Origin of the sequence: Pseudarthrobacter sp. NIBRBAC000502770 (genome assembly GCF_006517815.1) — a bacterium.
In the GTDB taxonomy this organism is placed as follows: domain Bacteria; phylum Actinomycetota; class Actinomycetes; order Actinomycetales; family Micrococcaceae; genus Arthrobacter; species Arthrobacter niigatensis.
In genome coordinates this window covers 4,357,637-4,403,796 of sequence record NZ_CP041198.1, presented here as the reverse complement: position 1 = coordinate 4,403,796, position 46,160 = coordinate 4,357,637, and the positions used below count along the sequence as shown (strand labels likewise).

Here is a 46,160-nt window from a genome sequence, read left to right as displayed (position 1 = left end):
GCCTGCTTGGCTGTACTCGATGTAGCCCGCCCCCTCACCGAGGACGAATCCCGGTCGTTCTTGGCGATGCTCCGGCTCGTTCGGAGGAAGCGTGAACGGAACCAGCTGCGCACGTCGTATCACGACGCGAAAAAGCGGCTGGACAAGATCGGGTTCTCGATCCCCCCGCACATGCAGGACTTCGCTGTTGTGCTGGGCTGGCCTAACAAGGCCGTAAAGGTCCCGGCTCGCAGGGTCCGTCCCGACGGCTTCACGCTTCCCCGCCAGTCCACGATGCTGGCCGAGCTCGAAGAGGTCTTTGGGGAGAACTACTTCGCGGCCGTCGAGCGCATGGCCATCGAAGCATCCCTGCAGCACTCCGTGTCATTCGTCTTCGTGACTCCCGGCGACACCGACGCCGGCGAGCCGGAGATCATCGTGGCCGCACGCACCGCACTGGAAGCAACGGCCGAGATTGACACGCGCACGAACCGCGTAACCAAAGCCCTAGAACTGGTCGGACGCTGGGAGGCCCTGCTCTACCTCCCGGGCGAGACTCTGCGGCTTCAGTACCTCCGCAGCGAGTGGATGGTCACAGCGGTCTACACGGGCGTCAAGAACCGCGTCACCTGCACCCCGTACGTGTGGGGCCGATCGCTTGAACGCCCTTTTGGGTACTCGCGCATCACGCGCCCACTCATGGGCTTCACGGACATGGCCGTACGCACCATGCTCCGGCAGGAGGTCAACGCGGAGTTCTACGGCGCTCCGCAGCGGGCCCTGCTTGGTGCCGAGGAAGAGCACTTCCTTGACGCGACCGGCAAGCGGATCTCCCCGCTGGACGCGCTCATCGGCGGCGTCTGGGCCCTGCCCAACACCCGCGACGAGGAAACGGGCGACTTGGTCAAGCCGACGCTGCAGCAGCTGACGCAGGCGACCTTTCAGCCGCACGGCGAGATGCTCAAGAGCATCGGCCTGATGGTGTCCAGCGAAACGTCCATCCCGGTCGGCTACCTCGGCATCATCCACGACAACCCTTCCTCGGCAGATGCCATCCGCGCCAACGAGTCGGACCTCGTCTCTGTTGTGGAAGCGGAACTGCCCAGCATCGGGATGTCCCGCGTGGACCTCGCCCGGAACGTACTGGCCGTGAAGCACGGGGAATGGACGCCCGCCATGGAGGCTGAGTTGCGCGGCCTCTCCGCGCACTTCATGGACCCAGGCACGACGTCGAAGGCCGCCCAGGCTGATGCCGGCCTGAAGTTCACGCAGACCTTCCCCGACGGCGATCCTGAGGTCGCCATGGAGGTCTACGGGCTGGACAAGTCGAAGATCGAGCGGATGAACGCTTACCGGGCGAAGAAGGAAGGCGCGAACAAGCTGGCCGCGATGGTTGCTGCTGCGAGGTCTTCCGCCAACCCGGTGTTCAGCGCCCCTGATCAGAGCGCGGGCGTGCAGTAGTGGTTTCCCGGGATTCGATTGAGCAGCATCGGGCGGCAGCCGCCGACCTTTCGGAGTTGGTGGCCACCGAGTTGGCCGCATATTTCGCAGCGCTCGACCTGTCCCGCCCGGAGCCTGTCCGGAATGCCCTGCTGGACTTCATGCCGCTGCTGATCTCCGAGTACGGGCAGGTCGCGCAGTCGCTGGCTATCGAGTGGTATGAGCAGCTGCGCTTCGAGTCGGGAGCCACGGCACGCTTCCTGGTCACTGCTCCCCCGGCGCCCTCGGTCACGCCTGAGCGCGTCGAAGCGAAGGTCCGCTACCTTGCCGCGCAGTTGTGGACTCCGGAGCCGGAGAAGATGCTGGCCGGGCTGTCCACGGCGTCGGACAAGTACGTGAAGCAGTTCGGCCGCGACACGATCTCGTGGAATGCGGGGCAAGAAGGCGCGGGCTACGCGAGGGTGCCAACTGGTGCTATCACGTGCGCGTTCTGCCTTGTGCAGGCGAGCCGCAGCGCCGTCTACTACTCCCGCGAGTCGGCCGGCGACGTTGATGGCACGGGCTTCGGGGACGACTACCACGGTCATTGCGACTGCGAGGTAGTGCGGATCGGGCCGGGCGAGGACTACCCGCCCGGATACCTCCCCGACGACTACTACGACATGTACCGAGTTGGCCACGACGCGACGCGCACGGATCCGGAAGTCATTGCCTTCATGGACTCGCTGGACCCGCACGACCCAAACCGGCTGATCAAGGGCGTCGCTTTCGCGATGCGCCGCGAGTTCCCCGATCAGCTCAAGGACGGCGTTCACGCGCACTAGTTTCCCTTCCGTGCGATGCGGCAGGGGTTTTTCGCCGTGCGATGCGGCATTCACCGAAGGAGCATTTCCCTTGAACAAGCGATTCCCCCATGGCATCGACATCACCGCGCCGGGCGGCGTCACCGCCCTCATGGACTTCCACCGGCTGACCTTCGGGGATGCCGTCATGGAGGAAGGCACCGGCGGTAACGACGGCGGTCAGGGCCGCGGCGGCCAGCAGCAGAACGCCGAACAGGGCGACAAGCCCAAGGGCGGCGACGACAAGCCCCTCGGCGAAGGCGGCATCAAGGCTTTGCAGGCTGAGCGCGACGCTCGCACCAAAGCCGAGAAGGACCTTGCCGATGCGCGGGCGCAGCTGCAGAAGATCAAGGACGGCGAGCTGTCCGACATCCAGCGGGCCCAGAAGGAACGCGACGACGCTACTGCCAACGTGCAGAAGCTCGAGCGAGAGAACTGGCGCCTCTCCGCGCTGACGAATCACCCCGTTCCCGAAAAGTACCGGCATCTGGTGACCGGCACGGACGCGACCAGCTACACCGAGTCCGCGAAGGCCATCTCCGAACTCGCTGCTGCTGCTGAGGGAAAGGCTCCAAAGCCTGATCCGGTCCCCCGGTCGGGCGACCGCTCCACCGACAACGACGCAACCGGCGGGGGCATCAATGCTGCCCGGCGGAAAGCGGCGGAAAACCGACACAAATCTTAGGAAGGAACCACCATGCCAAAGCTCCGTCGTGAGACTTACGGCAGCGGCGACCAGACTTGGCTCGCCTCTACCCATGGGATCTCCAACGCTCCCACCGGGACGCTGGATCTGGCTGAGTTCACCGCAGCCACCCACTACCCCGACGGCTACATCCCGTCCGGCACCCCGGTCGACGTGACCGACCTCGGCGCCGTTGTGCCGTACACCGCTCCGGCCGCCGGGTCCCCCGCGCTGAAGCTCGGCTTCGTGCTGTTTGACCTCCCGGTCGAAGGCGGCGAAGTCACTCCGGCTGCCATCCTGCGCCACGGCGCAGTGATTGCCGCCAATGTCCCCGGTAACTTCACTGCCCCCGCATCCGCGCCGGGCTTCATCTTTGAGTAAGGAAAGGGGAATCATGCCTCTTTGGACTGACCTGATTGATCCTGTCGAACTGACGCAGGAAGCCCGTATCGCCGCCGATGAGCTGGAGGCCCAGAAGGGTTCCCTGGCGCGCTGGCTGCCCAGCGTGGAAGTGGCCGACATTTCCATCAAGGTGGTCAAGGGCGAGAACGGCCTGATTGAGGAAGCCCAGTTCCGCGCTTACGACGCGGAACCGGAGATCGCTGGCTCCCGTGGCGGCGAATCCTTCATCATCGAACTGCCGGCCCTCGGCCAGAAGCGGCCCATCTCCGAATACCAGCAGCTGCGGAACCGCAACGCTGGCGACGGGGTCATGCGCGCTTCCATCGTGAAGCACGCCAAGGCTGTCGCCCAGGCAATCGTGTCGCGCATGGAACGCCAGCGCGGCGTCGCCCTGAACACCGGCAAGTCGACCATCAATGATCGGCGGTTCAAGTCGGACGACGACTTCGGCCGCGACCCGGGCCACAACGTAACGGCCGCGAGCCTGTGGACCTCGTCCACGGTGTCCCGCCTCCGCGACCTTGAGGCGTGGGTTGACGCCTATGTCGACACGAACGGCCGCGAGCCCGGCGCGATCCTGATGTCCAAGCGCGTCTTCCGCGCCCTGGCCGCAGGTGACGAGTTCGCGACGATCCTCGCCAACGGTTCCAGCCGTCGTGCCACCGATGAGCAGGTCCGTGCAGTGATCTCCGGTGCAGGTCTGCCGGACATCGAACTGTACGACCGCCGGACCAGTGCCGGCCTGATCATCCCGGATGATCGCCTGCTGCTGCTGCCCGAACCGGGCGAGCCCACCGCCGAAGAGGCCAACGAGCTCGGCGCCTCCTACTGGGGTCAGACCCTGACCTCGATGGACGAGAGCTACGGCATCGCCGAAGTGGATCAGCCGGGCATTGTTGTGGGCGCCACCCGCTCCGAGAGCATCCCGATGATCGCGCAGGTCGAGTCCGACGCGATCGGCCTTCCCATACTGGCCAACGCGAACCTGTCCTTCGTGGCCAAGGTTCTTTAGCCCGCATTGCTGCCGGGATGCGCACAGCCGCGTCCCGGCAGCGCTGTAAAGGAGCAAGAATGCCAAAATTCGCAGCACACACATTCGTCCATGACGGGCTGACTTCGCACAGCTTCGCACCCGGCGACGAGGTTCCGGAATGGGCTCTCGAGCAGGTCGGGGACCATGTCCTCGTACCCGAGGAAAAGGCCGAATCCGAAGACCCCGGCACTCCCGCTGATTCCGGCGCACAGGATCAGGATCCGGGAACAGGCGACGAGAACGACCCGGACGGCGATAAGGACGACGACAGCGACGGCGAGGACTCCACCCCTCCGCCGGCCGATGACCAGCCAGACTTCACCGCGCCTGCCCCGGCGCGCCGCGGCCGCACCCGGAAGCAGTAGCCCTCGTGGCCGGCGACTACGCGGACCTGGCCGACCTCAAGCTGCATTGGTCCAAGCTGCCGGCCGAGGATGAAGCTGACGCGACGCAGAAGCTTCACGAAGCATCCGTCGAGGTCCGGGGCAATTACCCGGACCTCGACGCTCGCATCGGTTCCGGCAGCTTGGACCCTGAGATCCCGAAGCTCGTTGTTTGCCGGATGGTAAAGCGCGCGCTGGATGTCAGCGAGGACGCCCCGACGGCGGGCTTTGAGTCGATGCAGTTCGGCACTGGCCCATTCACGGTGGGCGGCAAGGTGCACAACCCTGACGGCAATGTGTACCTCTCGGCTGCCGACAAGCGGCTGCTCGGCAACTCGCGTTCCAAGCGACAAGCCTGGACGATCCACCCGGGAGGCTGACATGGGCATCGTGAGAATGTTCCCGAAGAGTTGGCGCGTTGACGTCACCGTTGTTCGCGGCGGCGGCCGCGACGCCAAGGGTAACCCCCTGCCGCCATCAGAGGTAGCAGTCAAGGACTGCATCATCGGTCCGCGAGCTACGAGCGATCCTGTGGACCGTTCGGACCTCGTGGACAGCAAGGCCGTCCTGTACCGCGACCCGGATCCGGACTTCTCCTTCCGGCCCACGGATCGTGTGCGCGTGCCCACAGGCGCGCGCATGGCCGGGGAATGGTCGGTTGACGGCCGCCCTGGAGAGTGGCCGCTGGGCGTCGAGGTCGGGCTGGTGCGGTCGTGAGCCGGTACAAGCCCGACGACTACGGTCTGCGGAAGCTGGGCCAGTCCCAGGGCATGGGAGACGCGACGTTGGCGGTCGCCAAGCGAATGGCCGGGAACGCGCAAGCAGTTGGCGACTCGAAATACGAAGCAGAAAACCGGACGGTCACCGCCGGCTGGGCCAACGAGAAGCGATCCGGCGCCGTCGTCCGCGAGTCCGAACCTCATTGGCGCGACTGGCGGGATTCGATCCTGCTGCGAGTGGCCGCGGCCATGAAAGTGAGGAAGAAATGAGCGACGCGCTTGTCTTCCCGGACACCCGAGGCGCACTCTTTGACCTGATCGACGACTCGACCCACGAGGGCGAAACGGTCAGAGCGGTCTACCACCTGCCGGCCGACGAGTACGGAAGCCTTCAGGCGCCCTTCCCCATCGCTCACATCTATGGCGCGCCGGGCGGAACCATCGGTTACATCGACCGGGTGGACCGGCGTGTCATCGATGTCTACGCCCCGGGGGAACAGGCGGTGAACGTCCTCGAATCCATCACCGCATTTATCTGCGGCGCCGCGATCGAGACTCCATCTGCCTATCTCGATGAGATCTCGTGCGAGACATCGCCGGAGGACATCCCCTACCAGTCCGACACACTCAACAAGGCCACGGCAACCTTTCTGGTCACGACGCGGCCGATCAACTAGCCCCTCCCGGGGATTCATCACAAAACCATGAGCCCTTGAAAGGGGTTACTCGCTATGCCTACATTCGCAACCCAGATGGCTGCCGCCGACGAGCGCGCACTCATCCGTAAGATTCAGCGGGCCATCGGTTTCCTGGCACCGAAGACCGTCGACCTTCCCACCTCGCTTTACAACGCAGGTTCGCTCATTGATCTCAAAGCTGAGGGCTTCCTGCCCGTGGGCATCATCTCGCCCGACGGCTGGAGCTTCGGCCGGGACATTTCCAAGGAAGATATCGACGCCCTTGGCTACGCGTCGCCGGTCCGCTCTGACACCACCAAGGTGGCCCGCAGCGTGACCTTCACGCCCTTGGAGAAGGGCCGCCGGCACATGCTGGAGCTTCAGCTTGGCATGGACCTGTCCGGCGTCACCCAGGACCCGACCACGGGCGAGATCGTCATCGACGAGCCGGACCTGCCTGTCAATGCGGAGTACCGGCTGCTCGTGCTGGGCGATGACGGCCCGGCCGCTGAGAACTGGATCCTCGGCAAGGGCTTCGGCAGCGTGAAGCTCGCTTCCACGGCTGAAGAGGTCTGGGGCCAGTCCGGCGCCATCGCCTCGCAGATCACCCTGGACATCTCCACGGACGACGAGGTCGGTACTCCCGTGCGCCACTTCATGGCCGGTACCGGCGCCGTGACGCACAAGGACGTACTCGGCTTCACCCAGGCTACTCCGTAGCCCTCACTGACTGTTGGGGCGCCGTCTCCGGGTGTGCGGCGCCCCAGCTTCAACCTCACAACACCCGACTAGCTCTAAGGAGTCAGAATGCCACGCTTCGAAAAGGACGGCCTCGCGCCCGTCGAAACCTCGAACGCTCGCGAAGCCGTGCAGCTGCGCGCCCAGGGCTTCACCGAGTTCAAGGCCCGAACGAAGGAAGTCCGCGCTACGGATGCCGCCAACGCTGTCACAGCTGCGCAGCCGGCGGACAAGGCAGCATCCGACGCTGCAGCACCAAAGCCCAAGTAAATCCCAACCCTCAACACCCGGAGGTAACACCATGGCACCCGCCAAAGACAAGCCCACCGTCCACGCATCACTGACCGCGCTCCGCAAGGAAATCGATCGGCCCGATCCGTTCGCTATCGCGCTGAGCAACTCGAAGATCATCACCTTCCCGGACCTCAACGCCATGGAGTCTGAAGCATCAGACGACCTGCTGGAGAAGATCGAATCCGGCCGGAGGAACTGGGAGGTCCTCAACGAGTGGCTGTCGCCTGAAGACGCCGAAGCGCTGCGGGCCGAGAAGCTCACCCGTGCCGAGCTGGTCCACGTGATGAAAGCCGCCTCGAAGTACTACCAGGACCACTACGGCACCGCGGGGGAAGGCATCGCCTCCGCGAGCTGATCACGCGCTACCGCCCCCAGGTCCGCGCCGACCTCCTATCGGTGTACGGCGTGGACCTGGCGGAGTGGTACGTGGCGGGCCGGTGGGTAGGGCTACTCGATCTGATCGACGGCCTGCCCGCCGCTTGCAGGCTCAACGAGGCAATCGTGAACGACCCGGACGCCGCGGCCGTGATCGCGAAGATGCCCAAGCCAGACACCGAGTGGTCGCCGCGAGTCGCGGAGTTCGACCTCAAGGTCCATCTGCTGCGCGAAATTCTTCACGCGGTCCAACAAAACGGACAGATCACCATCGGCGCCGCCGGTGGTAAGCCCAGCGAAATCAAGCCCTTCCCCGCCCCAAGCACTGAGGTGGACCGCGCCATCGCGGCCCTCGAACGGCAGTGGGCGGAGTCATTCGTGACCCGGTTCGGATTTGATGCCGCTGACATCTGAATAGAGATTGAGGTGCCCTATGCCAGTCGTCGGCATCGCTGAAGTTCTCGTGGAGCCGGTCTTCACCGGGACCCAACGGAAGATCTCCAAGGTGTTCAGCCCCGCAGCCGACAAGGCTGGCAGCGATGCGGGTTCGAAGATGGGCAAGAGCATGGCCTCTGCCTTCTCCGCAGAGACTGCAGGGCTTGAACTCGAGGTATCGAAGTACAGCCGGTCCGTTGCGCAGGCAGAAAAGGACATCACGGCTGCCAAGGCCAAGATGGCTACGGCATCGGCCGCTGAGTCCAAGGCTCTGGGTGACCTCCGTGTAGGCGAACTGAAGCTGCAGGAGATCCGGGAGAACTCGCGGGCCAAGGCATCTCAGATCGCTGCCGCGGAGGAGCGGCTCGACGTCGTCCGCCAGAAGGCGGCCGATGCCACGGCGAAGCGGGAGTCGGCCGAGAGCTCCCTCACCAGGGCAACCAGCAACTTGAGCGCCGCCCAGCATGGTTCTGCCGAGGCTGCCTCCAAGCTTGAAGCCCACATGAAGCGTCTGGGGGACGAAGCGGAGAACTCCGAGCGGAAGACCGGCCGTTTCAGCAACATGCTGAGGGGCTCTTTCGGTGAGAGTCCCCTGGCAGACCTCGCCGCCAAGTTGAGCGGAGACTCGGACCGCGTCCGCGTTGACCTGCGGAAACTGTCCTCGGACATGTCAAAGGAAAGCGCCAAGGGCGGCATGGCCTTCGCCAAGGGATTCGGCCTGGTCGTTGGCGGATTGTCAGGTATCGCCCCCGCAGCCGGCGCCGCAGGAGCAGGAGCCCTCAGCGCCGCCGGGAACGTTGTGACCTTGGCAGCATCGCTGACCTCGCTGGCTGGCATTGCTGCCCTGGTCCCGGCCGGGCTGATGTCCGTCGGCGCTGGGGCGGGCGTGCTGGTCACGGCATTCTCCGGCGTGGGCGAGGCACTGAAGACCTCCACCGAGCAGTCGGGCAAGGTAGTCGGCAACGCGAAGCTGAACGCGATGGCGCTGGAGGACGCTGCCCGGAACATCACCAGGGCCGAGCAGAACGCGGCCGACTCGCAGGTCCAGTCCGCCCGCCAGGTCGAGGACGCCAAAAAGAACCTCGCGTCCGTCATTGAGCAGAACGCCGCCCAGCAGGCAGCCGCAGTCCGGCGTGTCGCCGACGCCGAGAAGGACGTCGAACGGGCGAACCGCCGGGTCACCGAGTCGCAGCAGGCACTGAACGATGCCCGGGCAGAAGCCCTCAAGCGCGTCGAGGATCTGTCGAACTCGCTGGAGCGGGCAGGCTTGTCCGAACGCGAAGCCGCCCTCCGCTATGACGAGGCGCTCGCGGCCTTCAATTCCGGGGTCGCATCTGGCGCCTCCTCGTCTTCACACGGGATGAAGCGGCTGCAGCTGGACCTCGACCAGGCTGCGCTGGGCCTGAAGACCGCCAAGGAAGAGGCGGAGGCGCTCCGGCAGGAGCAGGAGCAGGCAGCCAAGGACGGCGTCCAGGGAAACAAGCAGGTCATCAAAGCGGAGCAGTCCCTCGCGGATGCCCGGGACGCCGCAGCGGAGTCTGTGCAGGCCCGCGAAGACGCCGTCAAGGAAGCCGCCAAGGTGGAGCGCGACAGCGCGCAGCGGGTCATCGAAGCGCAGCAGGCCATCGCCGACGCGACCGCTCAGGCAGCCAAGACCCAGCGGGACGCCGCGGAAAGCGTTGCCGACGCCCACCGGGCACTGGAGCGGGTCCAGCTGCAGCAGGCAGATCAGGCGGCATCAGCGGGTCAGAAGGCAGCGGACGCCATGGGCAAGCTGACGCCGGCCGCCCAACTCGCCGTAGCCGCTCTGCTGGGCGTCTACGGCCAGCTGGGGGAAATCCGGAAGATCGCTCAGGAGAATTTCTTCACTGGACTCTCGGGCCCACTGGAATCCCTCGCGAACACAGTCATGCCACAGCTGGCAACCGGGGTGGGCGCAATCGCGTCCGCCTTCGGTGCCGGGGCGCAGATCTTCATGGGCTCGCTGGAGAAGGCCTTTGGCAACGGCGTTCTCGAGTCGCTGCTGATGGGCGTGGCGGACAGCATCGGCATCCTGAATCAGGGCATCGATCCCATGGTCCAGTCCTTCGTCACGCTGGGCACCGTGGGCATGCAGTACATGCCCCAGATCGCCCAGCTGATTACCGACATCGCTACCCAGTTCAATGACTTCATCCAGAAGGCAGCAGCCGACGGAAGCCTGAAGGCATGGATCGATGGCGGCGTCCAAGGGCTGCAGGATCTCTGGTCCATCGTGAAGTCCGTGGTGGGGATCTTCGACTCCCTGAATAAGGCGGCCGAAGCGGGTGGTGCTGTATCCACCCTCGGCGGGCTTGCGGCCGGGCTGCGGGACATCGACGCAGCGATGAAGGGCGATGCCTTCCAAACCACCATGGCCACCTTGTTCTCCGGGGCGGAGGCAGGTGCTCAGGGCCTACTCTCAGCTCTCGGACCAATTGGTGATGCCTTCGTGCGCGGAGCCCCGGCCATGGCCGAGTTCCTCAAGCTCGGCGGCGAGATCGCCGGGACCTTCATTGGCGGCGTTTTCACCGCACTGTCCGACCCCGCTTTCGGGGCCGGGCTGAACTCCTTCATGGGTGGGCTGCAGCGCGGAGTCGAGGCGGTAGCACCTCTCCTGCCAGGACTAACCGAGGCCTTCGGCAAACTGCTCACAGCCCTCGGGCCTATCGTTGAGCAGCTCGGCCCCACCCTGGTTGAGGTGCTAACCGGGCTCGCGGACGGACTCGGCAACGTGATCTCGTTTTTGCAGCCCATGCTGACCGGGCTGGCAAGCAGCCCGGAACTCATCGGCCTGCTGATCGCTGGCGTGGTCCTTGCAAGCGTCGCGCTGAGCGGGATGTCGGCAGCGATCGGCATAGTGCAAGGCGCGATGGCACTCTGGGGTGCCCGGGCCGAAATTGCTGCCGTAGCCCAGTGGCTGTTGAACGCGGCAACGGCGGCTTTCCCGGTCTTCCTCATCGTCACCGGGATCGCTGCTGTCGTGGCCGGCCTCGTCTGGTTCTTCACGCAGACCGAACTTGGGCAGCAAATCGTCCAAAACGTCTGGGGTGCCATACAGGCGGCCATAGTCGCCGTTGCCGACTGGTTCGTCAACACCGCCATCCCGGCAATCCAAACCGGGCTCGCCGTGATGGGCGCTGTCTTCACTTGGCTGTACGAAAAGGTCGTCCAGCCGATTTTCCAAGGCATCGCTACCGTAGCGGGCTGGCTGTGGAATAACGTCCTGCTGCCGTACTTCAACGCGTGGGTGTTCCTCTTCCAGAACGTCCTCGGTCCGGCCGTGAGTTGGCTTTACTCGAACGTCATAAAGCCAGCTTTCGACAACATCGGTGCGGCTGGGAAGTGGATGTGGGAGAACGTCCTGCAGCCTGTCTTCAACACCCTGGCGGATTTCATAACGAAGACGATCCCGAAAGCCTTTGAGGACGGGGTCAACTTCATCAAGACCGCCTGGGACAAGCTGCAGGAAATCGCGAAGGCGCCAGTCCGGTTCGTGGTCGATACCGTAATCAACGACGGTCTGATCAATGGGCTGAACAACATTGGCGGTTTCCTCGGTCTGCCGAAGCTCCCGCGGGTGGATTTGCCCAAGGGATTTGCCGACGGCGGCTACACGGGCGACGGAGGCAAGTACGAGCCGGCGGGCATCGTCCACGCCGGGGAGTTCGTCTTCACGAAGGAGCAGACCCGCAACGCCGGGGTCGCGAACCTGTACGCCTTGGCGAAGTCCTTGGCAGGGTACGCCAAGGGCGGACTCGTCCGCCCAGTGCGGGATGCCACCATATCGCAGCCTTTCAGCGGGACGCACAACGGCATCGACTTCGCCGCCGCCACCGGGACGCCGGTTGTCGCGGCGGGGCCGGGCCGCGTGTCCTCGGCTGGCTGGTCCTCCTACGGCGGCGGCAATGAGATCCACATCGACCACCCGAACGGCTTGCAGACCTGGTACGCCCACCTCAACTCCTTCGCGGTGAAGATGGGCGACATGGTCTCGGCCGGTTCGCGGATCGGCACCGTTGGATCAACGGGCAACAGCACCGGCCCCCACCTGCACTACATGGTGCTGAAGGGCGGCTGGCCGAGCTACGTCAACCCCGCCGACTACTTGGACGGCGGAGGCGAAGCCGGCGGCCGGGGCTGGAACCCAATCGCCGACATCGTGGACGGGCTGGTTGGCAGCTTCAAGAAGGCATTCCCGGCGGCAGGGTTCATCGCGGACCTCGCCATCGGCGCCGGCAAGAAGCTGCTGGACGGCGCCGTCGGATTCGTCACCGGCAACGGCGGCAAGGACGACGGTATCGGCTCCACGGGGCTGCCATACCTGCACGACAACGGCGGGGTACTGAACCCCGGACTGACCGCAGTTCTGAACCGCACCCGCAAGCCGGAGGCGATTTACAACTTCGAACAGAACCGGGCGCTCCAAACCCTGGCATCCCGCGGCGCCCAGCAGGGCACCGGACGCGGCGACGTCATCTTCAAGGGCAACGTCGGATGGGACCCGTACGAAGTCGCAGACCAAATCGAAACGAAGCGCCGGGACACGTTCGCGGCCTTCGGAATCTAGGGGGTTCACATGGGCATTGCCTTCGCGGTGCCGTACCGGCCGCCCGCAGCGCCGGAGCGGCCCTTTCGAGGTCTGGACCTCACATGGACGGGCTGGGACGGCAGCGAATGGCCACTGACCCGCCCGGCCTCAGGATTGTTCCTGAGGCCGGGCGTCAGGGGCCTGCACCTGCCGCCCTTCGAGCGGCAGTCCAGCGAGTCGCCGATGGTCGCGGGCTCCCGCCACCGGGGCACCCGCACCAAGGACCGCGAGGTCTTCTGGCCCCTCTATCTCTACAACGATTCCAGCTCCGACGGATTCGTGGCGAGGGACCGGCTGTTCTGGGGCAGCCTCGATCCTGACATGGAGGGGACTTGGACGGCCAGAGTTCCCGGCAGGGGCCAGCGCACCTTGGCTCTGCGACTGTCGGGTTCCGACGACAACATGCAGCACGATCCCATTCAGCGGGGCTGGGCGCAGTACGCGATCAACCTGCTGGCAGACAAGCCCCTGTGGGTGGGCGAAACCATTCGCCGGTCGTGGAACCAGGGCGACCTGCGGAACTACTACGTCACGGAAGAAGACCGGAACACCTACGGCTACGCGCCGGACGTCATCCACTACCTATCCTCGGGCGGCAAGCTCGGCACTGCCACCATCACCAACGATGGGGACGTGCCGGCCTTCGCCGTGTGGACCGTCATCGGCCCCACCACGGATGTGTCCTTCGGCTTGTCTGGCAGGCAGATCAAAGTCCCGTTCGAAATCCCAGCAGGGCACGCCGTCCAATTCGACACTGACCCTACCGACGGCCAGGTGCTCTGGTACGGCGAGTGGGACGGCGTCGCCAAAGTCATCAAGTCCCCAGTGGACCGGACCAAGGAAATGGACCCGACCTCCGCTGTCAGTGTCTCCATCCCTCGAGGGCAGAACCGCCCGCTCACCATCACAATGACGGGCACCGGAACGGTCATGGCTGAGGTGCGCAACAAGTATCGGAGGGCTTGGTAATGGACCCCGAGATACCGTACGAGATCCTCGTCTACGACCGCGCCTTCGATTTCGTCGGCTGGGTAGGGCGTCCCCTGGACGTCCAGCCGGTCATCCGACACAACGTCAAGTCAACGGCCACCTTCCGCGTTGACGCCGACCACCGCCGGGCAGCAGCGCTGAAGGAACCAGGCGCGCGCGTGATGATCTACAAGCACGGCGCCCTCGAGATGAGCGGGCCAATACGGCAGACCGCCGGCCCGTTCACCCTTGGCCCGGACCTGACCTTCAGCGTCGAGAGCGACTTCCGGGTGGTCAACAACTGGCTTGGCTGGCCCGTGCCGACCGCTCCAATCAGCGGCGGGCAGACTGTCGAGTACCGGACCATCACCGGCCCGGCCGAGACGGTGGTGAAGACCGTGATGGCCGAGAACGCGGCCCGGCTTGGGTACCCGCTCGCCGTGGCGCCCGACCAAGGACGGGGCGCCGTCGGGACGTACACCTTCCGGTTCCACCCCATCTATGACCGGCTTTTCCCGGCGGTTGATCAAGCGGGCATCGGCGTGACAGTTCGGCAAGAGGGCAAGGGTCTGCTGCTCGACTGCTACGAACCACGGGACTATCCCCACCTGCTTTCACCGGACGACGGGACCGTTGTGGGCGGTTCGTTCTCCCTCACTGCGCCAAGTACCACTCGTGTTGTGGTGGGCGGCCAGGGCGAAGGCGTCCTGCGCGAGTTCCAGGCGTTCTCGGACGCCAGCCGGGAATCCGAATGGAACGACATCATCGAGACTCTGCAGGACGCACGGGATACGGCAGAAGGCGACATCTACCAAGCTCGGGCTGACGAAGCGCTAGCTACAGGTGCTGCCATGGCCGGACTCTCCCTCGAACTGTCCGAGACGCCCCACTTTCGCTACGGCGGCGATGGGCTTCGGGTGGGAGACAGAGTTACGGCAGAACTTGACGGCCAACTCTTCACTGACGTCCTGCGCGAGGTCCGTCTCTCGTGGGGCAAGGACGGGGCTGTAGCAACTCCGGTGCTGGGCGAACGCAGTGATGACACCGACACGCGACTAGCTAAGAAGCTCCGCGCCCTGGAGCGCGGCGACACAGACAGGATGGCCCGCTGATGGCTTTGATTAGCACCTACTATGACGGCCCGGTAACCGAGTCAGACCGCGCCAAGAATCTCGCCGGGGGAGCCGAGTATGGCGTCTACGGCAACGAGGACTTCAGGGTCATGGCCCACCCCTCCATCCCGTATGCCGTGCTGGTGAAAAAGGGACGGGCCCACGGTCACGGCGTCACGGATGAAGCCGCAGAGGACCAGGTGGTCAATTGCCCACCATTGTCTTCTGGCGTTCGCTGGGACCTTATCGTGATTCGCCGCAATTGGCAGCCAGAGCTTGGTGGCCCATCCACACTGGAAGTCATTGAAGCCGGTACCGAAGCGAGAATCCCGGACACTCGCCTGGTTGGTCCGGGCGTCGAGGATGACCAGCCTATCTTCCTGGTGAAGTGGCAGGGCGGCACGTCCGCGCCGGTCGAGTTCCGCGACCTGCGGGTGTGGTCCAACAACGCCGGGATGTTCGCCGTTGACCAACTCGCGCGGCAGTACCTCAACAAGATCGGCACCAAGGTCAAGATCGCGGGGGAAGTCTGGTCCTACGAGCGGCTATCCGCTACCGAGGCGGACTGGGTGAACGAGGACGGATCTGGCCCTTGGGTGAATCTCACCCTTGAAGCCGGCTGGGCCAACAATGGGGCCAGCACAGCCCGCGCGAGACTGGTGGGCCGAGGTGCGTTCCTGCACGTCCAAGCAGACGTCAGGTACGCCCCCAACGGCGTGTACTCGTCAATCTACGAGGGCTGGATCATAGCCAAGCTGCCCGGCGGAATGATCCCCAAGGAGCACACCTTCGTTACCGGCACCACCAACGGCTACCGCTCCGGCACCTTCTACACCGTCTATGGGGGCGGCATCGCAGTGGGGCCGTTTCCTCAGGGGAGCATTTGCCAGCTCAATGGATTGGCGGCCCTCAAGTGAGCAGGCTGAGAGATCTGAAGCGAGCCTTTGGCCGGCTGACCCGAGTGGACTGGGCGTTCCTGCATTTCAAGGCAGCCCTCGGCATCATGCTGATGCTTCCCTTGACCCAGCTGGGATCCGTGAAGAACACTGTCACGCTGTGGTTTATCGTCGTCTGGCTGATCGTGACGTGGCTGGGCTTCGGGGTCAGCGTCGTGGGGCTGGTGCTCTCGGCACAGCAGCACGAGACCAGGCGTACAGGCTTCCGGGTGGAGATGACGGGACTATGCCTCATGCTCGCTGGGCCGCTCGTTTTCATAGGCGTCCAAGCCGGGATCTGGATCGACACTGGACAAGACAAGGGCGTGGCCATTGCCCTTTGCTACGTCATCGCGTCGGCCATTGTGGCCCGCATGGTGATGATCAAGACCGCGGCCAAATCCAGAACGGTGATCTACCGGTACCTCGAAAAGAAGGAGGGCCCGGGTGACTGAGGCCGAGCTGCCCATGCCATTGCCACTGCTGCTGGGGCTAGTGAGCTTGGCGACGGCAGTATTCACCGCGATCATTGCGGCCCTCAGCAAGAAATGGCGGACCCCAGCCGACGACCGGGAAGACCGCAGGATCGGAATTGAAGCGGATGAGAGGCTCCTGGCCCGCTTCGAGAAGCTCTTGGAAGAGCGGGACAAACGCATCGACGGGCTAGTGGCTGAGGTCAAGGAAGTGCGTGCCATTGCCGAAAAGGCAGCCAACGCCAACCGCATCCTCACCGACTGGATCTACGCCGCCGTACGCGTCGTCCGGGAGCTCGGCGGCATCGACATGCTGCCGGATCCTCCCGAAGGTGTCGTGATTGCAGACCACCCCTCGCACCGCGTCAAAAACTAAACCACCCCTGAAAGGCCCCGGAACCCGGGGCCTTTCTCATGCCCGGGAAAGGGGCCACAGAATGTTGCTCTCGAATCTTGCAAACGTCCTCCGTGCAGCCGGCATCAGCGTCGTGGAAATTGACGGCTGGCAGAACCGCGGCTACTTCGGCCGAGATCTGGCCGACGTACGCGGCGTCCTCTGGCACCACACCGCCGCCGGCCGAGGCTCGTTCTCCTACGACGACGCGCCCAGCCTAAACATCTGCACCTACGGCCGCTCCGACCTTGCAGGCCCGCTCTGCCACATCGTTCTCGGCCGCTCCGGCACCGCCTACATCACTGCCGCTGGCCTCGCGAACCATGCAGGCGCCGGATCCGCGCCAGGCATCCCAACGGACGCCGGCAACTACTACTTCATCGGTATCGAGATGGAGTCCTCAGGCGTGGCCCCGTTCGACTGGACCGACGCCCAGCTCGCCGCAGTGCCCCTCATCGGTGCCGCCCTGGAGCGGGCATACCTGTTCGACCAGGCCGAGGACGACCGCCCACAGCTTGGGCATAAGGAGTACTCCTCCCAGGGCAAGATCGACCCCGCCGGCTGGCCCGGCGACTGCGACGGCCTGCGCGACACCGTCAACGCAATCCTCAACGGCGCTCCGGTTGCGCTCCCCGCCGCCGTCCAGCCGGTCCGGTACCAGTCCACCCTGGACACGGCACGACCCGGAGGCTACGAGGAGTGCATCGTCGATCCCGACGACTCCCTCTCTCGTATCGCAGCCCAGTACCACGTCGGACTGGCCGAACTGCTTGGCGTGAACCCCCAGATCACCGACCCCAACGTCATCGGCATCGGGGACGTCCTGAACCTGCCAGCCGGCGCATATGAGGATGCTCCGGCAGACCCTGCGGAGGACGCCCCCGTGTCTGGGGGGCAGTGCACTGTCTCCGAGGGTGATTCGCTCTCATCCATCGGCGCGCAAGTTGGTGTCGCTTGGGAGGACATTGCCCGCCTGAACGGCATCGGGGAGCCATACATCATCCACGCCGGAGACATTCTGACCCTTCCCGTGGGAGCCAACCTCGCGTCTCTCGGAGGTACGCCCGCAGGGGCGGGACTACCCCCGTACTGCACAGTCGATCCCGGCGACTCCCTCGGAAGCATCGCCCACCAGTACGGCGTCTCCGTGGACTTCATCTTGACGAAAAACCCCTGGATCACGAACCCGGACTACATCGAATCCGGCTGGCGCATCAACCTCGCGTAAGGAGGCCCACATGGGCAAGTACGAAGCCGTGCCGGACAAGCCATGGTGGTCTCTGCACACAGACGCTCTGGTCCGCGCCTGGCGCACCCTCTACACCGGTTTCATCCTCGATGCCCTCGTCCTCATCGGCGGGGGCATCGCCAACCTCCTGCTCCAGCACGAGGTCACTACACAGGCGTTCTGGATCAGCCTGCTGATCCTCGTCACCAAGTCATTCATGACCGCGCTGGGCTCTTACCTGCTTCGGCTGAAGGTAACCCCCAAGAACCTCAAGGAGGCGACGACAGGTGACTGACTACCTCTACGACCTCGACATCTGCTTCGACCCGGACAACCCCAACAACATCGTCCGGGGCGGCTTGATCGAGGTCTACGACGCAACGGACCTCGAAGGCACCACCCTGCTGGCACTGAAGGACACCTCCGGCAACCCGATTTCAAACCCCATGACCTCCAACGAGTACGGGGTTATCGGGCGCCGGATCGCCCCTGTACCTCAGTGCCTTTGGAAGTCCGGCGCTTTCTCCGGCGTGTTCAACTCCTACAAGGGACTCAGGGATGAGGCCATCGCGGCAAGGGGAGCGGCCGAGGCCGCAGCCTCCGAAGCGAATCAAAGCGCCCTGGCGGCGGCAGCATCAGCCGAGTTGGCGCTGGGTCCCACAGATGAACAGATTGAGGATCGGATTGAGCGAGCCGACATCCCCGGGCAGGTCGCCACAGCAGTAGCTGTGAACCCGGACGTTGCCGCTGCCGCTGCCGCTGCCGTGACGAATGCCCTCGTGCAGAAGAATCTATCGATCACGCTGGTCGAACGTCCTGCACCGGCTACGCCGGCTTCGGCGCCACTTACCGTCTTCAGTGGGACTCCCACATATGTGGCTGGCAAGTTTGGCAACGCCGAGAAGGGCGCCACCCTTACCCTGCCGCCGTTCACTGACCAGTCTGGCGACTACACGATCGAGTTTTGGTTCAACTTGGCGACAGCCCCGGGCTTCAACAAGGTTCTTCTGGACGTGCCGGGGTTCTATCTGGGCTTGGGTGCGGCGGGGCAGTTGTACCTAACGGATCCCGCCGCAGTAACGGGACCGAACATCTGCAACGGCGTCTGGCACCACATTGCAGTTGGTTACCGGCGTGTGGCGGCAACCAGTCGGGTAATCACTGGAGTCTGGGTGGACGGCACGCGGATCGTCGCACAGGGCGCATCCGCAGCTCAGTCGGCTTGGTACAACTGGAGCATCGGCGGGTTCCACGCATCGGCAGGAAGCGAGGCGCGAAACGTCATTTTCGACGACCTCCGCGTGTCGTTTGGAACCGAGGCCCGGTACACCACGGATACCTTTGCCACACCCAGTACTGCGGCGACCTTGGACGCCAGTGCCATCTTGCTGGCCCCGCTGGATTCGCTGGCGGCCACCAAGCCGGGCTCGCCCGGAGCCATGGGATATGAAACCCGGCCTGCCACTGCGCCAGCCGGAATGGTCACCTATGTTGGCCTGACCACCCCAACCGACATGCTGAACCGAGATAGGTGGATCAAGGCGTGACGACCATTGCCCCTAACGACTCCAACATCCTGTACTCCCCGTACACGTGGAAGGTAGATGCCACCCGCGCCCGCACGCTCAACTCCGGAGCATACCTGCGGGCAACGATCCAGGGCAGTCCCGCTGACCTGTCGTTGCTGCTGGACTTCACAGGGCTGAGTTCAAATAAGGGGGTTATCTGGCATAAGACAGATGATGGCCCGTGGGTCAGGTATTGGACAGGGAACGGAGCAATCATTCCCTTGACCATCAACCCCAACTGGCCGGTGCACACGGTGGAAATGCGCGTAGCTGTCCGGGGCGGGGATGCTGAAATATGGACAGACCCACCCAATGGTGTTATCCAGTTTGCGGGCTTCAGCTCTAGCAGCACAATTTCCACCCGCAAAGTATGGCCCCGTCCCCTAAGTGCGCTCGCGGTTGGGGATTCCTTGGCTATGGGCATCCTGACGGTGAATGGCACCACCGGTAACGACGCGAGCTTCGGATGGGCCTACCCGCTTGCGGACGCGCTCGGCTGTGAGGTGGGTGTGCGCGGCCATGGCGGCGTTGGGCTCACGGTAGCCGGCGATGGTGGGGTGCCAAAGTTTGGCAGCAGCTGGAACATGCTCTGGGGAAGCACGCCAGCTGACATGACTCAGGCTCCCGACGTCATAATCACAATGCCCGGGACCAACGATGGCGGCGCCACCGACGCCCTGGTTACGGCAGAAACAACGGCTTGGCTGAACGCGATGCTCGCTGCTACTCCGGCAACCACCGGCATCGTGGTGGTCCGGAACCTCAAGGGGTCCAAGGCAGCCGCAATTCAAGCCGGAATCGCTGCCTGCACAACGCCCGGCAGAGTGAAATGGGTGGACACCACGGGCTGGTGGGCCTCGGCCGACTCAAAGGATGGAACGCACCCTTGGGGCTATGTGAACCAACACGAAGTTTCACCTCGAATTGCCGCAGGCGTCAGAAGCTTCGTGCAAAGTCTCGCGGCTTCCCAGGCCAGCAATCAGTTCGTATACAAAGGGGCGGCGTGGGTAGCAGTCTAGCTACTTGACAACGTCCATCCACTCGGCGTCTTCGGGGTTCTCGCTCTTGGGCAGGCCGCAAGCCCAGACCCCAACTGCACTGACTGTACCAAAGACCAGTGCGAGCAGGGCGAGGCCCCGATAGACGTCGTCACCGCCCGTCTTCGACTCGATCGCGCAAAGCATCGCGATGACGAAAAAAGTAACGGCCGCCCAGAAAGCGAACCGGCGCATGGTCAATCCCCCAGAAGTCATGGGGCAAGTATAGGGCTCATGAAGACAGTCGCCTCCACACCAGGGTCTCCCCATCCAGCACGTAACCCCAGCCATTCATCTCGATCGGGTGAACTTTCGGGTGTTCGGCAAGGGTGAGGTGCTCGCCATCGAGGGGGCCGCCGACGCACTCGTAATCAGTCACCGGGCCAGCGTACCCTCTGTTTCCAACTCGAACGCCCGCGTGCAATAGAATCAGCCACGGTCTTTCACAAATAAATCGGGGGAACTATGGCCGTCTCACAACTCCGGCATTCAAGGCAAGCGGCAGCCAAGCCGAAATCCGCTGGGTTCCGTCCAGACATCCAGGGTTTACGCGCTCTGGCCGTTGTGGCTGTTATTGCAGATCATTTCCTCGGCTGGCCGACCGGTGGATTCGTCGGCGTTGATGTCTTCTTCGTGATCTCGGGTTTCCTGATCACCGCGTTGTTGTTGCGGGAACATGAGAGAACCGGAACGATCTCCTTTGTGGGTTTCTACCTGCGAAGAGCAAAACGCATCATGCCTGCTGCCCTCTTGGTTATTCTCGCCACTGTTGGGGCGTCGTATCTTCTGCTGAACAGCACACGGTTCAACGCAACGGTATGGGATGGAGTTTGGGCCACACTCTTTGGAGCGAACTGGCGCTTCGCGATCCTCGGGACGGACTATTTCCAGCTCGGCGGAGCTATATCCCCACTCCAGCACTACTGGTCGCTGGCCGTCGAGGAACAGTTCTACTTCGTGTGGCCCTGGCTCATGCTCCTGATCTACTGGCTCGTTAATCGCAAGCGTGACACTTCAGCTGGGCACGCCCGTCGGATCATCGGGATAACCATCGTTGTCCTCACGGTTGCGTCATTCGCTTGGTCCGTTTGGGAAACACAAGCAACGGCTTCCGTGGCTTACTTCTCTACATTTTCGCGGGCTTGGGAGCTTGGCATTGGTGCAGCAGTCGCCGTCTACGCACCCCTGATTGCACGCATTCCTGGAATGATCAGGCATGTCCTTTCAATAATCGGGCTTGCAGGCATTGTCGCGTCAGTCTTTGTTATGACCGACACCATCGCATTCCCTGGCCCGTCGGCTGCCTTCCCAGTCCTAGCAGCCGCGCTGCTGATCACAGGGGGAACGGGTACGCGACGGAGCCTATTGTGGCCCTTGACCAATCCTGTGTCTCGCTATGTGGGCGACATTTCCTATTCGTTGTACCTCTGGCATTTCCCTGTGACGATCCTGCTTTTGAGCATTTACCCGGGAGGCAGTCCGGAGTACATCGGAGTTGGTCTGCTCGCGATACTCGTACTCTCAGTGCTGAGCTTCCACCTCGTAGAGAACCCCGCACGGCATTTCGAATGGCCAGCAAAGTCAAAGCGTGGCGCTTCCGGGATAGTCCTAAGCGACAGGTCCAAGTTGGTCGGCCTCGGAATACTGACTGCTGTGACTGCTGTTGTTGTAGTCGCGGCGTTGATGCCGCGAGAGGCTCCTGCCAGCGCGGTATCGATGCCACTCGCCAAATCCGGCGGAGTTTCCGTCACAAAAGTGAAGTGCTTTGGTGCAGCATCCCTTGATCCTGCAGCCGATTGTGACCGTGAGCTTGGCAGTGACATCATGCCGTCTCTTCGTTCGTTCGCAGATGACAACGGCAACTCTTACGACTGCTTCTTTGGCAAAGATAAGCCGCTGAAGTCATGCTCATACGGAGGTGGGACCAAGCGGGTCGCACTCGTAGGAGACAGCCACGCGGCAGCGCTCCTTCCGGGCTTGACCGAGCAGGCCAGCGGACAGGGCTGGAAGTTGGATACGTACGTTGGTGTTGGCTGCCTCTGGTCGACCAACACTTGCTCCGCTATGCCGGACATTCAGGCGAAGCTGCTTCAAAGCCGCTACGACATGGTCATAACCACCGCGTACCGTGGAACTGGCACCCAGTCCAAAGAGGACCAGGCTGAAGCCTTCGCGGCACAATGGCGACCAGTGGCCTCCAATGGCTCCAAGGTGGTGGTTGTGGAAGACGTTCCGAACGACATCGGGCCGGCGCTCGAATGCATGCAGCGAGTGACCTTCGATGTAAAAAACAACGACTGCAGGATCAGCCAGGAAGCAGCGTTCAAGGTGCGAGATGCCGCCTCCCTTGCTGCCGCCAAGGTCCCAAACACCGCAGTCGTGAGCACCGTCAAATACTTCTGCGTTGAGAACGAATGCCCCGCGGTGATCGGCAACGTAATCGTGTACCGAGACGGCATCTCGCACATAACTGGCACCTACAGCAAGACCCTCGGCCCCTACCTAGCAAAGGACATCACTGCTGCGGCCGGCTTGAGTAGCCCGTAAGCGCATCCTCTGTGTCGCAGCTTTTCCTCGAGCGCCCCATCTCTCCGGAGGTGGGGCGCTTTCGGCGGCTAAGTGGGTGTCGTCGGACTCTTCGATGACCAGACCAAGTTCGTGCAGGACGACGCCGAGTACGAGCATGCTAACCTTCAGGACAATCGCTACTCGGTGGTCTGATCATCGGCTCTACGGGCCAACTGGTCCGCGAATGTTTAGTTGAAGTAGGAGTCCACGGCAGCTTCGGCTTCCTTGATGCTCGGGGCGTATCGCACGCCGGGCATGCGCCCCAAGTAGTCGCCTATGATGGCGGAGATTTTGCCGTTGGCGTTATCCATCGCCACCACGGGCTTGCCCATCAGTGCGGCCAGAACCGTGGCGTGGAGGCGATTGGTGACGACGAGTCGCCCGCGGTTGAGGATGCTCACTGCCTGGCGGACGTTATTCTCGGCGATTGCCATGTACGCCCGCCGCTGGATGGGGTACAGCGCAACCGCGAGGGCGGGGATTCTCTTAGTGACGGCGCCGGGTACATGCATCACCTTGTCTAAGGCCTTCCTGAATCCCGTCAGGCCCCAATCCAGATCAACGTATCGCTCCATAGGGTGCATCTCGAATCGCTCAGTGCTTTCCAAGGATTCGGAGTCATTGCGACGGAGAACGACGGCGTCCAAAGGCGCTTCACCAGCGCTGACCTCCCCATAGCCGAAAGCCATGTCGGGGCAGAAAATCACGTTCGCGGTCGGGAACAGTTCGCGGGTGCGCTCCACGCCGGCATGGTCACGGATGAGAAGTGTCAGTGAGGGGTGGGCGCCCAGCACCTGCTGGGCCTGCTCCAAACGCGTGCCGTCCTGAAAGTCGATCCCTTGAGGCAACTGGATGATGTCACGGTCTGGGAAGTCACTGATGACCCGCTCGCGCAGGGCCTGCATGTACTCCCAGCGGTCTCCGAAGTTCCCGCCGCCCTGAATCAGGATGGGTCCGTTAGGAACCAGGGCTCGTAAGTGTTCCGGGTTGTAGCGGCTTCCGTCGGCGATGTAATCGACGTGTACGCCGAGCTTGTCGAGGTAGCGCATCTGGCCCAGAAAAATCAGGGCATCGCCAGAGTTCTCGTGGTTCGGGAAATCCACCAGCGCGACATGCTGTCCGCGCACCAGCAGGCCGGAAAGAATGGTCAGTGTTTCGTCCTGGATCTGCTCCAGCGCCCCCAAAGTCATGCGCCGATTCTATCTTGACTGTGGCGCCTCCTGGCGCTCGCTTGGCTCGGGGTCGCTGAACATAAACATGGTGGCAGCCGGCGCAAGTAGCCCAACTGCACTGCATCCAGCCCAAAAGGATGCGCCAGGAACTAAGAATGCAATCAGGCCGAGGGTTATGGACGAGGCGACCGCCGCATAACTACCTCGACGTAAATTCCTCGTGGTGACGTCATCTGCCACTTCTCCCCCAACAGTTATGGACCAAGTTTAGGGCCAATAAGACCGGTTAAGTTCCCTTCGCCCTGGACGCTTTCGGAGGCTTCCGGGAACGCGGCCGCCACATGAAGCCTCGAAGGGTGAATCGAGGGTCAAAGCGTACGGTTGACCCAATCTCCCCACCACCGGCCAACTCGAACCCTTCTGGGCCAGTATTGTATGCCTCAGTCATCTCCGCCGACACTTGCTCAATACCCATGGCTGACATGAGGGTTTCCTGGCGCCGTCGCACCCCGAAGGCGTCGGTCCATTCGATGATCAGGCGGAGGTTCTTTGCCCGTTCAGAATCGATGCCGAGGGAATGGGTGAAGAGCACGGCGTTGGTCTTGAGGAGTGATCGCATGAACTGCTTTGGCTTGAAGGGGCCAGCAACCGTATCCGTGAGCCCAAGCAGCCGTTGCGGGTCAACATTGAACTGAAGGGACACGTCGAAGGCATCCGCAGTCCCAATGTTCTTTACAAAAAGCACCGACCAGTTGCTGATGCTATGTGGAGCCTTCCAAACCAACTCGAATTGTGCCTGGTCCTTCAGGAGCGCTTGAGCATGATTCAGGTAGGTCCGCAAGAGCGCGCCCAAAGAGATCATGGCAGCGATAACGGCGAGCATGAACGTGACCCAGTCTTTGGGCTGGAAGGTACTGAAGAAGTTGCCGATCGACTCGAGCACTACTTCTCCGTCCGGACGGCCTGCAGCTGCCAACCCTCGGGCACCTGGGCGTCGAGCTGGGCGCGGCCTTCCTCATAGGAGGCGGCTTCGACCTCGATGGTCCCTATTTCAGTGGAGCGTAGGACGCCAATAACTTTCACGGCTCCACCCTAGTGCCCCGTCTCTTCGGAGGTGGGGCGCTTTCGGTGGTTAAGTGGACGCGTGGGACTCTTCGATGACCAGACCAAGTTCGTGCAGGACGGCGCGGAGTACGACCATGCGGATCCGCGGCCGGAGCTGGCACCTGGGAGCGTCCGCAGGTTCGTCTACGGCGGAGAGCCCAAGATCATTGCGCAAGTCCCGCTGGCCGGCGGCGGAACCGTCGAGGTCCACGGCTATGCGACCCACTACAACCAGGACTGGGTAAACGTCGCTTGGACGGACGACGTGTTCCAGCACCTGACATGCTGGGTGCCGGCCGCCGATGTCCGGCGTCCTGCCGAAGGCGAGTGGCGCGGCCGCTACGTTCAGTTCTGACGGGTCAGGATCCGCTGGATGGGCCGGGAGTACGTCCGGCGCCTGTTGTTGAGCCTGGCGACGAGCGCGGGCCGGTACGCCGCGGCTTCCGGAGTTCGCAGGAGGACGCTGACCTCCTGCCAGTAGCGCGTCGGTGAGAGTTCGAAGCGTTCCCGGGCAGCCGAGTCGAGCGAGCCGGCATACTTGAACGTCTCGCCCGCGAGGTCGAGCATGGCTTTCTGTCTATCGGTGAGCACGAACGTAGACCCTACGTGCGGGAACTGACAAACGGGAACGGGCCCTGCCGCGCCTACTCTTTTTTGCCGCCGTTGGGGTAGAGGTAGACGGCGATAATTTTGAGGATTCCTAGCAGCTCAACGACCACTGCGGTCATCCACGTAATGAGAACCGCCGGGTCCGTACCAGCTCCGGACAGAATGACGTAGAGCCCGACGCCAGCAGTGCTCGCGAGAATCACGAAGCTTGCCAGGCCAGATGCCACCCAAAAAAACGTGGACCGAAGTTTGGACTGCTGGTTGAGGCGCTCCAACTCGGCCATGAGCAGTTGGCGATCGTAATCCTCAATGGAAGAAGGGCCGCCAGATGATGGAGGCCCCGTAACGAGGTCCACTGAATCAACCTCGAGTTCGACGTCGTCCAGTAGGTTCTCGACGGTCTTGCTGTCAAAATCAGATGTTCCTACTTCAGACGCCAAGCCGGTCCGCCCTCTTCTCCACCGCCGAAGGGGACACGGCGAAGAATGCTGCAACCATGTTGATGGACTTCAGTCGCTTGTACTGGGCCTTGAACTCAGCCTCAGGCATGAGGAGGTTCCCGGCGAATTCATCAGCATAGAATTCGTGCAGATCGTACTTGCGGCCCCGCGATTCCACGAACGAATACTCGTGGTCGCCGGCATCTTCGCGCTCGGCATAATGCCCGAGCTCATGCGCAACCGTGAACATCTGTCGGCCGTAGTTCTCCCGGGCCTCCACAAGGATCTGTGGGGTCTTCCCGATCTCAACGACGATCGCGCCGGAGATCTTGTTCTTTAGCTCGGCGAACCTGACTTCAAGGCCCTTCGCCTGGGCTATGGCAACCGGATCGACCGGAAACTCAAGGTCCCAGTGCTCGGCCAGAGTCTTCATTGCGGCCTGCTTAGCGGCATCTTTGACCAGCATCTACAGCACCCCCGTCCACAACTTTTTCCACAGAATCGAAGATATTTTCCACAGCTCCGTCGGCACAATATTACGCATGGGAAACCTCCCCGGCCTAGTTAGTGAACACTAGTGTCGCTCATTTCACCCGGACCGTTACGCCTCCAGTGCGCGCTCGGCCATCTCGGCGGCGCGGAACTGCGCGTCGGGGACGAGGTGGGAGTACCGGTCCACGGTTGTCTGGATAGACTCGTGGCCCAGGCGTCGGGAGAGTTCGAAGGGGCTCATGCCGGCGCCGAGCATCAGCGACGCGTGAGTGTGCCGCATGTCGTGGATCCTGGGCCGCTCCCCTGATTTGCCGTAGCCGAGCGACGTCAGGGCATCTTCCCAGAACTCATAGAAGGTGGAGTGCCGGATGGGGCCACCGTAGGTCGTGGTGAACACCAACCCTTCCGGGCCCGCGGCTTCCACCCATGGCCGGACGGCGGCGACGAGCGACGGCGACAGACTGACGGTTCGGCGGGATTTCTTGGTCTTGGGCGGGCCGACGTAGAACCGGTCGTTCTTGTCGCGCTTCCAGGCTTTCTCGATCCGCACGGTTGGCTGTGGGACGTCCAGCTGGAAGTCCCGGCCGAGCAGCGCGGTGGCCTCGCCGAAGCGGGCGCCGGTGCCGCGGAGGAACGCCATGAGCGGCCGGTACCGGGGAGGGTGCGCCATGACGACGGCGAGCGATTCGGCGGCCGTCATGAAGTGCATCTTCTCTTTGATGGAGTCGTCGCGGGGCAGCTGGACGCCCCTGCAAGGATTGTCGCCTCGGAGCCGCAGCCGGACGGCCGTCTCCATCGACGCGGACAGCAGGCCATGGTGATTCGCGATGGTTTTCGCGGACAGTGGCTTGCCCTTGTACTTGGTGGCTTGCATCTCCTTTACCCACAGCACCACGTCTTCATGCTCGACGGCCGCGACGGGCAGCTTGCCCAGCCGGCCGCCGAAGTAGTTCTTGATGGCGTTGGTGTACCGCTTGATCTGGTCTTCCCCGGCGCGCGTGAGCATCTCGACATGCCGGGTCATGTTCTCGGCCACCGTCGGCCCGCCGACGACGACCTTTTCAAGGATCCGCTCGACGGCGTTGAGCGAGTTGCCGTTGGCCTCGACCAGGCGCTTGAAGCGCTCGGCTTCCGTTTTGCTTTGCAGGTTGTAGCTGGTCTGCTTCCCGGTGTCGGAGTCGCGCCACAGCACCGCGTACGCAACGCTGCCGTCCGCCTTCGCACGTTCTCGAATGCTAGCCACGGCCGACCTCCGCGGTGATGGCAAGCAGTGGCGCGACGCTGCCCGTGAGGTAGGCGTTCTCCACTACCTCATGGGTGTGCTCGTACACAGTCCGTCCATTGGGCAGAACGGTATGGGCGTAGAACTCCTGCTCGAAGGTCACGATGCCGGCGTTGACAGCTTCCAACTTGGCTTTGACCACGAGGGCCAGGGCGCGCCATCGCTGCCGAACCGCCTTCTCGTATTCAGCCTCGACCTGCTGCGGCGTGCGCGGCCTCTTGGTAGACGGCGTGTGGGTGAACTCGCGCAGGTTCTTATCCGGCAGCGGAAGTACAAACCGAATCTGTCGCCCGTCCGCGACGAAAGCGATGGCGGCACGACCGGCCTCCCAGCCGTAAGAAAACGCTGTTGCGCCGTAGCGTGACAGCGTGCGCTCGATCTCGGCGCGGGACCTGCTGCTATCGACCGTCGTCTCGCTCGCGTACACGTTCACTGTCCACCTCCCAGCAGCGCGATGTTGTGGTCGAGCCGGAGCGTGTGGCAGGACGGCGCCGTTGTCCCTGCTTCCTGGCAGGCGTGGTGCCAGCAGCGCAGGAGCCAGTCGGTGGGCCACCCGTTCGCCGCCTCCCCTATGCGCAGGCCCTCGTTGGCCATCCGGTCGAAGACTTGGCGGGCGCCGTCGGCAAGGTGCTCGCGCACCTTCGGGTAGTTCTCACTCGTCCAGCTCACGAGCCCACCGCCTTGTGCTCCAGCGCAGCCTTGGCGTCGGTCTTGGTGCGGAAGCCGCCGAAGGTGACGGCGCCGCAGGTTTCGCAGCGCGCAGCGAAGCCATTCTGGCTGCCGTCGTGGCCGTACGTTCCGCGCTCGAAGGCCACCGCGATGTGGCGCTGCGGCCCCGCTTTTTGGGTGCCTGAGTTAATTGTCATACCGCAAGTCTAACTTGCGCACGCGCAATTAAGGTAGTTCCTTGTCAACAAAAACAGGATTCTCGTCAACACGCAAAGAAAAAGGCCCCTACATCGGCGTGATGTAGGGGCCTTTCTGGCGGAGAATGGGGGATTTGAACCCCCGAGGGCGTTAACCCAACACGCGTTCCAGGCGTGCGCCATAGGCCGCTAGGCGAATTCTCCAACTGCTTCTGAATCAAAAGCAGGTACTAGATTACCTGAAGTTTTCCGCATCGCCCAATTGGCTCCTCCGGCGCGGGTTTTGGGCCGCCGCCCGCCTCCCCGCTGAACGGGTGCCGGGTTGCCTTTTCGCCTGGAAATGGACGCCCCCAATGCGCCCATTCCCTGTGCACCGTTGAGCTGCCGGGTCCGTTCCGTTACGCCAGGCCACGCAGCTCACAACCTTGAGATTGCCCCAATCGGTGTACATACACATGATCGCGGGTGGGGCAGAGATGCGCAATGGAGATACATGCCTGTTTCCTTCCGGTCCCGCACCGGCCCCGCACCGGCCGTGCGGGGGTCGGAAGGCAGTGGCGGGCGCCGATTCGAGTCGTGCTCCATGTTCGGGTAAAGTATCTGACGGCCCCTCATGTGGCGTCATCCTGTTGAACTCCCCCAGGACCGGAAGGTAGCAAGGGTAGACGGGCTCTGGCGGGTGCATGGGGGGTCTTTACTATTCCCCCACAGGGCGGCATGATGTCAGCCCGGATTGGTAGGGTTTTCTTCGTGACAGTTACTACCGCCCTGTACCGCAGATACCGTCCCGACTCGTTCGCTGACGTTATCGGGCAGGAGCACGTCACCGAGCCCCTGATGACGGCTTTGCGCAAGAACCGCGTCAACCACGCCTACCTTTTCTCCGGCCCCAGGGGCTGCGGCAAAACCACCTCCGCCCGGATCCTGGCGCGCTGCCTCAACTGCGCCCAGGGCCCCACTGACACCCCCTGCGGAACCTGCCCCAGCTGTGTGGAACTGGCCCGTGGCGGCCCGGGTTCCCTCGACGTCATCGAGATCGACGCCGCAAGCCATGGCGGCGTGGACGACGCCCGTGACCTCCGTGAGCGGGCCACCTACGCCCCGGTGCGGGACCGCTACAAGATTTTCATCATCGACGAAGCCCACATGGTCACCTCGGCCGGGTTCAACGCCCTGCTGAAGATCGTGGAAGAGCCGCCGGAACACATCAAGTTCATCTTCGCCACCACGGAGCCGGACAAGGTCATCGGAACCATCCGTTCCCGGACCCACCATTACCCGTTCCGGCTGGTACCGCCCGAGCCACTGATGGCCTACCTTGAGCTCCTGTGTCGCCAGGAAAACGTTCCCGTGGCCCCTGGGGTCCTGTCACTGGTGATCCGCGCGGGAGGCGGTTCCGTCCGTGATTCCCTCTCAGTCCTGGACCAGCTCATGGCAGGTGCCGGACCCAACGGGCTGGATTACGAGCTCGCAGTGGCGCTGCTCGGCTACACGCACGCCTCGCTCCTGGACGACGTCGTGGAGGCCGTGGCCGCTTCCGACGCCGCCACCGTGTTCCGCGCCGTGGACCGGGTCATCCAGACTGGCCACGATCCCCGAAGGTTCGTTGAGGACCTGCTGGAGCGCTTCCGCGACCTGATCATCGTCCAGGCCATGCCCGAAAGCGCCCACGCCATCCTGCGCGGGATGCCGGCGGACCAGATCGCCCGCCTGCAGAACCAGTCCCACAACCTTGGCGCCGCCGAACTTTCCCGGGCTGCCGATGTCACCAACACGGCCCTGACTGAAATGACGGGGGCCACCTCACCCCGGCTGCACCTGGAGTTGCTGTGCGCCCGGATCCTGCTCCCCAGCTCCGAGCAGAACGAACGGGGCATGGCCGCACGGATCGACCGCGTGGAGAGGCGGCTGAACTACGCAGGGACCGACGTCAGTGTCCCCGCAACGGCAACGCCCTCCCAGCCCGCGGGAGCAGCACCGGCGCCCCAAACAGCGGCTCCGGCCGCCGCCCGCGTGGACACCCCCTCGGACTCCCATCGAGCACAGGAGCCGGCCGCCCAAGACTCTCCAGCGCAGGACTCTCCAGCGCAGGCCGGGGACGGTTCGCCTGCCGCAGCCCAGCATGCCCGGGGCAGGCACGAACGCCCTGTTCCGGCAGCTCCGTCCCTGCCCACTTCCGGGCACGGGCAGGATACTCCAGCCGTTGACGGCGCCCGCAGCCCGCTTACGCCACCGCGGGTCAGCACCAGCGACTGGCCCGTCGAGGAACCTGTCCGCGGCCGGGCGCCCCAGAACGCCGCCGCTCCAGGGGCCCCCACTGCTGCGCAGCTACCCCCCGCTGCGGCGCCGGCCAACGCAGCGCCGCAACCCGATGCTGCACCGCAGTCACCTGCCCGCCAGGTCCCGGCGGCGAACCAGCAGGCACCCGGCGCGTCCGTCCCGTCTGCTCCCCCGGCCATGGGAGACGTGGAGGTCCTTCGCCGGGCGTGGCCGGACGTCCTGCAGGCACTGTCCAAAATCAAGCGCAGCACCTGGGCCCTTGTTGAGCCCAATGCGCAGGTCCAGGCGTTCGACGGCAGTGTCCTGACGCTGTCCTTCACCACATCGGGGCTTGCCGGCGCCTTCGGCAGGGCAGACCACTCGGACAACCTGCGGCAGGCCATCCTCAAGACTGTCGGTATCGACTGCCAGATCCAGGCGGTTGCCGGTGGCGCCAACCAGGCGAGCTCTGAGCCAAACCCAAAAGTACCCGCCAGTCCGGTGGTTCCGGCCACCTCAGCTGACGTTGCCTGGGGGCTGGCTCCTGCGCCTGCCGGGGCCCCTGCGGGGGCAGCACCCGCTGCGCATGCTCCTGCAACCGCGGCCGTCCCCGGCACGCCGCTTGGCGGGAATGCGGAGAACCCGGACGGCGCCGGAGGCTCCAACGCCGGGACCACCGCCCCTGCTGCCCGCTCGGGCAGTTCCGCCGTTGCCGCCAGCCCGGCCGCGGCATCCGCCGTCGTTCCCCCTGCTGCTGCCCCGGCCGGGGGCCGTCCCACGGAAGTCGCCACCGCCTCCGCCACCCGGGGGCCAGTGTCCGGCCGCGCATCCGTCAACGGCGCTGCTGCCCAGCCATCCGCCACGGACGCCGCCCCGCCCACCTACCCATCGGCAGGTGGTGACTACTCCTATTCCGATGACGACTGGGGCCCGCCCCGGGATGAGGATGCTCCCCCACTGGATGAGGAGCCCCCCATGGACTGGGAGCCCTCGGCACGTCCGGACGGCCGGACGGCATCACCCTCCCCTGCCACTGGTGTCCCGCAGCCGGCAGCCGGCGCTGCCGCGCGTACCCAAGGCACTCCCTCCGGCGCCCCGGGCTCGAGTACCGCGTCCCAATCTGATGCCCCGCGGGCGGACGCCGCCCACGATCCCTGGACCAGGGCGGTGGAGCAGGCGCCCGGCGTATGGGTGGTTGGCGACAAGAGCAACGTTGGTGCCGCACCTGCCTCAGGCCCGGCAAATGACAACATCGGGGCATCGGCCGATGTCCCGCATTACGAACCCGCAACCGCCCAGGTGCCGCCCTCCATACCCGTGGCCCCTGCCGTAACGGTGCCATCCTGGGCTCCGGGTTCCGGCTCCGGCTCCGGCTCCGGCTCCGGCTCCGGCCATGCTGACCCGGCTTCGGGAACCTACCAGTCGCCGTCCCCCGACCGCGCTGCGGTACCCGAATTCGCCATGGCGGCTGCAGCCCCGTCCCCTGTTACGCAGGCCGCAACTGCCCGCGCCGCCGTTGCCCCGGCTTCGGTGGCACCGGCCGCGGCACCCGCCCCTCCCCGGCCAGCGGCTGGCGCGCCGGTTCCTACCCCTGCCGCCGGACCAACCCAAACCCGGCAAAGCCTCTACCAGCGGCTGTCCAACAGCCCTGAAGCCGAGGCTGGACGCGCGAAGGCGCCGGCCAGGGCCGCCGCCGCCCCGAGCGCGTACGTCCAGGACATCCCGAGCGCCGACGATGAAACCATCGAGGAATCGGGCGTATTCGGCCGGGCCGCCGTCGAACGCATTTTGGGCGGAAAACTGATCGAGGAGCGGTCCCTGGACGGAAGCCCTGTGACGCCACGCTATTGACGGCTGAGGAGTGCCGGCCCCGCATGGCCAACTGACTGATCCATCCGCTATCCACACGAAGCTAAAGAGGAAAAAGTGTACGAAGGTGCCGTCCAGGAGCTGATCGATGAGCTCGGACGCCTTCCGGGCGTGGGCCCCAAGTCCGCGCAGCGGCTGGCTTTCCACATCCTTGAAGCCGATCCCCAGGACATGAAGCGGCTGGTCGAGGCGATCACCACCGTCAAGGAACGGGTGAAGTTCTGCACCGTCTGCGGCAACGTCACGGAACAGGAGTTGTGCAACATCTGCCGCGATCCACGCCGCGACCCCGCGGTCATCTGCGTCGTGGAGGAGTCAAAGGATGTCCTGGCCGTGGAGCGCACCCGTTCGTTCCGCGGCCGGTACCACGTGCTGGGCGGCGCCATCAATCCCATCGCCGGTGTGGGGCCGGAACAATTGCGGATCCGTGAACTGCTCACCCGGCTGAACGACGGCGAAATCCAGGAAGTCATCATCGCCACCGACCCCAACCTGGAGGGTGAGGCAACGGCCACCTACCTGGCCCGCATGCTCAAGACGATCGGTATCGCAGTCACCCGCCTGGCGTCCGGCCTTCCCGTTGGTGGTGATTTGGAGTACGCCGACGAGGTCACCCTTGGCCGCGCCTTCGAGGGCCGCCGGAACGCCCTGGGCTAAGGCACGCGGCGGCCACCCGCCGTCGGACCTCCCCCCTGGCCGGACCTGCCGCCCCTGCCGGCGAAGGCTGCGGCCCCGGTGGTCCGTGGCCGGAATGTGGTCACAATTCAACGTCCCTCCGGGCGCGGCGATAAACTGTCCCAAGGATTGCCGCGCCGTCAAGCGTCAGGCTGCCTGGCCTCCAGAACTCCAATTGATCCGATGAAGGTACGCGCATGAGTACGCCCACCACCGAAGTGCACCACGCAACACAGCCGCTGGCAGCCACCGCCTCCGGCGCGGTGACCAAACAACTCATTGTGCAGAAGTTCGGTGGCTCCTCCGTTGCTGATGCTGACGGCGTCAAGCGCGTCGCGAAGCGGGTGGTGGATGCACAGGCTGCCGGCAACGAGGTGGTGGTGGTTGTCTCTGCGATGGGTGACACCACGGACGAACTCCTGGACCTCGCCGCACAGGTGACCGATTCCGCCCCCGCCCGCGAAATGGACATGCTCCTTTCTGCCGGTGAGCGGATTTCCATGGCGCTCCTGGCCATGGCCATCAATAAGCTCGGCGCGTCCGCCCAGTCCTTCACCGGGTCGCAGGCAGGCATGATTACCGACGGCATCCACGGCAAGGCCCGGATCATCGACGTCGACCCCCACCGCATCCGCACCGCCCTGGACAAAGGCCACATCGCCATCGTGGCAGGTTTCCAGGGCATGTCCCGGACAACCAACGAGATCACGACGCTAGGCCGCGGTGGTTCGGACACCACGGCCGTGGCGCTGGCGGCAGCCCTCGAAGCGGACGTCTGCGAGATCTATACAGATGTGGACGGTATTTTTACCGCCGATCCGCGCGTTGTCCCGTCAGCCCAGAAGATCGACACGATCTCCAGCGAAGAGATGCTGGAACTCGCGGCGTCCGGCGCCAAGATCCTCCACCTGCGCTGCGTGGAATACGCCCGCCGGTTCGGCGTCCCGCTCCACGTCCGTTCCTCATTCAGCCAGCATGAAGGCACCTGGGTCATCCCCAGCGCCGACGACAAGATCACCACTCAAGAGGGAGTTGCCTTGGAGCAGCCAATCATCTCCGGCGTTGCGCATGACCGTTCCGAAGCGAAGGTCACCGTGGTCGGCGTCCCCGACATCCCCGGCAAGGCCGCCGCGATCTTCCAGGTGATCGCCGACGCCCACTCGAACATCGACATGATCGTCCAGAACGTGTCCACGCACGGCACGGGCAAGACCGACATTTCCTTCACGCTGCCCATCGTGGAAGGCGCCGAAGCCCTGGCCGCCCTGAAGGCTGCGCAGGACCAGATTGGGTTCGAGGCCATCGAATACAACGAGAAGATCGGCAAGCTGTCGCTGATCGGCGCCGGCATGCGGTCCCACCCCGGCGTCTCCGCCACGTTCTTCAAGGCCTTGTCAGACGCGGGCATCAACATCAACATGATCTCCACCTCGGAGATCCGTATCTCAGTGGTGACGCACGCCGATCTGCTGGACGAAGCAGTTCGCGTAATCCACAAGGCGTTCGGGCTCGACACCGAAAGCGAAGCGACGGTCTACGGCGGCACCGGCCGGTAGGCGCCAACGAAAAGCCGGGCCGCCCCTCCCCTTGAAGGGAGAAGGGCGGCCCGGCTTTTCCGTGCTTGGAAGCATCCGGGAAGGATCAGGTTTCGCGTTCCAGATCTTCGCGGCGCACCGCGTAATGGTGGCCGGTTGAATCGGTCTCCACCACGAAGTGAGAAAGGTCCTCTTCGGAAGCCTGTTCAAATTCGTCGTGTTTGTGCACCACGGGCGCATCGGCGTCCAGTCGGGTGGCGGGACCAAAGACAAAGCGGAGCCGCTCGGTCAGGCCCATGAAACTGGTGAGGACATGTGCCACTGTTTTCCACCCCCTTCCCGGATATCGGGCGAAAGTGCCGCCTGGCTCCGTCAGGAGCCAGTGCCCTAATTTTATGCCCGGGACAGCAAAAAGGCTCCGGCCCAGGGGTGGCGGAATTGCTACCGGAGGGAGCGGTCCTCGGGGTTCTTCGGCACCACGTAGGTGCTGCCGTCCGGCCTGGTGACGGTCTCCCACTGCTGGGTTTCCGCCTGGCGCTGGGCCAGCAGGCGGCGGTTCTCTTCAGTCATGTCATGTGCCAGGGCGCTTCGGTTGGCAGGCCCGAAAACGGCCCGCAGCTTACCGGTGGCGCGCATGAAGCGCTGGGAGGCGTTGCCCTTGTCCGCGGACCTGTCCTTGCCCATGAAGAGGTTCCTTCCACTCAATACCGGCTATAACAAATGTACACTAATGATTAGTGCACTAACAATCGGAGGCCCAATGACTGCAACGGACTCACAAGCAACAGACCCGGCACACGACGAAGACCTGCTGCTTGAACATCAGCTCTGCTTTGCGCTGACGGTGGCCGCCCGCAGCGTGGTGGGCGCCTATAAACCCGTACTCGAGAAGCTCAACCTCACGCATCCGCAGTACCTGGTGATGCTCTGCCTTTGGGAGGACAGCCCGCGCACCCTCCGGAACATCAGTACAGCCCTGGCCCAGGAGCCGGCCACCATCTCTCCGCTCCTGCGCCGGCTCGAAGCGGCGGAACTGATCACTCGGCGCCGTGTGGACGGCAACGAGCGCGCCCTGGCCGTGGAGCTGACTCCCAAAGGCACTGCCCTGCGGGAACGGGCGCTCCAGGTACCGGGAACCATGATGGAACGGCTGGGGTTGACCCGTGACCAGGTCACCGAACTGCATGCCTCCATGATGGGGCTGATCGCCGCCACCTCCCAGTGACTGCCCGGAGGGCGACGGCCTGCCTGCCCCATGCCAAGCGACTAGAATTGCTGGACGAAGGGAAGGTGGCCTGATGCGGAAGTTCCGGATGCTCGCAGCATTCCTTGCCGTTGCCGCCGGCCTGGTCTCGGGCTGCAGCGGCACTCCCGGCAATGGCACATCCGCGTCCACAGCGCCCTCCACCGCATCGGCAGGCTCCCCGGCCGGCACTGCGGCCCCCTCTCCGGACACAGAAACCTCGGTACCGGCGCCCGCCCCCGCCACGTCGCGGCCAGCCGAGGGCCCGGGACAGGGAAATGCCGAGCTCGCCATCACCGTGGTTCCGTCCCCGGGCGCACCCGAAGTCGACTACACCCTGGTTTGTTCCGCGGGCACCCCCGCCGCCGAAAGCAGCCATCCCAACGCCGCTGCCGCCTGCGCCGCGCTGAAAGCGAACCCAGGCATCCTGGCCCCGGCCCCGGCAGGGACGTCGCGGCCCTGCACCCAACAGTACGGCGGCCCCCAAACAGCTACCGTCACGGGCATGGTGGACGGCGTGGCCGTGGATTCCAAATTTGCGCGGACCAACGGATGCGAGATCAGCGCATGGGACGCTGCCGGGGATGTGCTCGGTGCCGCCGGTGGAGCCTCTTAGCCTGCTGGCGGAGGACAGCGCCCAGGCACGGGGGGAAGCCCACCTGCAGCGCGTCAGCCGCTACGCCGATCCTTACCTGGCCCGCCGGTCCGCAGGACAAAAGCACCCGGTGGAGGATTTCCTTTTCACCTACTACACGCAGAAACCGGGGCAGTTGAAGCGCTGGCACCCGGGCGCCGGCGCGGTCCTCACCGGCGCCCAGGCAGCCGAGCGGCTGGGCTGGAAGCATTACCGGAGGCTCGACGGCGGCGAGCTTGGTTTCCTGGGCTTGCCTGCGGGAAGCACGGCGGCCACCTTCGACCGGGCCGCCTTCCTTGCGGACCGCAAGGAAGCAGTGGCGTTCGCCGGGGTGATCCTTCGGGGCACGGCGGCCCGGCCTGCCCAGTTCGGTTGCTTCGGCCTGCATGAATGGGCCATGGTCTACCGGCAGGACAAGTTCGACCTCCGCCACGAATACCTGCAGCTGCGGCTTGGGTCAGCGGGTACGGACAAGGTGGTGGAGGACAACAGGATCCGGTGCACCCACTTTGACGCGTTCCGGTTCTACACCCCGGATGCCATCCCGCTCAACGAGTTTTCACCCAGCCGGGAGTCGCAGCGCCACATGGAGCAGCCGGGCTGCCTGCACGCCAACATGGACCTCTACAAGTGGGCATACAAACTGTTGCCGGCACTGTCCAGCGAACTGGTCATGGACTGTTTCGAACTCTCCTGGCGCATCCGGGCCATGGACATGCAGGCTTCCCCATACGACCTCGCCGAGTGGGGCTACCCAGCCATTCCCATCGAAACCCCACAGGGCAAGGCTTCCTACGTTGAGCACCAGCGCAATTTTGCCGCGGAGGCAACCGCGCTGCGGGAGAGAGTTGCCCTGGACCTTGGTGCCCTCGCAGATGGAGTGCAGAAGTGATCGACCTGGCCATCAGCGTCCGGGAGGCCCCGGAGGCTCCCGAGTATGTGTTCCGGCTTGTGGCGGAGGACGGGACTCCGGCGCCCGGGACCACCCTACCGGCACCGGAGGCTGCGCTGGCGGCTGTGGAGGAATTCGGGGAAGACATCTTCTTTCCCCGGCCCGGGCCACCCAGGCTGTGCACCCAGCAGTACGGGGGACCACAGGTGGCCGTCGTTTCCGGCACGTTCCATGGCCGGGCGGTCCATTCGGTCTTCACCCGGACGGATGGCTGCGAGATCGCCCGGTGGAAGGCCATGGCTCCCCTGCTGGGTGGCAACGGCGCCTGACCTCCGGGGGCCCGGCACGAAAAAGGGTCCCGGACGTATCGTCCGGGACCCTCCCCCCATGCATAGTTGATGGTCAGGCTGCGGGAACAGCCTGGGCCATGCCCATCTGGGGAGCGCCGGCCGGAGCCGGGGCAGAGCCGGAACCTACCTGCACGTTGACCCAGGTCTTGATGCCGTTGCTGCCCAGGCTCAGCCGGGAGAGGTACGACCCTTCGGAAAGTCCCGTCCAATTGAGCGTGGCCGAGGTGGCGGTCCCGTTCGGCGCCACGATGGGGTTGGGATTAACCGTCAGGTTGCCTGCGTCACCGGCAAAGGAGACGGCCTGGACCGCAGCAGTGGCAGGCCCGTTGTCCGGGGTGGCGTACAGGTTCGCCACCACGTAGTAGGTCCCGGGACGCGGTGATTCGAGGTCCAGGAACTCACTGGCCGATGCCGTTGCCACCTGGGTGGCTGTGAGGCCCCCGGATCCGTTCGGTGCGTAGACCACCATGTCCCAGTCGACGTCGTTCGACTGCGCCTGGATGCCCAGCCGGGCAAACGTGGCGCCGGCCGGCACCTTCACCTGGAGCAGGGCGTTGTGCGCGTCGTTCGTGGCTGCGTACGCTCCCGGGGTCTTGGTGATGGCGGTCTGGCTCAGGGGTGCCAGCCCCTCTACTCCGACGGCGATGGGGCTGTCCGAGCCGGATACGAGGTTCATCGATCCACTGCCGGTGCCCGTGGGCGAGCTGAAGGTGAACGACGGGGCGATCTGGGCGTCAACGGGCCGGATGGCGATCGGTGAGCTCACCGTCCGGGGGCCCTTCCAGGTGAGGCTGCCGGTGCTGAACTTGCCCACTGGGCCGCTGACGTTCCGGATGGTGAGGGTCACTTCACGGGTCTGCCCGGCCTTGGCGAAGTTCAATGCCTTGGGTTCGACGTTGACGTTGAAGCCCGGCATGTCCACTTCGGGGCGGTACATGCCCGGGACCAGCGCGGTCAGCTTGCGCTTGACCTGGACCTCACCCACCAGGCTGCCCAGGGCAACCGAGGGAACATTGAGGTCGCGGGCAGCGATGGTGCCCGCCTGCGGCGCTCCCGTTTCCACGCCCTGTCCGTTGAGGAAGCCGAGCCAGTCCTGGATGCCTGAATCGTAGACCAGCCCGGGATCAAGGACACGGGTGGAGTCGATGTGGCCGGCACCGCCCTGGAAGGGATCGGTATTGGGCGTGCCGTCGGCGTTCACCAGCGGGTAGGCGGTGGTCATCATGGCGGACTTCACCATGGCGGGCGACCATTTCGGCTGCTTGCCGAGCACCAGGGCACCGAAACCGGCGATGTGCGGCGCGGCCATGGACGTGCCGGACATGAATCCGAACTGGTCGCCATGGTTGCCGATCGTGGAGACGCCGGCAAGGACGTTCACGCCCGGGGCCGAGATATCAGGCTTGAGCAGGTCACCGCCGGACGCGAGGGTGGGCCCGCGGGACGAGAAGCCCGCGATCTGGGGCGCCGGCGCCGGGGGAAGTCCGGTCAGGTCGCCCTTGACCAGGCTTACCGTCAGTGCCGGATTCGCTTCGAGCTTGGCCTTCAGCTCCAGGCTCTTGGGCGCGTTGACGTGGACGGTGGGAACAGCGTGGTTGTCGGCGTCCTCGGAGCTGCTGGTGAGGTTCACCAGGATCATGCCCACGCCGCCCTTGTCCAGGACTTCCTGGCTCTTGGCGGTCCGGTCCACCACGCCGCGGTCGCAGACAACAACCTTGCCGGCCACCTTGGCGGCGTCAAGGGTTCCCGGGCCGCAGAGGTTGGGGTTGGCCGCACCGGCCGCGGCGGCAGCAGCAGCCAGGACCACAGGCTTGTCCGCCGGCTCGGACTTCATGATGGATGCGCCGCGGTACAGCGATCCGTCGGATACCTTGACCGTGCCCACCAGGTCACTGGGGAAGGTTGCGGCGGCCACCGTGGTCAGCCATGGCGAGGCGTGGTTGACGGTGGAGGCCGTGGGACCGGAATTTCCTGCCGAGGCAGAAACAAAAATGCCGGCGGCGGCGGCGTTCAGGAAGGCCAGCGCCACGGGATCGGTGGTGCTGTTGTTGTTTCCGGAAATGGAGTAGTTCAAGACGTCGACGCCGTCCTTGATGGCTGCGTCCACGGCCTCAACCGAAGCGGAGGAGTAGCAGCCGCCGGTGTCCGGGTTCGTGTCTTCCCAGCAGACCTTGTAGACCGAAACCTTGGCGGCCGGCGCCACGCCGGAGCTCTTGCCGAAGCTGGCCCCGTCGATCACCTGCTCGATATTGGCGTTGCCGGCGGCAGTGGTGGCCGTGTGGGTGCCGTGGCTTCCCACGTCCACGGGGGAGATCTGCTCTTCGGGGGCGCGGTTGCCGGGTGTTACGTACTGCAGGAAGGAATCCGCGAAGTACCGGGCCCCGATGACCTTGGAATTGCAGAGTGATCCGTCGAAGGATGCCCCCGTTCCCTGTCCTTTCTGGCATTCACCCTCGAAAGTGGTGCCGTCCGCTTTGAGCATGGCAATTTTGCCGTCGCCGGTGCGGTAGGGGACGCCAACCTGCGCCTCACCCTGCAGGGCCTTCACCGGTTCCCCTTGAAGGAAGGGGTTGTCCGGGGCATAGCCCGAATCGATAACGCCCACCACTACGCCCTTGCCGGCGTTGGCTTCGCCCCCGAACTGCTTGGCCCAGGTCCCATCAGGACCGGTGAGCTTGAGGAAGTCGGTGGTGGTGTAATCGGGTTTGTTCTCGACGTCGGGCGCAACCACCAGGACGCGCTTGTCCTTGGACAGGGCTCCCGCCTGCGCCGCGGTCAGTTCCGCCGTAAACCCGTTCAGGGCCGCGGTGTACTGCTTGGCGGGAGTGACCCCCTGCGCAGCTGCAACGTCGCGCTGCTGCTTGCGCAGATGGGCGTCGTAGGCCTTGTAGTTGGGACTGCCCGCGTCGAGCTTCCTGCCCTGCTGCGGCTTGGTAGCGCCCAGCCCGTCAGTTCCCCCTTCATAGGCCGCGGCAGCCGGGCCGGCGAGTACCACGATGTACCTGCCGTCCCTGAACTGGCCGTCCTTGGCGGCGGATGAAGCGTGTCCGGCGCCCTGGACGTCAGGCGCCGCCGAAGCGGGCCCCTCTGCCAGCGAGCTAAGGATCAGGGGCAACCCGACGGCCAGGGCGGCCGCCTTCCGGAGTCCCCCAGCCCGCAAGGGGCTCTTTCCAGTTGATTTCACGTGCAACCCTTTCACGATGTGCCGCCCAGAGTGGTGGGCGCCCCGAATGACTGGCACTGCAGAGGGAATTACAGGTTTTGTAATTAGCTGAGACCAGACTGTTCACAGGGTACAGACTGAGAGCGCGATATGACATAGAGCACATTTGAAAAATTTTCGCCTGTCATACGACGGCCAAAAGCCTCAGTAACCTCAGGCACGCAAAAGGGCGCCCCGAAGGACGCCCTGCAACAAAGTGGGAGGATGCCTGCGGGCTAATGCCGCGGAGTCCGCACCACGTCACTGATCCACTGCCTGGTCTTCTCATCCACCGGGCCCGCCACCCGCGTCTCGCGGGCCAGGCGGTCAGCCTTGACCTTCTGGAACACCATGCGGCCCAGGCCGGCGAACACGGCAGCAGCGACCATCGGCAACAACACGGACTTCGAATTCTCAGCCATCCAGCAATCCTAGTGAAGGCCCTGCGGCAACTCCAGAACCAGACCTCCATACGCCTCGAATGTTCCAGCGTTTTGTGCGGCACCCCCACCGGGGCCGCGGGGATTCAGAGCGATGCGCCCGTGCCGGTAGAATGATAGGGCAAGCTCGCGGAGCGCCCGTCCACCATGTCCCCCGACACACCGGTACGGCGTGAGACGGCACCACTCCGCTGCGCCCTTACCCAAGCTCACGCACAGGAGTTGCCGGATGCCCCGGATCGTTGTTGACGTCATGCCCAAGCCCGAGATTCTGGACCCCCAGGGGAAGGCAATCGTTGGCGCTCTCCCCCGGCTGGGCTTCACCAGCTTCAGCTCTGTCCGCCAGGGCAAGCGTTTCGAACTGACGGTCGACGGCGAGGTGACCGAGGAAATCCTGGCCCAGGCCCGTGACGCCGCCGAAACCCTCCTGTCCAACCCCGTGATCGAGGACGTCGTCAACGTCGAGGTCGTCGAGGCCTGAGATGACTGAACTTCCCCTGATCGGCGAAGCTGTCGCTGTCGCGGCGGAACCGCGCCTCGCCGGCGCCCGCATCGGCGTCGTCACCTTCCCCGGCACCCTTGACGACCGGGACGCTGCCCGCGCCGTGCGCCTCGCCGGTGCCACCGCCGTCGAACTCTGGCACGGCGACACCGAACTTGGTGACGTGGACGCCGTCGTGATTCCCGGCGGCTTCTCCTACGGCGATTACCTCCGCGCCGGCGCCATTGCCCGCTTCGCGCCGCTGATGTCCAGGATCATCGACGCCGCCAACTCCGACGCCAAGCTGCCCGTCCTGGGCATCTGCAACGGGTTCCAGATCCTCACCGAATCGCACCTGCTGCCCGGCTCGATGATCAAGAACGACCACCTGAAGTTCCTCTGCCGCGACCAGGTGCTGCGCGTGGAGAACACCAACACCGCGTGGACGCTGGACTACCAGGCCGGCCAGGAAATCACCATCCCGCTGAAGAACCAGGACGGCCAGTACATCGCTGACGAGAAAACCCTGGACGCCCTTGAGGCCGAGGGCCGCGTCGTCTTCCGTTATGTGGGCTTCAACCCGAACGGCTCCCGCCGCGACATCGCCGGTATCTCCAACGCAGCAGGCAACGTGGTGGGCCTCATGCCGCACCCCGAGCACGCCGTGGAACCGGGCTTCGGCCCCGAATCGCTCGATGGCATCGGCGGTTCCGACACCGACGGCCTCGGCTTCTTCACCTCCGTCCTGAACAAGATTGTGGGAGGCGACAAGTGACCACCGAAACCACCAAGAAGTTCAACATCGACACCGTCGAGAACGCTGCCAAGACTCCGGACACCGAGCTGCCCTGGGCGGAACTTGGCCTGAAGCAGAACGAGTTCGACGAGATCGTCAAGGTCCTTGGCCGCCGCCCCACCGGCGCCGAACTGGCCATGTACTCCGTCATGTGGAGCGAGCACTGCTCCTACAAGTCCTCCAAGAACCACCTGCGCCAGTTCGGGCAGAAGGTCACCGAGGAAATGAAGAAGGACATGCTGGTGGGCATCGGCGAAAACGCCGGCGTGACCAACCTGGGGGACGGCTGGGCCGTGACCTTCAAGATCGAATCGCACAACTCGCCGTCGTTCGTTGAGCCCTACCAGGGCGCCGCGACCGGCATCGGCGGCATTGTCCGCGACATCATCTCCATGGGCGCCCGTCCCGTCGCCGTCATGGACCCGCTGCGCTTCGGCGCCATCGACCACCCGGACACCGCCCGCGTCATGCACGGCGCCGTGGCGGGCATCGGCGGCTACGGCAACTCGCTGGGCCTGCCGAACATCGGCGGCGAGATGGTGTTCGACTCCGTCTACCAGGGCAACCCGCTGGTCAACGCCCTGGCTGTCGGCGTCATGCGCCACGAGGATATCCGCCTGGCCAACGCCTCCGGCAAGGGCAACAAGGTGGTTTTGTTCGGTGCACGCACCGGCGGCGACGGAATCGGCGGCGCCTCCGTGCTGGCCTCCGAGTCCTTCGATGACACCAAGCCCTCCAAGCGCCCCGCCGTCCAGGTGGGCGATCCCTTCGCGGAGAAGGTGCTCATCGAGTGCTGCCTGGAGCTCTTCAAGGGCTCCCTGGTGGAAGGCATCCAGGACCTCGGCGCCGCAGGCATCTCCTGCGCCACGTCGGAGCTTGCATCCAATGGCGACGGCGGCATGCAGGTTGAGCTGACCTCCGTCCTGCTCCGCGACCCCACGCTGACCCCGGGCGAGATCCTGATGTCCGAGTCGCAGGAGCGCATGATGGCCGTGGTCACGCCGGAGAACGTGGAAGCGTTCGAGGCCGTCATGGACAAGTGGGCCGTGGAGTACTCCTGGCTGGGCGAGGTGACCGACACCGGCCGCCTGATCATCACGTGGGAAGGCGACGTGATTGTCGACGTCGATCCCCGCACCGTGGCGCACGACGGCCCGGTCTACGACCGCCCGTTCGCCCGCCCCGAGTGGCAGGACGCCGTGCAGGCGGACACCTTCACTGGCTCGGTGCAGGACGCCGGCCGTCCGGCCGCCCCTGCTGAGCTCGCCGCGGCCGTCACCGAGCTCGTGGCCTCGCCGAACATGTGCTCCAAGGCCTGGATCACCAACCAGTACGACCGCTACGTCGGCGGCAACACCTCCATGGCGTTCCCCGACGACGCCGGCGTGGTCCGCGTTGACGAGGAGTCAGGCCTGGGCGTTGCCCTGGCCACCGATGCCAACGGCCGCTACACCTACCTGGACCCGTACCACGGCGCGCAGCTGGCACTGGCCGAGGCCTACCGTAACGTCGCCACCGCGGGCGCCATCCCCATGGCCGTCAGCGACTGCCTGAACTTCGGCTCCCCCGAGGACCCGGACGTCATGTGGCAGCTCGCCGAGGCCATCCGCGGCCTGTCCGACGCCTGCATGGTGCTGGGCATCCCCGTCACCGGCGGCAACGTCTCGCTGTACAACCAGACGGGCACCACGCCCATCCACCCCTCCCCCGTGGTGGCGGTGCTGGGTAAGCTCGACGACGTCGCGCGGCGCACGCCGTCGGGCTGGCGCGAGGACGGCCAGGCCATCTACCTGCTGGGCACCACGGGCGCCGAACTGGACGGTTCCGAGTGGGCCAACATGCGCGGCCACCTGGGCGGCCAGCCGCCGAAGGTGGACCTCGAGGCAGAACGCGCCCTGGGCGAGATCCTCATCAACGCTTCCCGCGACGGCATGATCGACGCTGCGCACGACCTCTCCGAGGGCGGCCTGGCGGCTGCGCTGGTGGAGTCCTCGCTGCGCTACGGCGTGGGTGCCCGGATTGCCCTTCAGGATGTTGTTGACCGGGACGGCGTGGACCTGTTCACGGCGCTCTTCTCCGAGTCCCAGGGCCGCGCCATCGTGGGTGTCCCGAGGTCGGAGGAGATCCGCTTCACGGACATGTGCACCGCCCGTGGCTTCGCGCACACCCGCATTGGTGTGGTGGACGCGGCGAGCGGCACCCTGGACATCAATGGCGTGGAGAGCCTGTCCCTGGACGCCCTCCGCGAAGCCCACGAGGGGACGCTGCCGAAGTACTTCGGCTAGGCCCCACGGAACGCGGACGGACACTCGAGCCCAGAGAGAGGGCTTTGGGTGTCCGTCCGCATTTAAGGACCGGTTCAGTCCTCGCTGTGGAACTCGCGCTGGCGGGCACTGAGCAGCTCGATCTCCGGGCGGCCGGCCACGAAGCGTTCGACGGCGGCGAGCACCTCTACGACGTGCGCCCGGTCCGCTGCCACCAGGCCAACGCCAAGCCGGGTGCGCCGGTACTGGCTGTGGTCCCCCACCTCCGCTACGGACACCTCGAACCGGCGCTTGAGTTCGGCCAGGAGCGGCCGGACCACGGAACGTTTCTCCTTGAGGCTGTGCACATCGCCAAGGAGGATGTCGAACTCGGTCCAGCCGATCCACATCGCAGTCCCTAGCCGATGGTGAGTTCGCCCATGAGGTCCCAGCCTTCGCCGTCGAGCTGCCGGCTGATGATCTTCGGCGTCTCAACGAGGGCCTGGGGCATGTCCGCCATGGCTTTCTTGAAGTGGTCGCTGTTCACGTGGTCGCCGGCGGCGTCATCCTGGAAAGCTTCCACCAGGACGTATTCGTTGGGGTCATCCAGGCTGCGGGACCAGTCGAACCAGAGATTGCCCGGTTCCTTGCGGGTGGCTTCGGTGAAGTCTGCCACGAGCT

At 64.6% G+C, this 46,160-nt stretch carries 54 protein-coding genes, 1 tRNA gene and 1 other RNA gene (1 of these 56 cut by a window edge); 37 read left to right on the top strand and 19 right to left on the bottom strand.

Annotated elements, in window-relative coordinates; all coding sequences use genetic code 11:
• Positions 1-6 precede the first annotated feature (6 nt).
• The 24 genes from NIBR502770_RS21045 to NIBR502770_RS20930 all read left to right on the top strand — a co-directional run bounded on the left by NIBR502770_RS21045 (position 7) and on the right by NIBR502770_RS20930 (position 20,309).
• Positions 7-1,440, top strand: coding sequence for a phage portal protein (locus NIBR502770_RS21045; RefSeq protein WP_141183255.1), 1,434 nt, complete (start codon positions 7-9; stop codon positions 1,438-1,440).
• Positions 1,440-2,243, top strand: coding sequence for a hypothetical protein (locus NIBR502770_RS21040; RefSeq protein ID WP_141183254.1), 804 nt, complete (start codon positions 1,440-1,442; stop codon positions 2,241-2,243). The genes NIBR502770_RS21045 and NIBR502770_RS21040 overlap by 1 nt, the downstream gene beginning before the upstream one ends.
• 70 nt (positions 2,244-2,313) lie before the next feature.
• The gene (locus NIBR502770_RS21035; protein WP_141183253.1) at positions 2,314-2,946 is read left to right on the top strand and encodes a hypothetical protein; all 633 of its coding nucleotides are present in this window, start codon (positions 2,314-2,316) and stop codon (positions 2,944-2,946) included.
• A gap of 12 nt (positions 2,947-2,958) precedes the next feature.
• Positions 2,959-3,327, top strand: coding sequence for a hypothetical protein (locus tag NIBR502770_RS21030; protein WP_141183252.1), 369 nt, complete (start codon positions 2,959-2,961; stop codon positions 3,325-3,327).
• Positions 3,328-3,340: 13 nt separating this feature from the next.
• Positions 3,341-4,360, top strand: a complete 1,020-nt coding sequence (locus tag NIBR502770_RS21025) for a major capsid protein (protein ID WP_168223208.1) — start codon at positions 3,341-3,343, stop codon at positions 4,358-4,360.
• A 59-nt stretch (positions 4,361-4,419) separates the two neighbouring features.
• A complete protein-coding gene (locus tag NIBR502770_RS21020) occupies positions 4,420-4,746 on the top strand; it encodes a hypothetical protein (protein WP_141183250.1) in 327 nt (108 codons plus the stop codon).
• A gap of 5 nt (positions 4,747-4,751) precedes the next feature.
• Complete coding sequence (locus NIBR502770_RS21015) at positions 4,752-5,144, top strand: hypothetical protein (protein ID WP_141183249.1); 393 nt, start codon at positions 4,752-4,754, stop codon at positions 5,142-5,144.
• A gap of 1 nt (position 5,145) precedes the next feature.
• Positions 5,146-5,481, top strand: a complete 336-nt coding sequence (locus NIBR502770_RS21010; RefSeq protein WP_141183248.1) for a hypothetical protein — start codon at positions 5,146-5,148, stop codon at positions 5,479-5,481.
• On the top strand, positions 5,478-5,753 hold the full coding sequence (locus tag NIBR502770_RS21005; RefSeq protein ID WP_141183247.1) for a hypothetical protein: 276 nt from the start codon (positions 5,478-5,480) through the stop codon (positions 5,751-5,753). Before NIBR502770_RS21010 ends, NIBR502770_RS21005 begins: the two co-directional genes overlap by 4 nt.
• A complete protein-coding gene (locus NIBR502770_RS21000) occupies positions 5,750-6,160 on the top strand; it encodes a hypothetical protein (protein ID WP_141183246.1) in 411 nt (136 codons plus the stop codon). Before NIBR502770_RS21005 ends, NIBR502770_RS21000 begins: the two co-directional genes overlap by 4 nt.
• 54 nt (positions 6,161-6,214) lie before the next feature.
• Positions 6,215-6,880 carry a hypothetical protein gene (locus NIBR502770_RS20995; RefSeq protein WP_141183245.1) on the top strand — a complete coding sequence of 222 codons (666 nt, stop codon included), beginning with the start codon at positions 6,215-6,217 and terminating at the stop codon, positions 6,878-6,880.
• Positions 6,881-6,967: 87 nt separating this feature from the next.
• Complete coding sequence (locus tag NIBR502770_RS20990; RefSeq protein ID WP_141183244.1) at positions 6,968-7,168, top strand: hypothetical protein; 201 nt, start codon at positions 6,968-6,970, stop codon at positions 7,166-7,168.
• A 31-nt stretch (positions 7,169-7,199) separates the two neighbouring features.
• A complete protein-coding gene (locus tag NIBR502770_RS20985; RefSeq protein WP_141183243.1) occupies positions 7,200-7,547 on the top strand; it encodes a hypothetical protein in 348 nt (115 codons plus the stop codon).
• A gap of 41 nt (positions 7,548-7,588) precedes the next feature.
• Positions 7,589-7,981: a hypothetical protein gene (locus NIBR502770_RS20980; protein ID WP_141183242.1), complete on the top strand. Its 393-nt coding sequence runs from the start codon at positions 7,589-7,591 to the stop codon at positions 7,979-7,981.
• Positions 7,982-8,000: 19 nt separating this feature from the next.
• Entirely contained in the window at positions 8,001-12,590 is a 4,590-nt protein-coding gene (locus tag NIBR502770_RS20975; RefSeq protein WP_141183241.1) for a peptidoglycan DD-metalloendopeptidase family protein, read from the top strand.
• Between the two features lie 9 nt (positions 12,591-12,599).
• Positions 12,600-13,580 carry a hypothetical protein gene (locus tag NIBR502770_RS20970; RefSeq protein ID WP_141183240.1) on the top strand — a complete coding sequence of 327 codons (981 nt, stop codon included), beginning with the start codon at positions 12,600-12,602 and terminating at the stop codon, positions 13,578-13,580.
• A complete protein-coding gene (locus NIBR502770_RS20965) occupies positions 13,580-14,692 on the top strand; it encodes a hypothetical protein (RefSeq protein WP_141183239.1) in 1,113 nt (370 codons plus the stop codon). The genes NIBR502770_RS20970 and NIBR502770_RS20965 overlap by 1 nt, the downstream gene beginning before the upstream one ends.
• On the top strand, positions 14,692-15,609 hold the full coding sequence (locus tag NIBR502770_RS20960) for a hypothetical protein (protein WP_141183238.1): 918 nt from the start codon (positions 14,692-14,694) through the stop codon (positions 15,607-15,609). The genes NIBR502770_RS20965 and NIBR502770_RS20960 overlap by 1 nt, the downstream gene beginning before the upstream one ends.
• The gene (locus NIBR502770_RS20955; protein WP_141183237.1) at positions 15,606-16,082 is read left to right on the top strand and encodes a hypothetical protein; all 477 of its coding nucleotides are present in this window, start codon (positions 15,606-15,608) and stop codon (positions 16,080-16,082) included. The genes NIBR502770_RS20960 and NIBR502770_RS20955 overlap by 4 nt, the downstream gene beginning before the upstream one ends.
• Positions 16,075-16,476 carry a hypothetical protein gene (locus tag NIBR502770_RS20950; protein WP_141183236.1) on the top strand — a complete coding sequence of 134 codons (402 nt, stop codon included), beginning with the start codon at positions 16,075-16,077 and terminating at the stop codon, positions 16,474-16,476. Before NIBR502770_RS20955 ends, NIBR502770_RS20950 begins: the two co-directional genes overlap by 8 nt.
• A gap of 61 nt (positions 16,477-16,537) precedes the next feature.
• Positions 16,538-17,722: a LysM peptidoglycan-binding domain-containing protein gene (locus tag NIBR502770_RS20945; protein WP_141183235.1), complete on the top strand. Its 1,185-nt coding sequence runs from the start codon at positions 16,538-16,540 to the stop codon at positions 17,720-17,722.
• Between the two features lie 10 nt (positions 17,723-17,732).
• On the top strand, positions 17,733-18,017 hold the full coding sequence (locus tag NIBR502770_RS20940) for a hypothetical protein (protein ID WP_141183234.1): 285 nt from the start codon (positions 17,733-17,735) through the stop codon (positions 18,015-18,017).
• A complete protein-coding gene (locus NIBR502770_RS20935) occupies positions 18,010-19,269 on the top strand; it encodes a LamG domain-containing protein (protein ID WP_141183233.1) in 1,260 nt (419 codons plus the stop codon). Before NIBR502770_RS20940 ends, NIBR502770_RS20935 begins: the two co-directional genes overlap by 8 nt.
• Complete coding sequence (locus NIBR502770_RS20930; protein ID WP_141183232.1) at positions 19,266-20,309, top strand: hypothetical protein; 1,044 nt, start codon at positions 19,266-19,268, stop codon at positions 20,307-20,309. Before NIBR502770_RS20935 ends, NIBR502770_RS20930 begins: the two co-directional genes overlap by 4 nt.
• Here the strand turns inward: NIBR502770_RS20930 and NIBR502770_RS20925 are convergent, their stop codons facing one another.
• Together NIBR502770_RS20925 and NIBR502770_RS21300 are read right to left on the bottom strand one after the other, a co-directional pair.
• Positions 20,310-20,543 (bottom strand): hypothetical protein, encoded by a 234-nt coding sequence (locus NIBR502770_RS20925; protein WP_141183231.1) that lies wholly within the window; start codon positions 20,541-20,543, stop codon positions 20,310-20,312. It abuts the gene before it with no gap.
• Positions 20,544-20,559: 16 nt separating this feature from the next.
• A complete protein-coding gene (locus tag NIBR502770_RS21300) occupies positions 20,560-20,706 on the bottom strand; it encodes a hypothetical protein (protein ID WP_168223207.1) in 147 nt (48 codons plus the stop codon).
• A gap of 86 nt (positions 20,707-20,792) precedes the next feature.
• Between NIBR502770_RS21300 and NIBR502770_RS20920 the strand changes: the two genes are divergently transcribed.
• On the top strand, positions 20,793-22,874 hold the full coding sequence (locus tag NIBR502770_RS20920; protein WP_141183230.1) for an acyltransferase family protein: 2,082 nt from the start codon (positions 20,793-20,795) through the stop codon (positions 22,872-22,874).
• Between the two features lie 209 nt (positions 22,875-23,083).
• On the opposite strand, the gene NIBR502770_RS20915 is transcribed toward NIBR502770_RS20920, so the two are convergent.
• The 3 genes from NIBR502770_RS20915 to NIBR502770_RS21295 all read right to left on the bottom strand — a co-directional run bounded on the left by NIBR502770_RS20915 (position 23,084) and on the right by NIBR502770_RS21295 (position 25,150).
• Positions 23,084-24,085 (bottom strand): polysaccharide pyruvyl transferase family protein, encoded by a 1,002-nt coding sequence (locus tag NIBR502770_RS20915; protein ID WP_141183229.1) that lies wholly within the window; start codon positions 24,083-24,085, stop codon positions 23,084-23,086.
• Positions 24,086-24,353: 268 nt separating this feature from the next.
• The gene (locus tag NIBR502770_RS20910; RefSeq protein WP_141183228.1) at positions 24,354-25,010 is read right to left on the bottom strand and encodes a hypothetical protein; all 657 of its coding nucleotides are present in this window, start codon (positions 25,008-25,010) and stop codon (positions 24,354-24,356) included.
• Positions 25,010-25,150, bottom strand: coding sequence for a hypothetical protein (locus tag NIBR502770_RS21295; RefSeq protein WP_168223205.1), 141 nt, complete (start codon positions 25,148-25,150; stop codon positions 25,010-25,012). Before NIBR502770_RS21295 ends, NIBR502770_RS20910 begins: the two co-directional genes overlap by 1 nt.
• 61 nt (positions 25,151-25,211) lie before the next feature.
• Here NIBR502770_RS21295 and NIBR502770_RS20905 point away from each other — a divergent pair, with 61 nt between their 5' ends.
• The gene (locus NIBR502770_RS20905) at positions 25,212-25,526 is read left to right on the top strand and encodes a hypothetical protein (protein WP_141183227.1); all 315 of its coding nucleotides are present in this window, start codon (positions 25,212-25,214) and stop codon (positions 25,524-25,526) included.
• Here NIBR502770_RS20905 and NIBR502770_RS20900 read toward each other — a convergent pair.
• The 8 genes from NIBR502770_RS20900 to NIBR502770_RS20865 all read right to left on the bottom strand — a co-directional run bounded on the left by NIBR502770_RS20900 (position 25,517) and on the right by NIBR502770_RS20865 (position 29,064).
• Positions 25,517-25,762 carry a DUF3263 domain-containing protein gene (locus NIBR502770_RS20900; RefSeq protein WP_210418897.1) on the bottom strand — a complete coding sequence of 82 codons (246 nt, stop codon included), beginning with the start codon at positions 25,760-25,762 and terminating at the stop codon, positions 25,517-25,519. The two genes, NIBR502770_RS20905 and NIBR502770_RS20900, sit on opposite strands and share 10 nt — an antisense overlap.
• 53 nt (positions 25,763-25,815) lie before the next feature.
• Positions 25,816-26,220 carry a hypothetical protein gene (locus NIBR502770_RS20895; protein ID WP_141183226.1) on the bottom strand — a complete coding sequence of 135 codons (405 nt, stop codon included), beginning with the start codon at positions 26,218-26,220 and terminating at the stop codon, positions 25,816-25,818.
• Complete coding sequence (locus tag NIBR502770_RS20890; RefSeq protein ID WP_168223204.1) at positions 26,210-26,653, bottom strand: ImmA/IrrE family metallo-endopeptidase; 444 nt, start codon at positions 26,651-26,653, stop codon at positions 26,210-26,212. Before NIBR502770_RS20890 ends, NIBR502770_RS20895 begins: the two co-directional genes overlap by 11 nt.
• Before the next feature lie 168 nt (positions 26,654-26,821).
• Positions 26,822-27,955 (bottom strand): site-specific integrase, encoded by a 1,134-nt coding sequence (locus NIBR502770_RS20885; RefSeq protein ID WP_141183224.1) that lies wholly within the window; start codon positions 27,953-27,955, stop codon positions 26,822-26,824.
• Complete coding sequence (locus tag NIBR502770_RS20880) at positions 27,948-28,427, bottom strand: hypothetical protein (protein ID WP_141183223.1); 480 nt, start codon at positions 28,425-28,427, stop codon at positions 27,948-27,950. Before NIBR502770_RS20880 ends, NIBR502770_RS20885 begins: the two co-directional genes overlap by 8 nt.
• Complete coding sequence (locus NIBR502770_RS20875) at positions 28,424-28,663, bottom strand: hypothetical protein (RefSeq protein WP_141183222.1); 240 nt, start codon at positions 28,661-28,663, stop codon at positions 28,424-28,426. Before NIBR502770_RS20875 ends, NIBR502770_RS20880 begins: the two co-directional genes overlap by 4 nt.
• The gene (locus tag NIBR502770_RS20870) at positions 28,660-28,860 is read right to left on the bottom strand and encodes a hypothetical protein (RefSeq protein ID WP_141183221.1); all 201 of its coding nucleotides are present in this window, start codon (positions 28,858-28,860) and stop codon (positions 28,660-28,662) included. The genes NIBR502770_RS20875 and NIBR502770_RS20870 overlap by 4 nt, the downstream gene beginning before the upstream one ends.
• 116 nt (positions 28,861-28,976) lie before the next feature.
• Positions 28,977-29,064: transfer RNA gene (locus NIBR502770_RS20865), tRNA-Ser, on the bottom strand.
• A 398-nt stretch (positions 29,065-29,462) separates the two neighbouring features.
• Between NIBR502770_RS20865 and ffs the strand changes: the two genes are divergently transcribed.
• The 4 genes from ffs to NIBR502770_RS20845 all read left to right on the top strand — a co-directional run bounded on the left by ffs (position 29,463) and on the right by NIBR502770_RS20845 (position 35,219).
• Positions 29,463-29,559: signal recognition particle sRNA small type (ffs, locus tag NIBR502770_RS20860), an RNA gene on the top strand.
• Positions 29,560-29,580: 21 nt separating this feature from the next.
• The gene (locus NIBR502770_RS20855) at positions 29,581-32,970 is read left to right on the top strand and encodes a DNA polymerase III subunit gamma and tau (RefSeq protein WP_141183220.1); all 3,390 of its coding nucleotides are present in this window, start codon (positions 29,581-29,583) and stop codon (positions 32,968-32,970) included.
• A 75-nt stretch (positions 32,971-33,045) separates the two neighbouring features.
• Positions 33,046-33,645, top strand: coding sequence for a recombination mediator RecR (recR, locus tag NIBR502770_RS20850; protein WP_141158226.1), 600 nt, complete (start codon positions 33,046-33,048; stop codon positions 33,643-33,645).
• Positions 33,646-33,860: 215 nt separating this feature from the next.
• Positions 33,861-35,219, top strand: a complete 1,359-nt coding sequence (locus NIBR502770_RS20845; RefSeq protein ID WP_141183219.1) for an aspartate kinase — start codon at positions 33,861-33,863, stop codon at positions 35,217-35,219.
• A gap of 85 nt (positions 35,220-35,304) precedes the next feature.
• Here NIBR502770_RS20845 and NIBR502770_RS20840 read toward each other — a convergent pair whose 3' ends face one another.
• Positions 35,305-35,520, bottom strand: a complete 216-nt coding sequence (locus tag NIBR502770_RS20840) for a hypothetical protein (RefSeq protein ID WP_141158228.1) — start codon at positions 35,518-35,520, stop codon at positions 35,305-35,307.
• Positions 35,521-35,639: 119 nt separating this feature from the next.
• Positions 35,640-35,882 carry a hypothetical protein gene (locus tag NIBR502770_RS20835; protein ID WP_141158229.1) on the bottom strand — a complete coding sequence of 81 codons (243 nt, stop codon included), beginning with the start codon at positions 35,880-35,882 and terminating at the stop codon, positions 35,640-35,642.
• A gap of 76 nt (positions 35,883-35,958) precedes the next feature.
• Between NIBR502770_RS20835 and NIBR502770_RS20830 the strand changes: the two genes are divergently transcribed.
• From NIBR502770_RS20830 to NIBR502770_RS20815, 4 genes are all read left to right on the top strand, one after another.
• The gene (locus NIBR502770_RS20830; RefSeq protein WP_141158230.1) at positions 35,959-36,423 is read left to right on the top strand and encodes a MarR family winged helix-turn-helix transcriptional regulator; all 465 of its coding nucleotides are present in this window, start codon (positions 35,959-35,961) and stop codon (positions 36,421-36,423) included.
• Between the two features lie 73 nt (positions 36,424-36,496).
• Complete coding sequence (locus NIBR502770_RS20825; RefSeq protein ID WP_141183218.1) at positions 36,497-37,057, top strand: SSI family serine proteinase inhibitor; 561 nt, start codon at positions 36,497-36,499, stop codon at positions 37,055-37,057.
• Positions 37,035-37,967 (top strand): 3-methyladenine DNA glycosylase, encoded by a 933-nt coding sequence (locus NIBR502770_RS20820; RefSeq protein ID WP_141183217.1) that lies wholly within the window; start codon positions 37,035-37,037, stop codon positions 37,965-37,967. Before NIBR502770_RS20825 ends, NIBR502770_RS20820 begins: the two co-directional genes overlap by 23 nt.
• Entirely contained in the window at positions 37,964-38,296 is a 333-nt protein-coding gene (locus NIBR502770_RS20815) for a serine protease inhibitor (protein ID WP_141183216.1), read from the top strand. The genes NIBR502770_RS20820 and NIBR502770_RS20815 overlap by 4 nt, the downstream gene beginning before the upstream one ends.
• A gap of 73 nt (positions 38,297-38,369) precedes the next feature.
• Here the strand turns inward: NIBR502770_RS20815 and NIBR502770_RS20810 are convergent, their stop codons facing one another.
• Together NIBR502770_RS20810 and NIBR502770_RS20805 are read right to left on the bottom strand one after the other, a co-directional pair.
• On the bottom strand, positions 38,370-41,501 hold the full coding sequence (locus NIBR502770_RS20810; RefSeq protein WP_246857344.1) for a S8 family serine peptidase: 3,132 nt from the start codon (positions 41,499-41,501) through the stop codon (positions 38,370-38,372).
• A gap of 254 nt (positions 41,502-41,755) precedes the next feature.
• Positions 41,756-41,941, bottom strand: a complete 186-nt coding sequence (locus tag NIBR502770_RS20805; RefSeq protein ID WP_141158233.1) for a hypothetical protein — start codon at positions 41,939-41,941, stop codon at positions 41,756-41,758.
• A 247-nt stretch (positions 41,942-42,188) separates the two neighbouring features.
• Here NIBR502770_RS20805 and purS point away from each other — a divergent pair, with 247 nt between their 5' ends.
• Genes purS through purL form a run of 3 tightly spaced genes read left to right on the top strand, consistent with a single transcriptional unit; the run spans position 42,189 to position 45,521 of the window.
• Positions 42,189-42,440, top strand: a complete 252-nt coding sequence (purS, locus tag NIBR502770_RS20800) for a phosphoribosylformylglycinamidine synthase subunit PurS (RefSeq protein WP_015935902.1) — start codon at positions 42,189-42,191, stop codon at positions 42,438-42,440.
• 1 nt (position 42,441) lies between these two features.
• A complete protein-coding gene (purQ, locus tag NIBR502770_RS20795; RefSeq protein WP_141158234.1) occupies positions 42,442-43,215 on the top strand; it encodes a phosphoribosylformylglycinamidine synthase subunit PurQ in 774 nt (257 codons plus the stop codon).
• Entirely contained in the window at positions 43,212-45,521 is a 2,310-nt protein-coding gene (purL, locus tag NIBR502770_RS20790) for a phosphoribosylformylglycinamidine synthase subunit PurL (protein ID WP_141183215.1), read from the top strand. The genes purQ and purL overlap by 4 nt, the downstream gene beginning before the upstream one ends.
• Before the next feature lie 74 nt (positions 45,522-45,595).
• Here the strand turns inward: purL and NIBR502770_RS20785 are convergent, their stop codons facing one another.
• Complete coding sequence (locus tag NIBR502770_RS20785) at positions 45,596-45,889, bottom strand: DUF503 domain-containing protein (protein ID WP_141183214.1); 294 nt, start codon at positions 45,887-45,889, stop codon at positions 45,596-45,598.
• An 8-nt stretch (positions 45,890-45,897) separates the two neighbouring features.
• On the bottom strand, positions 45,898-46,160 hold the 3' portion of the coding sequence (locus NIBR502770_RS20780; RefSeq protein ID WP_141158236.1) for a putative quinol monooxygenase. It continues 58 nt past the right edge of the window; only the last 263 of its 321 coding nucleotides appear in the window; its start codon lies beyond the right edge, outside the window; the stop codon is at positions 45,898-45,900.

Excerpts from the sequence above, each read along its gene's own strand:
- NIBR502770_RS20970 (WP_141183240.1), top strand. The coding sequence starts at position 12,600 with ATGGGCATTGCCTTCGCGGTGCCGTACCGGCCGCCCGCAGCGCCGGAG.
- NIBR502770_RS20785 (WP_141183214.1), bottom strand. The coding sequence starts at position 45,889 with ATGTGGATCGGCTGGACCGAGTTCGACATCCTCCTTGGCGATGTGCAC.
- NIBR502770_RS20960 (WP_141183238.1), top strand. The coding sequence starts at position 14,692 with ATGGCTTTGATTAGCACCTACTATGACGGCCCGGTAACCGAGTCAGAC.
- NIBR502770_RS20835 (WP_141158229.1), bottom strand. The coding sequence starts at position 35,882 with ATGGGCAAGGACAGGTCCGCGGACAAGGGCAACGCCTCCCAGCGCTTC.
- NIBR502770_RS20825 (WP_141183218.1), top strand. The coding sequence starts at position 36,497 with ATGCGGAAGTTCCGGATGCTCGCAGCATTCCTTGCCGTTGCCGCCGGC.
- NIBR502770_RS20915 (WP_141183229.1), bottom strand. The coding sequence starts at position 24,085 with ATGACTTTGGGGGCGCTGGAGCAGATCCAGGACGAAACACTGACCATT.
- NIBR502770_RS21020 (WP_141183250.1), top strand. The coding sequence starts at position 4,420 with ATGCCAAAATTCGCAGCACACACATTCGTCCATGACGGGCTGACTTCG.
- NIBR502770_RS20830 (WP_141158230.1), top strand. The coding sequence starts at position 35,959 with ATGACTGCAACGGACTCACAAGCAACAGACCCGGCACACGACGAAGAC.
- NIBR502770_RS21025 (WP_168223208.1), top strand. The coding sequence starts at position 3,341 with ATGCCTCTTTGGACTGACCTGATTGATCCTGTCGAACTGACGCAGGAA.
- NIBR502770_RS20855 (WP_141183220.1), top strand. The coding sequence starts at position 29,581 with ATGTCAGCCCGGATTGGTAGGGTTTTCTTCGTGACAGTTACTACCGCC.
- NIBR502770_RS20870 (WP_141183221.1), bottom strand. The coding sequence starts at position 28,860 with ATGACAATTAACTCAGGCACCCAAAAAGCGGGGCCGCAGCGCCACATC.
- NIBR502770_RS20805 (WP_141158233.1), bottom strand. The coding sequence starts at position 41,941 with ATGGCTGAGAATTCGAAGTCCGTGTTGTTGCCGATGGTCGCTGCTGCC.
- NIBR502770_RS21030 (WP_141183252.1), top strand. The coding sequence starts at position 2,959 with ATGCCAAAGCTCCGTCGTGAGACTTACGGCAGCGGCGACCAGACTTGG.
- NIBR502770_RS20945 (WP_141183235.1), top strand. The coding sequence starts at position 16,538 with ATGTTGCTCTCGAATCTTGCAAACGTCCTCCGTGCAGCCGGCATCAGC.
- NIBR502770_RS20920 (WP_141183230.1), top strand. The coding sequence starts at position 20,793 with ATGGCCGTCTCACAACTCCGGCATTCAAGGCAAGCGGCAGCCAAGCCG.
- purQ (WP_141158234.1), top strand. The coding sequence starts at position 42,442 with ATGACTGAACTTCCCCTGATCGGCGAAGCTGTCGCTGTCGCGGCGGAA.
- NIBR502770_RS21000 (WP_141183246.1), top strand. The coding sequence starts at position 5,750 with ATGAGCGACGCGCTTGTCTTCCCGGACACCCGAGGCGCACTCTTTGAC.
- NIBR502770_RS20845 (WP_141183219.1), top strand. The coding sequence starts at position 33,861 with ATGAGTACGCCCACCACCGAAGTGCACCACGCAACACAGCCGCTGGCA.
- purS (WP_015935902.1), top strand. The coding sequence starts at position 42,189 with ATGCCCCGGATCGTTGTTGACGTCATGCCCAAGCCCGAGATTCTGGAC.
- NIBR502770_RS20985 (WP_141183243.1), top strand. The coding sequence starts at position 7,200 with ATGGCACCCGCCAAAGACAAGCCCACCGTCCACGCATCACTGACCGCG.
- NIBR502770_RS20890 (WP_168223204.1), bottom strand. The coding sequence starts at position 26,653 with ATGAAGACTCTGGCCGAGCACTGGGACCTTGAGTTTCCGGTCGATCCG.
- NIBR502770_RS20975 (WP_141183241.1), top strand. The coding sequence starts at position 8,001 with ATGCCAGTCGTCGGCATCGCTGAAGTTCTCGTGGAGCCGGTCTTCACC.
- NIBR502770_RS20925 (WP_141183231.1), bottom strand. The coding sequence starts at position 20,543 with ATGACTTCTGGGGGATTGACCATGCGCCGGTTCGCTTTCTGGGCGGCC.
- NIBR502770_RS20995 (WP_141183245.1), top strand. The coding sequence starts at position 6,215 with ATGCCTACATTCGCAACCCAGATGGCTGCCGCCGACGAGCGCGCACTC.
- NIBR502770_RS21010 (WP_141183248.1), top strand. The coding sequence starts at position 5,146 with ATGGGCATCGTGAGAATGTTCCCGAAGAGTTGGCGCGTTGACGTCACC.
- NIBR502770_RS20990 (WP_141183244.1), top strand. The coding sequence starts at position 6,968 with ATGCCACGCTTCGAAAAGGACGGCCTCGCGCCCGTCGAAACCTCGAAC.
- NIBR502770_RS20965 (WP_141183239.1), top strand. The coding sequence starts at position 13,580 with ATGGACCCCGAGATACCGTACGAGATCCTCGTCTACGACCGCGCCTTC.
- NIBR502770_RS20940 (WP_141183234.1), top strand. The coding sequence starts at position 17,733 with ATGGGCAAGTACGAAGCCGTGCCGGACAAGCCATGGTGGTCTCTGCAC.